Here is a 57,671-nt window from a genome sequence, read left to right on the forward strand (position 1 = left end):
CAAGGTCGAGAAATTGAGTATAAAAAGTTGCATTCACAGCAGCTCCAACTCTTCTAAATACCTCGAAGCTCTGCTTCGAGGATCCTTTATTTGAGAACGCTAAAGTCGAATCGTTATCAATGGGGGTGGAGAAACTTCGGTCAGACACAAGTGGGCGTTTATCAGTATGCTCACCAGTATAGGTGAAAATAAATGCCGAAAGATAATTTGATGGCTTAAAGTAGAGAGAGTTAATAATTGACTCTAACATATTTAGAGAAAGGGGTTTTAAGGGTGTTAAAAGCATAAATAAAACGTGCAGCCACTTTTCATAGTGACTATTACTTATCCCCAACTTCTCACAAAGATACTTTTGGTGTGGTTTTTGACCCTTCTTAATTCTCTCACAGACCTCATTCAAAAAAGGGTCGGTAGGATGATGAGCCGCTAATAACCCAACAGTGTTTAGTGTTTTTTGTATACAATAAGGATTGCGAAATGAGTTTAATAACTTTGCTTTAAAAATATTATCCAGTTCGTCCGATAAATTTTTCTGACGCTGACCAATTTTGATTAAAAGTTTTTTTGTGCTCTCTGCAATCATATTTTCATATGATTGAAAAAGCGATTCAAGGTTAGCTCTTACCTCTTTATCTTTCACGTCAAAACTAAAAAGGTCATCAAGAGCAAGTGCTTTATCTACAGCTCTTCCTTTTTCAGAAAGTAAATCAACTTGATATTTTTCTCTATTGATTACGTTAAACTCAAATATCTTAAAGTTAGACTGCTTCTGCGCATCAGGATTGCACGCATTTAACCTAAGTTCCGCTTGTGAAACAAAATGCTGAGCCTTTGTATGGTTTTGAATTTTCATAAGCGGATGGATTGGTGTTGGAAATGGGCCTTCCATTATCGAGAAAGCTATAAAATATATATCTCTCCTGGTTTATAATTCCCGTATTTCTGAAAAACCACAAAACCCGCCGGAGTGGCGGGTTTTGCTGTTGGTATCGGGCGCTCTCGCTCTCTCTCTGCCTGTCAGCAGTTGCGGATGGTATCGGAGGTGCGATCCTTGATCGTTGACTCGTCAAACTCGTCCCAGTTGTGTTCCTGGTGTTCGCGCTGGTAGCCGGCTTCCTTGAGGCCGAAGCTCATGTCGGCGACCATTTCGGGCCTCAGCTCTTTGAGGTTCTTTACCTCGGCCTGCGTCAGAATCCTTGACTTGTCGAAGCCGAGGTCGATCTCGATCTTGCGGTTCTTGGTCTTGACGCGGTCGATGTCGTAGAACCGCTTGGTGAGCGTGGTCTGCGCGAAGGCCTTCAGGCAGCCGAGCATGTACTTGCGCACATACGGGTCCTTGATCCACGGATAGCTGAAGAAGGTCTTGCGTGCGTAGAAGCGTCCGTACGATTTCAGCACACCCTTGAGCACATCCTCGCGCTCCATGTTGTCGGGCTTGATGATCGGCGAAACGAAGTTGTAGCGCGAGTAGTCACGCACTTCGACGCGGTCGCCAAGCTCCTTGAAGAGGTCGGAGAAGGGCCACGGAGTGTAGATCGTCCAGTTGGCCATGTCCGGATCCCAGTCCTTGCAGAGCTGGTAGGTCTCTTCGATGGTCTCCGGGGTTTCGTGCTCGAGACCCATCACGAACTGCGCTTCGGCCACGATGCCGTTCTTCTGGAGCAGCTTGATGGCGTACTTGTTCTCCTCGATGGTCGTCTCTTTGCGGAAACGGTTCAGGTTCATCTGGCTGGCGGCCTCGGTGCCAAGAGAAACGTGCACCAGACCGGCCTTGCGGAAGAACGGCAAGAGGTCTTCGTCACGCATGATGTCGGTCACGCGGGTGTTGATGCCCCAGGTGACGTCCAGCTTGCGGTCGATGAGCTCCTGGCAGAGAGAGACGAACTTCTGCTTGTTGATGGTCGGCTCCTCGTCGGCGAGGATGAAGAATCCGACGTTGTACTTTTTGACGAGGATTTCGATCTCGTCAACGAAAAATTTCGGGCTGCGGGCGCGGTAGCGGCGCCAGAACTGCCACTGCGAGCAGAAGGTGCAGGTGAACGGGCAGCCTCGCGCGAAGTTCGGTACGGCAAGGCGGCAGTTCAGCGGGGTGTAGATGTATTTGTCCCAGTCGTAGAGGCTCCAGTCCGGCGAGAGGGTGTCGAGATCTTCGATGACGGGGTGGGCCGCCGTGGCGAACACTTCGCCTTTTTCATCGATGTAGGCGATACCGGTGATGTCGCCGCGAGTCTCTTTGTCGTTACCCGCCGCGATTGCTTTCATGAGATTGACGGTAACCTCTTCGCCTTCGCCACGAACGACGTAATCGGTCTCCGGAGCCTCGGTGAGCACCTGCGGGTACATGAAGGTGGAGTGAATGCCGCCCATGATGGTGCGGATATTCTTGTTGACCTTCTTGGCGGTCTTCATGATGTCCTGCGCCTTGAAAATCGAAGGGGTGATATTGGTGGTCATCACCACATCCGGCTGGTTTTTGCGGATGATCTCCTCAATGGTGTCATCGGGCAGGTCGTCGGCCATTGCATCCACAAATTTCACCTGATTGAAGCCAGCCTGCTTCAAAGCTCCGCCGATGTAGGCAACCCAGCTTGGTGTCCAGTTGCCAGCAATCTCGGCACCGCCTGAGTGATAATTCGGCTGAATCATCAGAATCTTCATCTGTTTCCACCCTCCGGATAGGTTGTTGTGTACGATTTCTGTTGTATCGGCATGTCGTTACACGCTTATCATGCAACACCGTGCACGCGGTAAAAAATTTCTTGAACTTCTAATTTACAACTTATTCCATAAAATTCCTGATCTGAATTCAGCATCCACGCCCCTGAGCAGGCTTTTCACGGTCTTAATGCGTTCAGCGGCGATCCACATGCATCAGCATGGTGTGGTAGAAGCCGAAGCTTATCTTCTGCTGGCTGACGATCTTGAGGCCGAGCTTGCCAAGCACCCGCTGCATCTCCTTGTCCTTTATCATCTGAATGGTGGTGCGGCGCTCTTTTTTCGGGAAGAAGCCGCCGATCCAGTGCTGGAAGGCGAGGATGTTGTTGAACGGCGCGTAGGTGAAGATGATCGGGCCTTTGGTGAGGCTTGCCAGGTTGCTGAAGGCGTGGGCGAATCCTTCCGCCGGGTAGTGGATCAGTACGTCGAAGCAGACTACGGCATCGAACGTACCCGACACCGATTCGATGGAGCTTACTTCAAACTCGACGTTACCCGCCACGCCAGCTTTTTGGGCATCGTCGCGTGTCTTGTTGACCATCTGCTCGGCGATGTCGGCGGCCTTGACGCGGTAGCCGCTCTTGGCGAGGCGGATGGTGAACAGGCCGGTGCCACATCCGGCGTCGAGAATCTTCGAGCCTTTGGCGAGGCCGGTTTTCTGGAGCCATTCAAACGCTTTGTCCATCATGACCGCGTGGCCCTGCCGGACGGTGGAGCGGACGGTGGAGAGCTTGTCGTCGCCGTAAATCGATGCCCAGCGCTGGAAGCCCTGGCCATTGAAATAGGACTGAAGCATCTTTTTGTGTTCCTCGACGTTGAATGATGGGCTGCTCATGGTGCTGTTTCGTGGTTGATGTTGGTTGTCGCCCGCGTCCGGTCAAGCCTCCGGGGTGTGGGCGCCTTCGATTTTTGTTTCAAGTTCTTCGTACAGTTCCTGCAACTGTTCGATCGTGCCTTCGTCTGCCTCCCAGAAGCCTCGTGAACTGGCTTCGAGCAGACGCCGGGTCATTGCCATGGTGGCGTTGGGGTTGAGCGCCGCCATGCGTTCCAGCATGTCGCGGTCTTGCAGGAAGGTCTCCGTGAACTGCTGGTATGTCCAGTTTTTGACCGCCGAGGCGGTTGCGCTCCACCCGTAAGTGTTGGTCAGGTGCGCCTCGATCTCCCGGACTCCTTCGTAGCCATGTTCGATCATGGCCTCGTACCACTTCGGGTTCAGGAGCTTGGTGCGGGCTTCGAGGGCGACCATCTTCTCCAGCGAGCGGATCTTCTGGCCCTTGCCGAATCCGCCGGTGTCGCCGACCATGACCTTCGGCTTGGAGCCGCCGAGCAGCTCGACCGATTTCGAGACGCCGCCAAGATACTCATAATAGTGGTCAATATCAGACAATCCGATCTCGAAACTGTCGATATTTTGAAAGGTCAATGTAACATTTTTCAGCGCGGAACGTAAGATTTCCGGACTTTCCCGCCAGTCGCCCTCCGGCGAGAAGGCGAAGCTCTTGCGGTTGACGAAGGCGTCGGCGAGCTGCTGCTCCTCTTCCCAGGTGCTGCTCTCGACGAGGTGGTTGACGTTCGAGCCGTAACTGCCGGGGGCGTTGGAGTAGATTCTGCCCGCCGCGTCGTCCTCCGAAATTCCGAGTTCCGAGGCCTGCTGGCGGACGTGCTTGCGGATTAAGTTCATCGACTCCGGCTCGTCGGCCACTGCGGCCAGCCGGACGGCGCGGTCGAGCAGGCGCACCTGGTGGGAGAGCAGGTCGCGGAAGATGCCGCTGACCGTCACCACGATGTCGATGCGGGGGCGACCGAGCTTTTCGAGCGGGATCAGCTCCACGTCGCCGATCTTGCCAAGCTCGTCGGTTTTCGTCCGCGCTCCCAGCAGCGCGAGCGCCTGCGCCACGCCTTCGCCGTCGCTTTTGAGATTGTCCGTTCCCCACAGGATGAGCGCGATCGACTCCGGCAGCTCGCCGGTTTCGCGCTTGTACTGCGCCAGCAGCTCCTCCGCGGAGCGCTCTCCGGCTTTCGTGGCGAAGGGGGTCGGGATGCTGTACGGGTCGAGGCTGTGGATGTTGCGGCCCGTCGGCACGATCGACGGGTTGCGCACCAGGTCGTTGCCCGGCGATGGCGGGATATAGGCTCCGGCGAGCGCTTGCGTGACCGCCTCGATCTCGCGGTTTTCGAGCAGGGCGGCGAGAATGCCGTTCAGGAAGTGCCAGAGTTTGTCGAGTTGGCGGGGTTTGACGTTCGCCGATTTCTGGAGCCAGGCGCTCGCCTCGTCCATTCGGACGGTGAGCGTGCCTTCGAAGAGCGTGGCGGTCGAGACGCCCGTGGGCAGCGTCGCGGGCAGCTTGCCGACGAAGCGCTTCACCGCTCCATGGCAGATCGAGGTGACCTTCTGCCACGACTCCCGCAGTTCCATCGCCTCTTCGTGCCGCTCGGCGAGCCGGTCGTAGTCGAGCTTCAATCCCGCGCAGACCAGCTCCGGCAGCGAGCGGTTGTCGAGTTCGGGCCGTGCATGGCTGACGAGCAACGCGAGGTTATCGACAAGGCTCTCCGCCGTCGGCGGCTGGCCGAACACGTGCAGGCCGAGCGGAATCATGCGCTCCTCGATCAGGTACAGCTCGTTGTTGAGCCAGGTGATATAATTTTCGTCGCCCATCGCTTCGTCCGCGCGGTCGAGATCGAGCGTCCCGGCCAGCTCACGGATCTCTGCCAGCGCCTCGCTTGACGGGCGGCTGCGCCACGAGCCGACCAGCTCCCGGAGCTGGCGCATTCCCTTGTACAGTCCGGCGTGTTCGAGCGGAGGCGCCATGTAGCTTACCAGCGTCGCCAGGCCGCGCCGCTTGGCAATCGCGCCTTCGCTCGGATTGTTGACGCAGTAGCAGTAAAAGTGCGGCAACGCCCCGATGAGCCGCTTCGGCCAGCACTCCTGCGACAGGCCGACCTGCTTGCCCGGCATGAACTCCAGCGCTCCGTGCGTGCCGAAGTGCAAGAGCGCGTCTGCCCGGAACTCGTGGTCGAGCCACGAGTAGAAGGCCGCGAAGGCGTGGTTCGGCGCGGCGTCTTTGGCCATGAGCAGCCGCATCGGGTCGCGCTCGTAGCCGAACGAGGGCTGCTGGCCGACGAAGAGGTTGCCGAACATCGCGCCGAGAATGTGGAAGCGGCTGCCGTCGTTGAGCAGCTCGCCGGGCGCGTCGCCCCAGAACGGCTCGATGCGCTCGTAGCCCGGAAAGGCTTTGCGGTACTGCTCGACCGGGTAGTGTGCCGCCACGTTGCCGTCGGTGCCGAAGACGAGCCGGTTGCCTTCGAGCAGCTTGTCGCGCAGCGCATCGACCGACGCCGGGAGGTCGATCTGGTAGCCCTCCTCCTTCAGCTTGCGCATGAGCCGCAACAGGCTCTCGAAGACATCGAGGAAGGCCGCCGTGCCCGCGTTGCCGAGGTTCGGCGGAAAGTTGAAGAGCACGATGGCGAGCTTCTTGTCCGCATTGGCTTTGCGCCGCAGCCGCACCAGCCGGGCGACGCGGTCGGCCAGGGCGCGGGTCTCCGATTCGAGCGGCAGGGTGCGGTCGCTGCCCTCTTCGAGTCCGGCGAAGACGTGCGGCTCGATGGCTCCGTCAAGCTCCGGCACGGCCACGCTGAGCGCAGTCTGGAGCGGCGTCAGGCCGAGGTTGTTCTCCCGCCAGTGGCTGATCGGCTGGAAGGCGAGCGGGATGAGGTTGAAGCAGGGCACGCCGATTTTCTTCAGGATGCTGACCGCCTCCGCCGAGCGGGTCTCCGCCGGGCCGCCTACCAGCGAGAAGCCGGTGGCGTTGACGACGAGATCGATCGGCATCGACTCGCTGCTGGCCGGATCGAAAAAGCCTTCGAGCGCCGGACGAAAGTCAAGCCCGCCGCTGTAAGCGATGCAGCACGGCACCTCACGCGACTCCAGTTCACGGAGCAGATTGATGATGTGCAGCATGTTTTCGGAGAGCAGCGTGGCGCGCATGACGAGGATCGCCACTTGTCCCGTTCCCGTGGCAGGCCTGTTTTTGCGCTGCCACTCCCGGAGCTCGTAAGTAGTTGAAAAGGGCTTGCCCGCATCGGGATGGTAGAGCGCCGTGTCGGGATAGAAGATCGGGTCGTTCTGCGGCAACTGTCCCTTGTAGCCAGGAATATACCGGTCGATGAGCAGGCACAGGAAGCGCCGCATGTTCTCTTTCGAGCCGTTCAGCCAGAACTGGTGCGCCGAGATAAAGGTGTGGATGTCGCGCGCCTTACCGGGGATGTGCTTCATCAGCTTGCCGACATTGCGCACCAGCGAGAGCTGCCGCTGGCTTTCGGAGCTGCCGTGCGCCGGTTTGAGCTTCGAGGCGAGCTGTTTGAAGATGCCCTGCTGCTTCTCCTCCTCCGCGTTTTTCTGGAGCGAGAATTTGCCGACGCGGGTCTGGTTGATGAGCGCCGGGTTGCTGGTAATCATGCAGACCGGGCAGGCGGCGGTTTCGAGCAACGCTTCGAGCGGGCGCACGATCTCTTCGCTGAAGAGCATCGAGCCAAAGATGAAGTCAGCGCCGGGAATTTCGCGTTCGAGCTTCTCCCAGGTGTTGCGGCTGTGGTTGAGGCCGAGGTTGAACATCGAGACATCGAGGTCGAGCGAGAACTCGCGGCTCAGCTCGGCAGCCGCCGACTTGAGCACGCTGTTGTTGGTCGGCTCCATGGTGATGAACAGAAATCGCATAGATCAAATCCTGTTACCCTGCATTGAAAAGGTCTCGCCCAAAATGGCGTTCTGGCCATATGGCGTGTCAGTCCGCAATTGCTTTGACGGCCAGAAAAGGAGTTACGGCGGCTCGTGACCGATGCTGTTTCGCCCGGTAAGCAAAGCATCGGCATCGGCTGCCATTTGGCGAAGCGCGGGCGCTTCGCACTGCTCCGGGGCTAATTCAGCAGGACAGGATTCTGTTCGAGAAGGTTGCAGGGGCGGAGCAATCGACGGTTGCCGTCGAGGCAATGAGAGTGGCGCTCGTTGCCGGAGAGGAGGTGTCGGGCGAGCGTCGTCAAGGGATGGATCGCCGCGCAAGCGTGGCTGGCGGCGGCGCGCCGGTGCGAGAGGGTAGTTGCCGCACTGTTCGGAAAAAGCAGCGTGCCGGAGAGCACTCTCAGTTCGCGGTGTCGGCCGTTCAGATCGACAGTTTTCTCAAAGGCGACCGAATCGTGGTCGCGACTTTTCGATTTATTGCTGAACGAGGAGGTTTTCAGCATCAGCCCGTACCCGAGCACCGAGACCACGAAAAACAGTGCTATCTCGAAAACGCGGAGAATATTTCTGCCGATGGTATGTTTTCGGGTGTGCATAAACTGGTTTTATGAACGCGCTATTCACTCGCTCCACGTAAATAGCGGGTCGCGATTACATCATGCAGGGAGGCGTACTTTTCCCTCGATCCTGACTGACGACAGAGAGATGAAATGCCTTTGAACATTGATAATATATCAAACAAAGTCCTGAAAGCGAAGATGCGACCTTCTGCGGCGCGGTCGTTTGGCGGCGGTTGGTTGTGGTACTGAAGTAATATTTTTTAAAAAAGGGGGATCGGGCAAAAAAAGAAAGGCTCCTGTTTCAGAGCCCTTCTTATATGATCGTTATGTGCTGACTTGTCAGACCTCGATGCCTTCGAGCCGATCTTCCAGGTCGGAGTAGATCTCCTGAAGCTTCTCGATGGTGTCGGGATCGGCGGCCCACATGCCGCGTCCGCTCGCTTCGAGCATTCTGCCGACGATGTTTTTGAAGGCTTTTGGATTGAGCTTCATGAGCTTGTCGCGCATGGCCGGATCGAAGGCGTAGGTTTGCGCGGCCTCTTTATAGACCCAGTCGTCAACGCCCTTGGTGACGGCGTCCCAGCCGAGCATGTAGGTAAAGCGGTTGCTGATCTCCGTCGCGCCGCTGTGGCCCTGGGCGAGCATTCCCTCGAACCACTTCGGGTTGAGCAGCTTGGTGCGAAACTCCACCTTGAGCGCTTTTTCGGCGTCGTCAACCTTGATGTCCGCCGTGTAGGTTTCGACGTAGTTCAGCTTCACGTTGTCGCCTTTCGGGTTGCGGCGTCGGGCCGAAAGCTGCAATGCGCCTGACGAGGAGAAGTAGCGGTCGATGTCGGAAATGCCGTACTCCGCCGAGTCCACCTGCTGCACGACGCGATCGACAGTGCAGAGCAGGTTCTTGAGAATGTCGCTCTGCTCGTCGCCGTAGCGGTTGCCGCCGTAGGCGAAGCCGGTGCGCTTGACGAACATGTTGTCGAGATCCTCTTCCGATTCCCATGCGGAGTCTTCGACCAGCTCGTCGATCTGCGAGCCGTAGGTTCCGGGGGCCTGGGTGAAGAGGCGCGAGGTGGCGCTTTCAAAGTCCTTGCCCTGCGCGAGGGCCTCATCCACATGCTTCTTGATGTGGTTCATCTCCGCCGGTTCGATGGCTTTTGCGGCGTCCTTGACCAGCTTGTCGAGGTGATCGACCAGCACCCCGAAGGTGTCGCGGAAGATCGAGCTGATCTGAATCAGCACGTCGATTCTCGGACGGCCCAGCTTTTCGAGCGGCACGAGCCGGTAGTGGCTGATCTTGTTCTGAGCGTCGTAGGCCGGTTCGGCACCCATGAGCGCGATGATGACCGCCACGGCTTCGCCCTTGCTCTTGATGGTGTCCAAGCCCCAGAGCACCTGCGCGATGGTTTCGGGATACTCGCCGTTGTTCTCGTCGCGATGCTTCTGGATGATGGTGTCGGCAATCTGCTTGCCGCGCTTGAAGGCCAGCTCCGAAGGAATTCTCCACGGGTCGATGGCGTGGATGTTGCGGCCGGTCGGCAAGACGGAGGCGCCGTCGCGAACCAGGTCGCCGCCGGGGCCGGAGGGGAGGTACTCGCCGTTCAGTGCGCGCACGAAGCTCTGCATCTCGTGGCTGTTGTCCTTGAGACCTTGCTTCAGGGCCGCGCCCTCCTGCAATGCGGTGTTGATCGCCTCGGCCATCTCTTCGTTGGCCCTCGCTCCGCCGGTCAGCACGCTGAATACATTCCCGGCGTTCGAGTTGTCGAAAATGGCCTTCTCGATGAACTCACGGGTAATGTCATCGACTTTTTCCCTGACTTTGAGTGCTTTCGGATCACCTTTGCGGGACCTGGTGGCCAGTGCGGCATAGTCGCCCCAGGTGGAACTCTCGCCGATAGCCTGCATGATGACCGATGGCAGCGAGCGTTCGTTGCCGCGAACCTTCAGGTACTCGGAAATTGTGGTGACTTGGGTCGCCATCTCCGGAGTTTCGCCGAACACGTGCAGCGCGTTCGAGATGAGCTTGGTTTCGAGTTCAAGCATGTAGATATACAGGCGACTGATGTAATCGCTGAATGCTTCGCCTTCAATTCTCGGACAGTCGTCGCTCAGGTTGAGGTTTTCGGCCTTTTCGAGTATGGCCATCTCGGTTTCGACATCGACGATCTTTTCGAGGCCGCGCTCGCGGTAGTCGTTGAGCATGTCCTTGAAGGTCGGCAGCTCCTTGTACAAGCCGGCGCGGGAGAGCGGCGGAATGTTGTGCGAAATCATGGTTGCGTAGCCGCGGCGCTTGGCGATGTTAGCCTCGCTGGGGTTGTTGACCGGGTAGATGTAGAAGTGCGGCACCTCGCCGAGCAGCGCGTCTGGCCAGCAGTCGCCGGTGACGCCGAGCTGGAGGCCAGGCATCCACTCGACCGTGCCGTGCATACCGACGTGCACGAGCGCGTGCGCGCCGAACTCGCGGCTGATCCAGCGGTAGAAGGCGATGTACTGGTGGTGCGGTGTGTTCTCCTTGTCGAAGAGCAGGCGCATCGGGTCGCCCTGAATGCCGAGGCGCGGCTGGACGCCGATGAAGACGTTGCCGAGCGTCAGGCCGCCGAGGAACATTCTGTCGGGGCCGACCGGGGCGATTTCGCCGGGGAAGCCGCTCCATCGGGCCTCGATGCGCTCGCGCTCGCGGTCAGTGGTGATGGCGTTGAAGGTCTGGCGGTCGATGGCGAAACAATCTTTTTCGTGCGCCTGGATTTCGTAATCGGTGGCGCGGTCGAGCATGGCCAGCAGCGCTTCCGGAGATTCCGGGAGTTCGCCGACGTTGTAGCCCTCGTTCTGCAAGCGCTGCAACATTTTATAGAGGCTCTTCGGCACGTCGAGCAAGGCGGCGCTCGCTTTGCGGCCCATACCGGGCGGATAGTCATAGACCACAAAGGCGACCTTCTTGTCGCGGTTCGCGGTGTGGCGCAGCTCGGAGAATTTCTTGGCGAGGGTTGAGAGGCGGTCGAGACGGTCGGGCACGGTGTGCAGGCGGCCATCCTTGATTGCGCCGAGCACCACCGGGCAGACCGCGCCGTCCATCTCCGGAAGGGCGTAGGTCATGGCCGACTGCAACGGCACGACGCCCTGCGTTTTCCACGAGTTGATATCCTGGATAAAGAGCGGCTGGGAGACGACGTACGGCGCGTTGAGCTTGCCGAGAATCTCCTCGCGCGCGGCAGCCGAAGCGCCCGGCGTCGTGGCGCCCGCGGGACCGCCGACGAAGCCGAAGCCCATCATGTTGATGAGCATGTCAATTTTGGTGTGGGTGAACCACTCGCGGGCGGCCACGTGGCCTTCGACGCCCATGACGAACACCGGCAGCGGGTTGAGCCCCTTCGCCTCGATGGCGCGGATGGTGTTGTCGATGTACTCCTTCTCCTGCAAGAGGTGCTTGCGGAAAAAGAGCATGGCGATATTGTTGCGGGACTTTGCGTCACGGTTCTTTTTATACAGCCACTTTTCGTAGTGGTGGAGGTCCTTCATGTACTCCGGCGCGTCGGGATGGTAGAATCCCATCGTCGGAACCTCTTCGACCTTGCTGGCCTTGACGGCAACGTTGAAATACTCCGCCATGATGTAATTGAACATCGAGGCGAGGTTTTCAGCGGTCGGATGCATCCAGTAGGTGTATACCTGCATCCAGTTTTTGAAGTCTTTGGCCTTCTTCGGAATCAGCGGCAGCATGGTGCGCATGATCTTCAGAAGCTTCATGTATCCGTAAAGTGCGTCTTCGTCGCGGCCCTTGACGAGCATCTTGGCGACCTTCTTGACGATGTCCGGCATTCCGCTGCCATCTTCGGAAACGACGTAATTTCCGACTTTCGTCAAGTGCATCACTTCCGGCATCGACTCGTAGGCGAAGATCGTCGTGACCTTCGACTGCGCGATCTGCTCCTGAAGCCAGTCAGCCTGGTTTTTGAACTGGATCAGGGTGGTGAAGATGCAGTCCGCCTCGCGGATTGCCTTGCCTGCCTCCGGATTCTGGTGTTCGAGATCCTGATCGGTCCACTGGGTCAGCTCGGCGTGCTGGCTTATTAAATCGGTTACTTCCCGCCATACGCGCTGGTTGCACTGTTCCATTCCGACCACCGCGGCAATTCGGATTTTGTCGCCCATAGATAACTGAGATGTGCTTTGATTGAGGTATTTCAGGCCACCTAATGTAATAAATCCCGCTTTGATATAACAGGCTAAAAACACGTTCGGGGCTTTTTGCCGGGCTTGGGCGGAGAGCCGACAGACTGGGTCCATTCCATCTGCGAGTCTCTCCGGCAATCACCCTGATAATGAGAACCGGTCGCGGATCGTTCCCGGATGCTTGCTAAATGAAAAGAGTTAATGGCGGTCAGCCGGAAGGCTCAGGGCGGTGACGAGGTAAGCGGCGAGCCGGAAAACCTTGAGGATCGCCGGTTTGCGCGGATCGGGAAAAAAATGCACGGATCGGGCCATACAGGGCGTCCGGCGGATTGGGCAAGCTGTTTTCGCTTGTCCGTAACGGTTGGGCGGTCTGAAAAAACAGAGATCAGGCGCTCCGGACGGCGCAGGATTTCGGTATCAGCCCGTTCAGGCTTTCATCGACGTGCCGGTAGTAGGTCTGTTCGTGGATGAAGGAGAACTCCCGGTATTTTTCAGAGATGTGGAAAATGCGATACCCTGCGGCGGAGAGTTTTTCGAGCACCGATTTTGTTTTTTCTATCGGGACGTTTTTGAAGCGGTGATGGAACTCGACGAGCAGTTGATAGACCGGAACGCCGGAATCCAGAATGTCATCGATCACCTCGTACTCTGCCGATTCGATATCCATTTTCAGGATGTCGATAGCTTCGACGCCGAGTTCGCTCATGACGGTCTGGACTCTTTTTGCCGGGACTTCGACGGCATCTTCCCGGAGCCGCACGGTTCCATCCGCGTTGCCGATGGTGAATGGATGAAAATGAAATTCGGGCGGGGTGCGTTGCGCTCTGATCCAGTCGATCCACTTCGGGTTTGGATCGAAGGCGTGGACGTTGCAGGCGAAGCTGTTAATCAGGCTTTTGTCGAAGCGGATGTCATTGGCCGTGCCTGCCGAGAAAATGACGCTTGAGCTGTTGATGCCGATAGGCGAGAATGCCCAGTCTCCGGCATTGAAGGTTTTGCAATACAATTCAACTTCAGCCTTGAGTTCATGTCCGAGAATCTGCCGGAGCAAAATCTTTGACCTTGTATAGAATTGCATAAATGACCGAAAATTGAAATGTGTGTATCCGGTGTGTTTGAATGCAATATAGTCAGTAATAATTTTAAAGTAAAGAGACTTTATACATATCGAGCTACGGTGATGCCGGTTTTATCAGCCGGCAAAATTCGTGGTCGCGGGAAGAAAAAAAGAAGGGCTGCCACAGTGACAGCCCTTCCGATGGTGTGCCGTGATTGACGGCATCCGATGTGACGACCGGTCAGTAGGTCAGGTCGATACCGGCAATGAAACTGCGGTTCGGAGCACGGAACCACTCGGCCTCTTCGTACTGCGTGTTGTTGATGTTGTTGCAGGCCAGAGTGGCAGTGATGTTCTTGTTGAACTGGTATTTCAGGCCAGCATTGAACACCACGAAATCGCCCGGATAGTTTTCGCCTTCGGGGTTGGTGTACACCGTGACAGCATTGTATTTGCCAATATAGCGTCCGTTGACGTTCAGTGTCAGCTTGTCGGTGGCTTTCCAGGTCACGCTTGCCGAAGCCGTGTGCTCGGGTCGGTAAGGCAACCATTCCGGATCAGGGTTGTTCAGCTCCGTAGCTGTCGCCTTTGTGGCATCAAACGAACGGTTTTTGGCATTCATGTAGGTGTAGCCAACGCTCAGGTTCCAGTCCGCGTTTGGTCTGTAGTTCAGGTTCGTCTCAATACCCCAGATGCGAGCTTTCGTGATATTGCCATAAATGTAAGTCAGAGGGATCGCAGTAGGTCGTGACTCGATAAGGTTATCGTAGTTGTTGATAAAGCCGGCGATGTCAAGCGATACTTTGTCACTGAACTGTTTGAATATACCAGCCTCCCATGCTGTCATGGTCTCCTTGTCAAGGTCTGGATTTGGTTCAACAGTCAGGAATCCGGCATCATGCACGAAACGCTCATATAGCGATGGGGCGCGGAAACTGCGGCCCCACGATGCGCGCAGTGCCATGTCATCGGTTGCTCTGTAGTTGAGGGCGATCCTCGGACTCAAAGCATCGACGCTTTTGTTGTTGAGCGGTACCCATGAGAGGTCTTGCAGTTGAACCTCATCCTTGTTGACACCGCTCCAGTCATAACGCAGCGAAATCAGAGCGGTCAGCTTGTCTGTGATTTTCCACTCGTCTTGCAGGAATGTGGCGAAGTTCTTTTCCTGGATATCATTGAACTCGTTTTTAACCGGATATTCCACAGCAACCTGAGTGGTTCTCGTGTCAACGATATTGCCGTCTATACCAAGCAAAAAACGATGACTATCACAAGCACGCCAATCGAGTTTTATTCCTGCGCCATAGCGGTTGTCGTCTGTTTCATTGAACTCTCCAGGCGTTCTGATTCTGCCGGTTGCATAAAGCTGATCGGCATCAGTGCGGTTGTACTCGATTCGCGATGCATTGTAGGTATAATAAAGACGAGTATCGAGTGACAACTTGTCGCTCAGCAGGTTGACATAGTTGAGGCCTATCAGAGCGTTCTTGCGGCTGATGAGATCATCCCTATAGACGTCATATTTCTGGAAAGAGGACATGCCGGGAGCTGCACCAGTAGCTGCGCCAGTAGCGGCAGCAGTCGCAATTGGCGCAGCTATGGTAGCAGCAGCGGGATTTAGGTCACCGCCAGCAGCTTCATATGCCTCCGCATATGCAGTGGCATAAGTAAGGTTATAAACGTAGTTGTATGCCTCTGTGTAACTACCAAATACTCGGGCATTTACAAACACATCATATGTCTGATCGAGAAGAGGGGTGAAAGTTGATGTCGATGCTGTGAAATTGTATGGCCACTGATACGCATACCCACCGACTGTCGAGTTGTAGAAAGAGCTGAGCTGGATGTACTGCCTCGAATCAATGTCGTATCTGGCCTTGAACTTGACATCGTTCATGTAGTTCCAGGCGTTCTGGCGGTAGCCGTCGTCGTCACTGTGCGAGTAGAGGAAGTCGTAAGTCCATTTGCCGCTTTTGTTACCGACGCCGACATAGGTGTTCCAGAATACCGGCGTGCCGGTTGCGCGATATTCGCTTTTGTCACTTGACGGAGGATCGTCGTAGAAGCCGATGCTGCTTCCTGCCCTGATCTCCATTTTCTGCGGCATGTGGCCGGTCACGTTCACCACGCCGCCCATCGCGCCGGAACCGTAGAGCGTGGCCGCAGCGCCCTTGAGCACCTCGACCTTGTCGGCAGCGTTCATGTTGACCGATTGCCAGACGATTTCACCGCTGTCGGGGCTGTTGATCGGGAATCCGTCGTAGAAAGCATTCACCCTCGTACCGATACCGCCGCCATTGTAAGTGTTCGAACCGCGAATCTGCAAATTCGATGATGATGTTCCGCCTGCACGGCTGACCACAACGCCGGGAACGTCTTGCACTACTGAGTCAAGCGTCGGGTTTGGTTGTTCCTTGATCTTTTCTTTCGACACTACGTTGGCCGTTACCGGCACGTCAAGCCTGTCCTGCTTGTACAGCGCTGCGCCGACAACCACTTCCGAGGCCATGATGGTGGTCTGGCCCATCGCGAAATTCAGCGTGACAGTCTGGCCGTCCGAAAGCGTCACGACCTGCGTCGTCGGCGCGTAACCGATGCTGGTTACGGTGACTTTCTGCTGCTTCGACGCCGGAACGTTCCGGAGCACGAAGTTGCCGTCGATGTCCGTGGCGGTTGCGATGGTGGTGCCGGCGATCGATACGGCGGCGCCGACGACGCCTTCACCATCGGCCTTGTCCGTGACTCGTCCTTTCAGGACGCCATCCGCGCCCCAGGTTGTCAGTGGAGCCAGCGACGATGCAAGAAAGGTCACCGAAAGAGCGAGCCTTTTCATGCCAGAGCCCTTTGCCTGCTGCTTTTTCATGATTGTGCGTGTTGGGTTGTTGGTGTTGAGTGAGCGTTGGAAAACATGGAATTACGGCGGGCAGCGGTTGACTGTTGCGATCCGCTGTTGCTTATCGGTGCAGGAGAGAAGCTATGGGTATATCTGATCGTACGCATCATCGCATCATGTTGTGAGACGTGCAGAATGTTGTAAATTTATGGTGAATTAACGCAAACTCCAAAGAATGTCTTGTTTCCGGCAGTGCGTTTGCAGAAAAAAAAGCCCCGCAGATTTTGCAGGGCTTTGTCGCATCAATGCTGTGAATCCGCTTAACGGCTTATATCACGCCGAGTTCCCGTCCTATGGTTGCAAATTCGGTGATGACTTTGTCGAGGTGCTCTTTTTCATGGGTGGCCATGAAGCTGGTTCTGAGCGCTTCGTGGCCAGGCATGACGCCAGGCCGGATGAAGGCATTGACGTAAACTCCGGCATCGAAAAGCTTTTTCCAGAAATAGAGCGTTTTCATCTGATCGGCGATCAGCACGGTTACGATCGCCGTGCGCGACGGCATGAGGGTGAATCCGGCCTTCAGCAATCCCTGGCGAACATAGTCGGTATTGGCGATCAGGCGCTCAGTCAACTGAGGCTGCTCCCTGATGATTTTGAGGGTCGCCAGTACCGCCGCCACGCTGGCCGGAGTCGGCGAGGCGCTGAAGATGAGCGACGAGGCGGTGTGCTGGATGTAGTTGATCACCGAGCGTTCACCGACCACATAGCCACCAAGCGAGCCGAAGGTTTTGGAGAAGGTGCCCATGATGAGATCAACCTCGTCCACCAGGCCGAACTCGGAGGGGGTGCCGCGCCCGCCCTTGCCGATGACGCCAACGGCATGGGCGTCGTCGATGACGATCCGGGCATTGTATTTTTTTGCCAGCGCCACCAGCGCCGGAAGATCGACGATTTCACCGGAGACCGAAAAGACGCCATCCGAGACGATCAGCCTTCCGGCGCTTTCGGGAATGGTTTGGAGCACCCGTTCCAGGTCAGCCATATCGTTGTGCCGGTAGCGAACCTGACTCGCGCCGCCGCCAATCGCCATGATCGATGCCGCTACGAGGCTTGCATGATTGTCGCGGTCAGCGACGATGTACTCGCCGCGCTGCACGATGGTTGGAATGATGCCCTGGCCGGTCTGGTAGCCGGTGCTGAAAAGCAGGCAGCGCTCTTTTTCAAAAAAGTCAGCGAGCTGCTCTTCGAGTTCGATGTGGAGCCTGACGGTGCCGGTCATGTAGCGCGAACCGGAACAGCTTGTGCCATATTTATTGATGGCGTCGATCGAGGCCTGCTTGACGCTCGGATCGTTGGTGAGGCCAAGATAGTTGTTCGAGCCGGCCATCACGAATTTTCGCCCGTCAAAAGAGACAACCGGTCCTTCGGAGTCATCTATAGGGCGAAAAAAAGGGTACACTCCCAGCGCTTTGACTTCGTCGGCAAGGGTGAAATCCACACACTTTTTGAATATATCTTTTGCTTTTTCCACAGTTTGCGGTTTTACTTCTACGTTCTCGCCCAGCGCTTGAAATTGATGATGGCTTTTTTCCGTGAATCGTGCTCAACAAGACTTGAGTCAGCATTGCGGATTCAGCTATGAAACGGAAATGTATTAAAAATTTCATTTTTTCGATAAAGAGGCCTGTGTTTTTCTCCCCGTCGGAGTATTCTCCGCTGGCGCGCAGGAGCGGTACAGGAGGGTAATCATGTGGAAAAAGAGGGCTGTAGTGTATGAGTGAAGTGATTCTGGTGACAGGTTCGACCGGCTTTATCGGTTCGAGAATGGTCGATACCCTCATTGGGCAGGGCCGCCGGGTGCGGGTGCTGCTCCGGCCCGAAAGCCGCGCTACGTCGCCATCAGGCCGGCGCGCGGGAGTCGAGGAGGTGCGCGCCGCATATGGCGACGCGGAGGCGCTCGGCCGCGCGGTTTCGGGCGTGGCCTCGATCATCCATCTGGCCGGAGTGACCAAGGCGGTCGATGAGGCCGGATTTATCGCGGGCAATGTGACGCCGACCGAAAACCTGCTCGAAGCGGTGAGGCGGCGCAATCCGGGGCTTCGTCGTTTTCTGCTGGTTTCGTCGCTTGCCGCCATGGGGCCAGCCACGTCGCCTTCGCCCGGCGTTCGGGAGAGTGACCGGCCACGGCCGGTGAGCGCCTATGGGCGCAGCAAGCTGCTCGGCGAAGAGGCAGCGCGGCGGCACGTGGGAGGCGTTCCGCTGACTATCGTCCGCCCTCCCGCCGTTTACGGGCCGGGAGACCGCGACATTCTCGAAGTGTTCGCCATGATGAAAAAAGGGTATTTGCTTTCGGCGGGTTCCGGAACGCGGCAGCGCTTCAGCATGATTCATGTCGATGAGCTGATCGAAGGAACGCTGCTGGCGCTTCGGTCGGAGGCCGCCGCCGGGCAGGACTATTTCATCACCTCGCCGCGCGGCTACGCCTGGGACGAGGTGATCGAAGCTGCCCGTCCGGTGCTCGGCTTCCGGAGGCTCATGCGCATCAACCTGCCGAAGCCGCTGGTGTTCGCCCTCGGCGCGGTGCTCGGCGCCGTCGCGAAACTGACCGCCCGCCCGGCGCTCATCAACCGCGACAAAGCCCGCGAGCTGGTGCAGGATTTCTGGGTGTGCAGTCCGCAGAAAGCGGAGCGAGAGCTGGGGTTCACGGCGGCAATTCCGCTGGCCGAGGGGGTCGCGGAAACGCTCCGCTGGTACCGGCAGCAGGGGTGGCTGTGAGGAAATTATGAATTATGAATGCTGAATTATGAATTGAAGAAGTGGATTAAACAGGCTTTGCAATTACCAGCGTGTTGTCCACCAAGTCCACTCAGCCCACCAAGTTCACTGCCGCTCCGCTCAACTGAAGAGTTGCTGCATCAGTTTGAGGAGGGTGAATTTGTCGTCGGGCGAGGGGATGATGCCTTTGAGGGCGGCGTCGGCGTCGCGCAGGGCGCGGATGGCTTTTTCGGTTTCGGCGACGCTGAACTGGCGGGCGTAGCCGAGGTAGTTTTTTGCGAAGAACTCCTGGCGACCATACATGCCGAGCAGGGCGGCCGTTTCCTGAAGCGAGAGCTGGCGCGCGCCGGGTGCCTGGAGTTTCCAGATTCGCAGGAAAAAGGTGGTCAGGTAGCGCACGATGTTCATGAGCCCCTCCTTCTGCCCCTCCTGCTCCATAATCATCAACGCGATGCCGCTGCACTGCCGGAGGTTTTTGCCGACAATCGCTTTTTCAAGCTCGAACACGTTGTACCGGCGCGAGATGCCGACGCAGTCGCAGACGTCGTCGAGGGTGATGCGCCGGTCGGCGCGCTTGCCGGACGAGGCGAACAGGGTGAGCTTTTCGATCTCCTGGCAGATCAGCCGTGACGAGGGTTCGATGTAGGCCGAGAAGGTTTTCAGCGCGTCCGGATCGAACTCCCATCCGGCTTCTTTGGCCCGTTCGGCGGCGAAGAGATCAGCATTTTTAATGGCTCCGAAGTCATGCCGGAACGCCTTGAGATGCTTGTACGGCGCTTTTTCAAGCTCCTTTTTTTCGACTTCGTCCGCATCGAGCACCAGCACGGCGAATGAGGGCGGATCGGAGAGAAAGCGCAGGAGTGAGTTCTCCTGCCGCTGGCTTTCCGTTTTGCCGGTCACTTTCTTCAGTTTGTCGAACTGGCGGACGATGACCAGCTTTTTTTCGGTGAACATCGGGTATTCGGAGGCGGTCGAGATGATCTGGCCGAGGGTGAGGTCAGGGCCGTACAGAACGAGGGTATTGAGGGCAGCCTCGTTTTCCGAAGGGAAAATGGCCGCCTTCAGTTGCGTTTCGATCTCTTCCTTGAGCCAGCTTTCCGAACCCTGAAAAAAATAGACAGGGGCGATCTTGCCGGAAGCGATCTGTTTTTTCAGCTCTGCCATGCGGGGTCAGTGACGGAGTCGTTGGTCAGAAGGGCAGGTCGTCTTTTTCGAAATCCTGCGCCCCGCCGGAAGCTGGTCGTTCACCGTAATTGCCGGATGAGGGTTCGGGCCTCGACGGGCGTGAAGATTGCTGGCGCTCCTGCGAGTATGAAGAGTCGCCCATGCCGCCGCCGGAATCTTTCGATCCAAGCATCTGCATGTCGCTGCATACGATTTCGGTGGTGTACTTTTTTTCGCCAGTCTTGTTGTCTTCCCACGAGCGGGTCTGCAAGCGGCCTTCGATATAGACCTGGCGTCCTTTTTTGAGGTACTGGCTGCAAATGTCGGCCAGCTTGCCCCATGCGACGATTCGGTGCCACTCGGTGCGTTCCTGGAAGTTGCCGCTGCTGTCCTTGAAACCTTCGCTGGTCGCGAGGGTGAAATTGACGACGGACTGGCCAGATGCGGTTTCGCGGCGTTCGGGGTCGTTGCCGAGATGACCGATCAGCATTACTTTGTTCAAGCCTCTTGCCATGATGGTAGGTACGATTCTCTTGTTGTTGGTGTTGCCCGACAAGCTACATGATTAATCTTTATTCTTCAAGTCAGGCAGTAAAGCGCTCGCCGTCGATGACCGGGCCTTCGCGGCAGAGCAGGATACTCTCCTTTTGTCCGTCGGCGTTGCTGAGTTCGACCATGCAGCCGTAGCAAATGCCGACGCCGCACCCCATGATCGATTCGAGCGACAGCTCGCACGCAATGGCGCGATCCCGGCAGAAACGGGCGAGGGCCTTGAGCATCGGATTGGGGCCGCAGGCGAACACCTTGACCCGTCCGGCGGCGTTCTGTTCTGCGAGATGTGTTTCGAGCAATTCAACGACGTTGCCGCGGAACCCTTCGGAACCGTCGTCGGTCGCTGTGCTGACGTTCGAGAGGCCGGAGGTCAGCAGGTCGGCGTGGCTCCGGCCTCCGACCAGGTGGTGAAACGCAATGCCCTCCGAGGCCAGCGTTGTTTCGAGAAAGCGCATCGGCGCGGTGCCGATGCCGCCGGAGACGCAGAGGGCCGTGTCGAAATCGCCGGTGCCGGTGCTGAACGAGTTGCCGAGCGGGCCGAGCACCAAGAGGCTTTCGCCGCACGATGCTTCGCAGAGCAGCGAGGTGCCTCGTCCGACGTTCTTGACCATAACGTCGATGGTGTCGCCCTCGACGTTATGGATGCAGAAGGGGCGGCGTAGCAACGGCTGGTCAGCGGCGTTGATTTTGATGTTGACGAAGTTGCCGGGCCGGGCGGCGGCGGCGATTTCGGGGCACGGCAATGACAGGATCGAGACATCGGTTCCTGCAGGCCGGATGGCTGAAATGCGGGTTCTGATGTCGGTAATGGTGCTGGTTTGAAGCATGGGAAGATGCGTACCGGATTGGATTTTCAGGCGAGCGGGAGGATTTCGGTAAGCCTCTTTCCCGCTTTTGAAAAGTATCTGACAATAATTAAGAGTCCCTGCCGCTATTTTGCAAATGAGTTTCTCCGCCAGATGTCAGCCGGAGTCATGATAATTCATTGAGAAATAATTATATAGTCCGTTCTACCGGGTGAGGACGGGCTGTTTTTCCGCAATGCGGTTTTTCGGCGCGGGCGCGATGTGATGAATGTTCCTTTGCAGAATGATGTGAGAAGTATATCTTAACGATCTTGGCTGTACAATAAACTTCCAATGCCTGGTTCATGCGTATATTAACTTTTACTGGTAAGGGTGGTGTGGGCAAGACAAGTGTCTCGGCCGCCACGGCAGTCCGTCTTTCCGAAATGGGTCATCGTACCCTGGTGCTTTCTACTGATCCCGCCCACAGCCTTTCAGACTCGTTCAACCTCCAGCTTGGCGCCGAGCCGACCAAGATCAAGGAAAATCTTCACGCCATCGAGGTGAACCCCTATGTTGACCTCAAGCAGAACTGGCATTCGGTACAGAAGTACTATACCCGTATTTTTATGGCGCAGGGCGTTTCGGGCGTCATGGCCGATGAAATGACTATTCTTCCTGGCATGGAGGAGCTGTTCTCCCTGCTCAGAATCAAACGCTACAAATCCGCCGGTCTGTATGATGCGCTCGTGCTCGACACGGCGCCGACCGGCGAGACCCTTCGCCTGCTCTCGCTGCCCGACACCCTCTCGTGGGGCATGAAGGCGGTCAAGAACGTCAACAAATATATCGTCCGGCCGCTCAGCAAGCCACTCTCCAAGATGTCGGACAAGATCGCCTACTACATTCCGCCGGAAGATGCCATCGAGTCGGTCGATCAGGTTTTCGACGAACTCGAAGACATCCGCGAGATTCTCACCGACAACGTCAAATCGACCGTCAGGCTGGTGATGAATGCCGAGAAGATGTCGATCAAGGAGACCATGCGCGCCCTGACCTATCTGAACCTTTACGGTTTCAAGGTCGATATGGTGCTGGTCAACAAGCTGCTCGACACGCAGGAGAACAGCGGTTACCTCGAAAAGTGGAAAGGCATTCAGCAGAAATATCTCGGTGAGATCGAAGAGGGATTCTCTCCGCTTCCGGTCAAAAAGCTCAAGATGTACGATCAGGAGATCGTCGGCGTCAAGTCGCTCGAAGTGTTCGCTCGCGATATGTACGGCGATACCGACCCATCTGACATGATGTACGACGAGCCGCCGATCAAGTTTGTCCGCAAGGGCGACCTCTATGAAGTGCAGCTCAAGCTCATGTTCGCCAACCCGGTCGATATTGACGTGTGGGTCACCGGTGACGAACTGTACGTGCAGATCGGCAACCAGCGTAAGATTATCACTCTTCCGATCAGCCTCACCGGCCTGGAACCCGGCGATGCCGTATTCAAGGACAAGTGGCTGCACATCCCGTTCGATCTCGAAAAGCAGGGTCAGCATCACCGCACCAGGGAGTATCACAAGGCGTGATGCCCTGCCCGGTTCTGTTTGAGCATAGCTGATTTTTTTATTAGCTTTAAGAAATTATCAATTTCACAATTCCATAAAACCAGTAGCCGGGAGCTGTGCAGGCAGCCGGTCAAAAGGAGGATACAATGTCAGAGTCGTATCAGAAACTTCGCAAGGACTTCAAGGAACTCGATTTTACCGACAGACTGACCTTTCTTGCGGAAAGTCTGCTCCTGACCGGCCAGAGCGCCATTGTCGGCGGTCTTGAAGTAGCTGGGAGCGTTGCCGAAACGGTCGCGGGTACGGTCGGTTCTCTGGTCGATGCGTCGGGTATCGGCAATGTCCTTGGCGGTTCGAGCGGCGTTGTCGGCGAAACCATCGATCGCGTTGCTATCACCGTGAAGGACGTGTCCCGTTCGGCTGGCGAACTGTATAGCGATGCCGTGAAGAATGTTGAAAATGCGACCAGCAACGCGGCAAAAGCGGTTGGTGATGCAGGGGTTTCAGCTTCTGAGGCGGTCAAGAACATTGCCGGCTCATTCCAGAAAACGACCGGTCAAAAGTAAGGCTGTTTCTGGCCGGGGCCTCCGCCAAAACAAAAGGCGAAATGGCTCATAAAATCTTTTATTTGTGTTTTTTCGTTTATTCGCTTATTTTTGTCCTAAAGTCTCGATTTTAATCTTTGTTTTTTCCGTCAATTAAATTCCAAAAGGAGGAGTTATGAGTGGAGGAGGCGTCTTTACCGACATTTTAGCCGCCGCAGGCCGTATTTTCGAAGTTATGGTCGAAGGTCACTGGGAAACCGTCGGTATGCTTTTTGACTCGCTGGGCAAAGGCACCATGAGGATCAACCGCAATGCCTACGGTTCGATGGGCGGCGGTGGAAGCCTTCGTGGTTCTTCCCCCGAGGTATCCGGCTATGCCGTTCCTACCAAAGAAGTTGAATCGAAGTTTGCCAAATAAGCAAACCGTTCAGCCGAATTTCAAAAGCAGTGACAGGTTTTCAGCCTTCACTGCTTTTTTTGTTTACCCCACTCTTCTGTTTGTCATTCCATCATCAGGCCTGCTCTTTACCGCCTTCGCTGCGAGCGGAAGCCTTGTCTTTACTCTTCCGTCTTGCTTATTCCTGTCTCTTTGTTACGTAATTTATTTTTGTTTTCATATTTTAGCTGTTCGGTATTCCATCGATGATGAACAGATTTTACAGGTAACGTGACCGGAAGCGGTAAATGGCTAATATTTCTCTCTATATATCGGGGCAGACAGAGCGGGAAGATGTCTCCGAGTTTTTCCAGAAGCGGCTGATAGGCGAGGGCGAAACTCCCATCGCTTTTTTTGACGGGGTGTTTTACGAATCTCACCAGGAGCGGGTGGGCAACATTGTATATCAGGATTACCTGATCTATACTGACAAGGCGCTCTACCTCTGGGCGCGGGGAGCATCGAAGGATTATCTCGACAGGTTCAGCCTCGCCGCCGTGTCGGTCAACAGCCGCAACAAGGACAGCGCATTCGCGACCATGAATCTCAAAATCCGTCGTGAAGGCAAGGAGCCGATCTACGTGATTTTCGATATGGTCGAGATTCGCGAGGCTGATACCATCGTCAAGCTTCAGACTCTGGTTGAATCGATCATCGAGGATTATCTCGGCATCAATTACCGTCAGGAGATTCCCCAGGATACCGCGGACAGAATTTTTCAGGCGGCAAGGAGTATCTGCCCGCCACGACAGATCACCCTTAAACTTGATACTCCGCAGGCTCCGACGCCAGACGCCGGTATCGGCTACGGGCAGGATCTGCTCGAACAGTACCGAGCCTCCGCCGACTACGAACAACAGCAAGCTCCTTATCCACCGTACCAGCCGCCGGGCACTGGCGAAAAGCGTTCTCGTGGCGGCATGGGGCCTCAAGATGCCATGCGCGGACTGGAGTCGATGCTTCCGACCGATCCCGCCTCCCTGAAACGGATTGCCGAACAGATAAAAAACATGGTCGGCGATGCTCCGTTCAAGATGCGTGACCAGGTGATGAAAGATCTGCAGCACGTGCCTGGAGACATGGCCACGGTACTGACTGCCCTGAACGAACTTCTCTCCAATATCGCCGGAAATCCGATGGCCGAGCGTTTCGTGATGAACGCCATCAAAACGGCGGTGGTCAACGATGGGGTGTTCGGTTCCCTCGGCAAGATCATCAAAATGACCGGTTTTGGCAGCGGTGGTGGCAAAAAGAGTCAGAAGTCGCCGACGCACGAACCGGCGCGTGAGGAACGTGGCGCCTCAAAGGCGCGGAAATCGCCGTTCGTCGAGGAGGAGCCGGACGACGATACTTCGACGATCCGCCGTAAAAAGATCAGCATCAAGGATGATGACGATCATGCCGATGCCGATCTGTTCGTCGGCAATGACGAGCCGATCACCTCCCGCGAGAGCCGCCCTCCGGCATCTCGCCCCAGCGCTCCGGAGGAGAGCGATTCGGGCACGGGATCGGGTGGGCGCAGAAAGAAGCTTTCCATCAAGATGGAGGATGATAACGAGATCGCCCGGAAGCTGATGAGCTACGACGAATCCGAGCGAGACGATTCACCATCTGCCCAGCTCGAAGCGCCGGTGATCGTTTCGCCTGCCGCAAGCAGCGAGAACGGCTCCGGGATTCGCCGCAAGAAGCTCTCGATCAAAGCCGAAGAGGGGAGCGGCGCGAAGGCTGACATCGCCCAAAAGCTGATGAGCTACGACGAAGAGCGGCGTGGCGCGATCAACACCGCCGTGTCTGACGAAGCGCAGGGAAGCGTTGCCGATGAAGAGCAGCCAGAACCTCAAGCGCCGACCAGAAAAAAAATTCAGATCAAGGCAGAACCCGAACCTGAGCCGGAGTTGTCTCCAGAGCCGGAGATCGAGTCTGTGCTTGAACCTGAGCCGCCGATCAGGAAAAAAATCCAGATCAAGGCCGAAACGGAGCCGGAGGTATCGCTTGAATCTGAGGTCGAGCTGGAGCCGGAAATGCTCTCAGCGCCGGAGCCGGAGATCGAGTCCGTGCTTGAATCCGAGCCGGAGCCGCCGGTCAGGAAGAAGATTCAGATCAAGGCAGAGGTCGAGCCGGAGATGGAGGTATTGCCAGCGCCAGCAATCGGGTCTGAACCTGAACCGGAGCCGGAAGAGCTTGTCGGGGAAGAGATTCGGATCGAAGCTGAGCTGGAAGAAGAGATCAGCATATCTGAAGAGCTCATTTTTTCAGCCCTTGCCGAACCGGAGGAGGCAGAGGATTTCCGTGAATCGACAGAGTACATGACCATTGAATCCGATGTTCCGGTTCAGCAGTCTGAACCGGAGGTGGTAAAAGAGCCGGAGGAAATAAAAGAGCCGGTTATCGAGAAAAAGGCTGAACCGCAACGGCATTCGTCCGGAAAGGCCAACCGCGGCAAACGGCGTGGCAGAAAAGTCTGACGGCGAAAAGCCCGAAAGAGACACAGTTTACAGTCAAGTTTACACCATAGTTTTTCAACACCATGAGAATCATTCTTTACCTGGGCAAAGGCGGGGTGGGCAAGACCACCGTATCTGCTTCCACAGCGACAGCGATCGCTCGCAGCGGCAAGCGTGTGCTGATTATGAGCACCGATGTGGCCCACAGCCTGGCCGATGCGTTTGGCGTCGAGTTGAGCTCGACTCCTCTGGAAGTCGAGAAAAATCTCTTTGCCATGGAGGTGAACGTTCTTGCTGAAATCAGGGAAAACTGGACCGAACTGTACTCCTACTTCTCCTCGATTCTCATGCACGACGGCGCGAACGAAGTCGTTGCAGAGGAGCTGGCCATCGTGCCAGGCATGGAGGAGATGATCAGCCTTCGTTACATCTGGAAGGCAGCCAAATCGGGCAATTACGACGCCGTCGTGGTCGATGCTGCCCCGACCGGCGAGACCATGCGTCTGCTCGGTATGCCCGAGTCCTACGGCTGGTACTCCGACAAGATCGGCGGTTGGCACTCCAAGGCGATCGGCTTCGCGGCCCCGCTGCTGAGCAAATTCATGCCTAAAAAGAACATCTTCAAGCTCATGCCGGAGGTCAACGAGCACATGAAGGAGTTGCACGGCATGTTGCAGGACAAGAGCATCACGACCTTCAGGGTGGTGCTCAACCCTGAGAACATGGTCATCAAGGAGGCGCTGCGCGTACAGACCTACCTCAATCTGTTCGGCTACAAACTCGATGCGGCTGTCGTCAACAAGGTGCTGCCGCCAAACTCTTCCGACCCGTACCTGCAAAGCCTCATCGACCAACAGTCCAAGTACCTCAGGGTGATCGACAACTGCTTCTATCCGGTGCCGATTTTCAGGGCCGGCCAGTCCTCCAAAGAGGTCATCAATACCGACAGGCTTTACGAGTTGAGCCAAGAGCTGTTCGAAGGACGCAATCCGATTGACGTGCTCTACACCAACGATCGCACCCAGACGCTCGAAAAGATCGACGGCAAGTACGTGCTGAGCCTCTACCTGCCGAATGTCGAGGTCGAAAAGCTCGCGGTCAACATCAAGGGTGACGAGTTGCTGGTCGATATCAACAACTTCCGCAAGAGCATCGTGCTGCCGAACGTGCTGGTCGGACGCAAAACCGAAGGCGCCGATTTCGAGCAGGGAATGCTGAACATCACCTTCGCGAACTGAGCGAAAAAAATTCGGGAATAAGCAAAAAAGGCTGCCATCGGGCAGCTTTTTTTGATTCCAGGAGATCGGTCAGATCAGTCAGATCCGACCGATCTTCAATTGCTCCACCAGCCTTACCGGTACCGAATTGTCATCGCAGCTTTTCAGCAGCTCGGCGATTGAACGGTGCAGGCGGGGGTGAATGGGGTTGGCGAGGTCGAGCAGCGGCACGAGGACGAATTTCCGGTGGTGCATTTCGGAATGAGGGATGACGAGCAGGTCGCTTTCGGCGCAGAGGTCGCCGTAAAGCAGAATATCGAGGTCGATGGTTCTCGGACTCCAGCGCCGGTACCGGTCGGGTCGCCCGAGGTCGTGTTCGATTGCCTTGCAGTGTGCGCGGAGATCAGCCGGATCGAGCGCTGTTTCGACGGCCGCCACGGCGTTGAAATAGCGCTCCTGATCGGGATCGCCGAACGGCTCGGTCATATAGACCCGCGACACTCCGCGTACCGCCGTGCAGGGCAGTTGCGCGAGGTGGTCAACTGCCCGCTGAAGCCAGGCGAACCGGTCTCCGACATTCGAGCCGATGCCGATATAGGCGGTGACAGGCTCCATCGCTCAGCGCTTTTCGATCACGTGTTCGGCTTCGGCGTAATCGCACAACCCACCCAACGGCACGGCTCGCTTGCGCACCCTGACCGTGACCTTCTCCACGAGAGCCAGCTCCTCGATCAACCGCGTCGCTACCCGCGCGGCCAGCATCTCGATCAGGGCCGCCGGTTCGCCCGCCGTCATGACCTCGCCGATGATCGCGTAAGCCTGGCTGTAATCGACTGTTTTCGACAGATCATCGGTCGCCGCGGCTTCAGCGCTGTCGAAAACAAGTTCAGTATCGACCTCGTACCGCCCGCCGAGGCGGCGCTCCTCTTCGTGGACACCGTGCCGGGCGTAGAAAACGGCGTTGACGAGCCTGACGCAGGAACGATGATGATGCTTCATGGCTGGATAGAAGTGTGCGGAAACGGCTTTCAGGAGGATTCTGCCAGAATGTAACCTATTCGCAACAGCATTGCAAAAGCGAGCGCGCCGGACGCAATAAACGGCGCGGGCAAGCTTCATGAACCATGTCGAAAACCAAAAAAGTATTACCTTGCAGAAGAACGATTTGAAATCGGGAGAGCCTCTTCAGGACCCCGCTAACTTCATACTGATTTTGCAGTTATGGAAGAAAAAAGAACCAATCTCGCCTTCAGGGAGTTTTTCGAGACATGCCGGTTGAAGGCCATGCAGCTCGCGCTCGAAGAAGACCGTTATCTGGGGGACATCACCACCGAGGCGACCGTCGAAGAGAGCCAGCTCGGACTTGGTTACGTCGAGGTCAAGGCCGAAGGGATTATCGCCGGAGTGGAGGTTGCCCGGCAGGCGTTTCAGTCGCTGGATTCCGGGCTTGAATTCACGGCCTCGGTCAAGGACGGCAAGCGGGTTTATCCCGGGGAGCGGATTCTCGAAGTGAAGGGGCGTATCGCCTCGATTCTCGTCGGCGAGCGCACGGCGCTCAATTTCATGCAGCGCATGTCCGGCATCGCCACCCGCACGAACATGTATGTCGAACGGGTCAGCCACACCAACGCCTCCATTCTCGATACCCGGAAGACCGCGCCCGCCCTGCGCTATTACGACAAGGACGCCGTGCGCATCGGCGGCGGCACGAACCACCGCTTCGGACTGTTCGACATGATTCTCATCAAGGACAACCACATCGATGCCGCCGGCAGCGTCGAGGAGGCGGTCAGGCGGGCCAAGGCGTACTGTAAGGAGCGCGGGGTGACGGTGAAGATCGAAACCGAAGTCCGGAGTATCTCCGAACTGGTCCGCGCCTGCACCAGCCGACCCGACATGATTCTGCTCGACAACTTCATGGTCGATGACCTGGCCGAAGCGGTGCGCTGGGTCAAGGCGAACGGTTACGGCAACATTTTGCTCGAAGCGTCGGGAAGCGTCGGCCTGCACAATGTTTCCGAAATCGCCATGACCGGCGTCGATTACATCTCCATTGGCGAGTTGACGCACAGCGTCAAGGCGCTCGACATGTCCATGAAAATCGAGAGGGCGTGAGCGGGGTGGCGGAGGTTGGCGTTGATATTGTCGAGCTGGCGCGCATCCGCTCGATCTACGACCGGTTCGGCCAGACCTTCATGAAAAAAATCCTGACAGCAGCGGAGATGGCCCAGTGCCTCTCCAGGCCTGATCCCGTGGCAAGCCTTGCCGGACGGTTCGCCGCCAAGGAGGCGGTCTCCAAAGCGCTTGGCACCGGTATCGCCAAGGGCCTCGGCTGGCGCTCCATCGAAGTGCTGAACAACGAGGCAGGAAAGCCATGCGTGAGCATTCACGTCCCGAACTTTTCCGGCAGCATCAGCCTCTCCATCTCGCACGACCGCCACTCCGCCGTGGCGATGGCGCTTTACGAGCCGCTTTGATTACCTGCCGCGCATAAAAAAAGGCCCCTTTTCAGGAGCCTTTTTTATTTTTTTCTTCCTCAGTGGTGCGCCGGAACCGGGGTGGCCTCTTTGGTGATGGTCACCTTCGATTTGATCACGTCATAGATCTTCTCTTTCAGGATCGTGTCGATCATGTAGTCCTTGAACTCGGTGGACATGTAGGTGTTGAGGAGCTGATCGACGGTCAGTGAAGCCTCTTTTTCAGCCTCTTTTTCGGCATAAGCCTTGATATCCTCGTCAGTCACTTCGAGGTTGTTTTCCTTGGCGATTTTCTGGCTGACCAGGAGCCAGCGGGCGTGCTTTTCAGCATTTGGCCTCATGGTGTTGAAGAACTCGCGCTCGTCGAGGCCTTTGGGGAACTGGCCGCCAACCTGACGCTTGGCGTTTTCGAGCAGCATGTTCTGGAACTGCGCGACCATGGCGCTCGGGGTCGGCACCGGATGCTCTTCGATCAGTTTGGCTGAAATAGCTTCGAGCAAATCGTGCTCCGATTTGTCGGAGAAGTGCGCCTGGAGCTGCAAGCGGACATCGTTTTTGAAGTCCTCTACCTTCTCGAAACGCTGCTGGCTGATCTCCTTGACCAGTTCGTCATCCAGCTCGGGCAGTTCGAGGTGCTTGACCTCCTTGACCTCAACACGGAAGCGGGTCGTTTCGCCGCCCTCCTGCTTTGGTTCGACGGTGACATCGGCTACATCGCCAGCCTTCTTGCCTTCGAGGGCTGTGCGGAACGGGTTGTCATCGGGCAGGTATTCGAGGTTGAAGTGGTGGTTTTCGTTCTTCGAGCCTTCGACGGGAGCGCCTTCGGCATCGAGCTTCGTGACGTCGCCGATAACCGTATCGCCCTCGGCGGCAGGCTCTTCGCTGGTCACCATGGTGCCGTGGCCGCGAAGGATCAGTTTGATTTCACGATCGACATCCTCGTCGTTGACGCTGTATTCGGCCTGGGTGAAGGTGAAGGCGCTGAAATCCTTCAGCTCGAATTCGGGATGGATTTCGTAGGAGATGCGGATGGTCAGCTTGCCATCCTCGACGTTGTAGCTCTCGATCTGCGCGCGGCTGGCGGGGTTGAGCTTCTCCTCCTCGGCGATGGCGGCGAAATGTTTAGACGCCATTTTCTCGGCAACTTCAGCCTCGATGGAAGGCCCGATCATGCGTTTGAGCATTCCGGCGGGGACGTGTCCCTGACGGAAGCCTTTGATTTTGACGGACTTGCGCGCTTCTTCGAGCTGCTGGTCATATTCGGGCTGGAATTCGTCGGCAGTCAGAATGATTTCAAGTTCCTGCGCGATTTCGCTGACATTCGTGATATTCTTTTGCAAGGCTCTTCGTGACCGGTTAAGTTGCGGGTCTCTCCGTTTCCGGTGAACCGGAAAACCTGGATCGATACAGAGAGCGTCCCTGAAAATTTAAAGCTTGAATTATACTATTTTTTCAGGCCTTTTTAAAACAGATCGTTCAACGGCTTTTCATGCAAGCTGTTGCAAGCGGCCATCGCCCGTGGCCGAATGCCGGGCGTCATCTGCCTCCGGGCTTGTAAACCAGCGTCGAGAGCCGTTCGGGGATGCCGAGCGCGGCGGCGACGAGCGCCACCTCTTCAGCTCTCACCGCTTCGATCAGGCCAGCCTTTTCGGCAGGCGACAAATATCGTCCGAAATAAAATATATCCTGCGCGATGTGCGACATGCGCCGGGTCATTTTTTCCATGCCGAGAATCATCGAACCGAGCATTTTCGATTTTGCGGCGGCGAGTTCTGACGGATCGGGCTTCTTCAGCACGTCGCCGACGAGCAGCTCACCGATGGTGTCGAGGGTTTTCGTGGCTTTGCCTTTGTCCGTTCCGGCGTAGATGTTGAACGCCGTGACCTCGTCATAAAACGAGACCGACGAGTAGGCCTGATAGACCAGTCCGCGCTTCTCCCGCAGTTCGAGGTTCAGAATTGAACTCATGCCGCTCGACAGCATGGCGTTCAGCACCATCATTGCCCAGAAGTGCCGGTCGTCTCGCGGAATGACTGTGCCGAAGAGAATCTGCGACTGGAAGAGGCTCTTTTTCAGCGTTTTGCTGAATGGCTTGTAGGCTGAAAGATCGAACAGCCGCCGCGCCGAATCTTCCCGCGGCGCATCCTTAAGGTGGCCGAAAAACGAGTCCGCCAGACCCGCGACTTCATCGTGATCAATGTTGCCGATCGCCGTGACGAGCATCTTCGAGGGCGTGTAGTGGCGGCGCATGAAGTTCCGTATTTCATCGACGGTGAGCCGCTCGACGCTCTTTTCGGTGCCGAGAATCGCTGCGCCGAGAGGATGGCCGGGGAAGGTGCGGCGGTCGAAATCCTCGAAAATCAGCTCCTCCGGAGTGTCGTTCACGCCGGCGATCTCTTCGAGCACCACCTCTTTTTCCTTTTCGATCTCGTCGGGCGGAAAGACCGGATTGCAGCAGAGATCGGCCAGGAGGTCGAAACCGAGATGCAGGTGCTCACGGAGGCAGCGGACGCAGAGGCAGGTCTGCTCCTTGGTGGTCCAGGCGTCGATGTAGCCGCCGGTCTGTTCTATGCAGCGAGCGATCTCGACGTAGTCGCGCTTTTGCGTGCCCTTGAACAGCGCGTGTTCGATGAAGTGCGCCATGCCTTCAAGTCCTTCCGGATCTTCGCGCGATCCGGCATCGATCCACAATCCGAGGGTGACGCTGTGAATCCAGGGTACCTGATTACTGACGATACGCAAGCCGTTGGAGAGGGTTCCGCTTTCGACAAGGCCGGTCGAGAGGCGTTCTTCGGAACGGGCGGCGTTGCCGCCGGAGGGCGATACGATATTTTTTCTCACGATTGCGGATGGATTTGAGTGCAATGTAAGTTATTCTTCTTATTATTGAGCACAAATCGGCGCAGGACCGCACCGGTACGGATTTCGCGACAGCCGGTTCCAGGCTACCCGATTTTTTCAGCAGATTCAGGGTTCGGACTCTCAACGCTCGCCCGGTCTCATTCATCTCCTGTTTGGCAGCGTCTTCTCAGGCCTCCCAAGCAGGGAAGCGCGATCCCGAAAGCTGTCGGGAGCGACAATGCAAACGAAACGCGGAACAGGTTTTTCAGCGGCGCCATTTTTTCATGTCAGCTATCCCGATTCTCATTACCGGAGCCACCGGCTACATTGGCGCACGGCTTCTTGTCGAACTGATCGAACGGTTCGGCGATGGCGTCCGGTGCCGGGTTGCCGTCAGGGAGGGGTCGGACGTTTCGTTTCTCGGCAGCTTGCCGGTCGAGATCGTCCGGGCCGACATGCACGATCCGGTCGCCGTCAACGAGGCGGTCAAAGGATCGGAGGTTGTGTTCCACTGCGCAGGCATGATCGCCTACACCAACAATTTCCGCAACCGGCTCTACGATACCAACGTGCTCGGCACCCGCCACGTGGTCGATGCTTGCCTTGAGGCGGGCGTGAAGCGTCTGGTCGCCACCAGCTCGATTGCCGCCGTGGGTTCGTCAGACAAAGACGACGGCGCTCCGGAGTCCGGCGAACAGAGCGCCTTTACCGAGTGGCAGCGCCACAATGCTTATATGGAGTCCAAGCACCTGGCCGAACTCGAATGCCGCCGAGGCGTGGCCGAGGGACTCGATGTGGTGATGGTCAATCCGGGTGTGGTGATCGGCAGAAGCTCAGGCAGGGCGCTGCCCGGCAGCAGCTCGAACGAGGTGCTCCGGATGATTTACGAGGGTCGCCTGCCGCTTTGCCCGGATGGTTCGACGGGATTTGTCGATGTGCGAGACGTAGCCGACGCCCATATCGCCGCATGGCGGAAAGGGGTTTCGGGTGAGCGTTATATCATCGTCGGCGAGAATCTCTCGTTTCGGGAGCTTTTTCGGCGCATCGCCGCATTGCCCGGCAGCCGGAGCGGCAAGCTGTTCCGTATCGGAGGAATCGCCGGAATGGCGGCCGGAGCCGGGGGCGAACTCTATTCGCTTCTGACGAATCGCCCGTCGTTCATCAGCATCGAAAGCCTCCGGCAGGCATCGCATCAGGCCCGGTACAGCAACCAGCGCTCAGTGCGCGAACTCGGCATGTCGTACCGGCCCTTTGAGGAGACGCTTCGAAGCGCCATTCTGTAATTTCAGCGCAACACTTTACAAATTCAGAGCATACCCCTATGGAAAAAGAGAAACCACAACCGAAATCGCAACAGTCTCCGCAGCCGCCGACCGTCGATCCGGCCCGGCTCAAACAGCTTAACCTCGCGATAGAGACTCTCGAAAAACAGTTCGGCAAAGGCTCGATCATGCGCCTCGGCGACGATTCGCCCGTCTTGCAGGTGCAGTCTATATCGACCGGTTCGATGGCGCTCGACTACGCCCTCGGCGTGGGCGGCTTGCCGCGTGGCCGCGTGACCGAGATTTACGGTCCCGAATCCTCCGGCAAGACCACGCTTGCCTTGCACGTCATCGCCGAAGCGCAGAAGGCGGGCGGCATTGCGGCTATTGTCGATGCGGAGCACGCCTTCGACCCGACCTATGCCCGCCGACTTGGCGTCGATATCAACGCCTTGCTGGTCAGCCAGCCCGAATCGGGCGAGCAGGCGCTCTCCATCGTTGAGACGCTCGTGCGCAGCGGCGCGGTCGATATTGTCGTGATCGACTCGGTTGCGGCGCTGGTGCCGCAGGCCGAACTCGAAGGCGAGATGGGCGACAGCGTCGTTGGCCTTCAGGCGCGGCTCATGAGCCAGGCGCTGCGCAAGCTCACCGGCGCGATCTCCAAATCGAGCAGCGTTTGCCTCTTCATCAACCAGCTTCGCGACAAGATCGGCGTGATGTACGGCAGCCCCGAAACCACCACCGGCGGCAAGGCGCTGAAGTTCTACTCCTCCGTGCGGCTTGACATCCGCCGGATCGCGCAGATCAAGGATGGCGAAGAGGTGGTCGGCAATCGCACCAAGGTCAAGGTGGTCAAGAACAAGGTCGCCCCGCCCTTCAAGACCGCCGAGTTTGACATTCTCTACGGCGAAGGCATCTCGGTGCTCGGCGAGCTGATCGACCTGGCCGTCGAGTTCGGCATCATCAAAAAGGCGGGCGCGTGGTTCAGCTATGGAACCGAAAAGCTCGGCCAGGGGCGCGAGAACGTCAAAAAGCTCCTGAAGGAGGACGAGACCCTGCGCGGCACGATCCGCCAGCAGGTGCGCGAAACGCTGATCGCCCCGCCGGTCAAGTAAGGAACTCTCATGCGCATCGGACAGATCGACATCGACCGCCCGGTCATCCTCGCTCCCATGGAGGATGTGACCGACCGGGCCTTCCGGCAGCTCTGCAAGCGGCACGGGGCGGACATCGTCTATACCGAGTTTGTCAGCGCCGAGGCGATCAGGCGCGGGGCGGAGAAGTCGATCCGCAAGCTCGCGATGGACGAGCACGAGCGGCCGGTGGCGGTGCAGATTTTCGGTGGCACGGTGGAGTCGATGGTGGAGGCGGCAGCCATCGCCGAGAGCTTCGAGCCGGACTACCTCGACATCAACTTTGGCTGTCCGGTCAAGAAGGTGGCCGGACGCGGCGCGGGCGCGGCGCTGCTGAAGGAGCCGGAGAAGCTCTCGGCCATCGCCTCGGCGGTGGTCAACGCCGTCTCGCTGCCGGTGACCGCCAAGACGCGCATCGGCTGGGATCACGACTCGATCAACATCACCGACACCGTGCGGCGGCTCGAAGACGCGGGCATCCGGGTGGTGGCGGTGCACGGGCGGACGCGCAGCGACATGTACAAAGGGCGCGCCGACTGGGGCCGCATCGCCGAAGCGAAGCAAGCGTGCTCGATTCCGGTGATCGCCAACGGCGACGTCTGGAGCGCGGACGACGCCGTGGCGATGTTCGCCGAAACCGGCGCGGACGGCATCATGATCGGGCGCGGCTCGATCGGCAATCCCTTCATCTTCTCGCAGGCAAAGCACTTGCTGAAAACGGGCGAGCGCCTGCCGCTTCCAACCTATCGCGACCGGATCGACGCCGCCCGCGAGCACCTGCGCCTGTCGCTGGAGTACAAGGGCGAAAAGCATGGCGTGCTCGAAATGCGCCGCCACTACTCGACCTACCTCAAAGGGTTGCCCGGCGTCTCGAAAGTTCGTAACCTTTTGGTGCGCGAACCCGATCCGGCGGTGATCGTCGAATTGCTCCGTGAGTTCGAGGCAACGTGCGAAGCGCTCGACCGCGAGGGGCTTCTGAAGGAGGGTGTGGAGTTCTTGAACGACCATTCGCCCAAACTGATTCTGAATTACTAAACCATTCATCTATCTGATTTTATGAGCAGTGAAGCAGGCTATCGGGTAGCCGTTCTCGGCGCAACCGGCCTTGTTGGCAGAACCATGATAAAGGTGCTCGAAGAGCGCGATTTTCCGGTCAGCGAGCTGGTGCCGCTCGCCTCGCCGCGCAGCCGGGGCGAAGTGATCACCTTCAAGGGGCGCGAGTTCGTCACCGAAGTGCCGTCGGCGGAGATTTTCGAGGGCGTTGACATCGCGCTCTTCTCGGCGGGCGCTTCGGCCAGCAAGGAGTGGGCGCCAGTGGCCGCGGCAGCAGGCGCGATCGTGATCGACAACTCCTCGGCCTTCCGCATGGACGAGGGGATTCCGCTGGTGGTGCCGGAGGTCAATCCCGAATCGATTTTCGACCGCGAAGGCAAGGCGGCCCCGATCATCGCCAATCCCAACTGCTCGACCATCCAGATGGTGGTGGCGCTCAAGCCGCTTTACGACGCCTACGGCATCCGCCGCGTGGTGGTTTCGACCTACCAGTCGGTCACCGGCAAGGGCAAGGCCGGGCGTGACGCGCTCGAAAGCGAGCTGGCGGGCAACATCCCCGACGAGTTCACTCACTTCCACCAGATCGCCTTCAACGCCGTGCCGCAGATCGACGCCTTCACCGACAACGGCTACACCAAGGAGGAGATGAAGATGGTCAACGAGACCCGCAAGATTCTCGACGACCAGGAGCTTCAGGTCTCGCCGACCACCGTGCGGATTCCGGTTTACGGCGGCCATGGCGAGTCGCTGAACGTCGAGCTGAGGAGCGATTTCGACATCGAGGAGGTTCGCGCCCTGCTCGCCGGATCGCCGGGCATCGTCATGCAGGACGACCCGTCCGCCCGCCTCTACCCGATGCCGATGACCTCCTACGAGCGCGACGAGGTGTTCGTAGGCCGCCTGCGCCCGGACTACTGGCACCCGCGCACCCTGAACCTTTGGGTCGTCGCCGACAACCTCCGCAAAGGCGCCGCCACCAACGCCGTGCAGATCGCCGAACTGCTGGTGGGGAATCTGTGAGGATTGATGTGTGACTGAATTTCTTGTAGGGGCGGTTCTTGTGGCCGCCCTTTTTATTTGGGAGGACAGGACAGCAAGGACAGCAAGGACAGCAGGGGCGGGCGTTGTTGGCTTTTGGCGAGGGATGAGAGGGATTGTTATATTGTTCTGCGGTTGAGGAATCCAAATCTTGGGGAGCGTGTATGAGTCCTACCGTTTTTTGTGAGCAGGGATTTCGATTTTTCTTCTTTTCGCGTGAAGAGAAAAGGATGCATGTGCACGTTATATAGGGGGACGGCGAGGCGAAGTTTTGGCTGGAACCTGAACTTGAACTTGCAAAGAATCATGGATATTCCAGAATTCAGTTGAAGCAGATCGAATCAATAGTGGAGGCGCACAGCGATGAACTTGTTAAAGCATGGGGAAAGCATTTCAGCAGTTGAGGTGTCGAATATATCACAGCACGGCATCTGGCTTCTTGCTCACGGGAAAGAGCTGTTTCTTTCGTATGCCGATTTTCCGTGGTTCAGGGATCAGACGGTAAAATCGATTCTCAACGTCAAGGAGCCGTCGCCCGGTCATTTCTGGTGGCCTGATCTGGATGTTGATTTGACGGAGGAGATTATAGAAAATCCGGAACGCTTTCCGCTTGTTGCTGATGCGCGGGTGGCGCATAAATGATTATTAAAAGTTTTTCGGATGCAATCTGAATTATCATGAAGATATATTCCAGATTTTGCCATATGAGAGATTGATGGTTTTTCTGAAAAAGCTGACATTTTTGCAAAAGCAAATTGCTGAGAGACTTATCGTCGCCGAAAACCTCCGCAAAGGTGCCGCCACCAACGCCGTCCAGATCGCCGAGCTGCTGGTGGGGAATCTGTGAGGATTGATGTGTGACTGAATTTCTTGTAGGGGCAGATCTGTGTGTCTGCCCTTTTTTTTACAGGCGTTTGGGAAGCAGGAGGTGGAAGGGGTTCAGGCTATCTCAAACGCCGTCATTGCGAGGAGCATAGCGACGTGGCAATCCATGCGGAATCAGTGAGCGCAGTTAAAGATGGATCGCCACGTCCCGAAAGATCGGGACTCGCGATGACGAATCTCCGTCATTTATCTTTTGACACCTATGAGCACGGCCTTCAACGTTCGTACCTTTTTCTGATTTCATCCCAATCTTCAGCCTGAATCTCTCCCCGCTTGAAAGCATCATAGCGAGCCTCTGATTCGGCTATCCAGTTTTTCTCGATTTCAGGATCAGGCTTATCAAGGCTGTGCAGAATAGCCTCCACCAGCCGGATTCGCTCCTTCGGGTCGAGATCAATAGCTTTCTTAGTCAGTTCTTCTACAGATTCCATGTGAGTTTTTTATTTATTGCTACCGTTCACAATAACTTTTATGTTGCTCCCACCACCTTGGATTCGCCTCTGAATAATCGCAAAAGATGAGTGTGTTCTTGTAAACGTCAGAATAGTCCGAGTTAGTATCAAGTCGCTTTACAGCTTCTTGGAGAGAACTCCTCCTCGACTTCCGCCACCAGCGCGGATAGTCCAACACGAGGGGAGTCACTGCAGCCAAGCCACCTTCTTTCAAATGCCATTCCCACGGCATGAAGCACGCAGCCGAGAAGCCTGCATTAAATGGTGCTTCCCTAAACTCTTTGCTTAATGTTACACCGATCCACCGTTGAACCTTTTCGGCTTCAGCTGCATTGACGACAGGTTTGCCTAAAAAGTGGTTTTGATTTTTGTCCAAAATAGCCTTACCTGCGCTAATTGATCCGCGTAGTGGCAGACCAATCTCAATGGCGCGACACATCACTTCCATTACCATGTAGCAAAGAGACTGAAGCTTTCGAGGGTGATATGCCCCCCAGAACACGATGGTGTCGCTGAAGTATGTGGACTCAAACTGCTCCATTCCAAAATAAGGTACACCGTCCCAAGAGCTAAACACCAAACCATCATGCGTATTATTCGATGCTGCCTCAATTAGCTCTCTATAGTCGGCATACAGGTCACTCAGTTCGCGTGTTTTCACAATATTCGAAAAGCCCAGCACGTCGAGAAAGCAGAAGAGGTAGTTTTGTCTTTCATCGGCCATATTACATGCTGTTTATGGTGCTCGACATAATTTAGATTGATCCACATAAGACGCGGATTTTTGATTTTCAGCCCATATAAAACGTAGCATTCAAATTCATTGAGCCACTGTAATCGCCACATCTCCTCCGACAACCTCCCATCGCGTTTTGATGTTCTCCGCTGACAGATCAGCGACGCACTCCCATCCGATGAAGTAACCGTTGTTCAGAAAAAGAAAGCAGACCACCTTTTCAAAATCTAAGCAACATTCGCCGTCCGTCAAAAGTAGCGGATCACCCGCCGTTCAACGCCATGATCGCCGTGCTGACGGCTCGCATCGTGGCTGTTGGCGATTTTGCTTTGTTGGCTCCTCGTTCCGCCGATACCCACGGGTGCAGCTCCAGCGGTTCCAGCGGGCGGGCGGTTTCGTGGCTGATGCGTTCCAGTACTTTTGCGCTGGCTGCCGGGCCGGTTACTTTGACGGGTGCTCCGTCGAGCGGGGCCGAGGTCAGCTCCGTGATGGCGAAGTACTCCCGCTCGCTTGCCTCCTTCACCGGCCAGTACCTGAAATAGCCGATCTTGCCGTTCGCCGAAATGGAGAGCGCCGCGTAGCGCTCTTCGAGCTCCAGCACCGCCAGCGCATCTCCCGTCACCGCCGACAGCCGCGCCACCGCCTCGACGTGCGCTCCGCGCCACTCAACGCGGCACTGTTTCCGCAACTCGTTTTCGATGAATCGCGCCGGCGCGAGCGGATAGAAGAGCAGCATCCGCCGATCCACTCCGGCGGGCTGGCCGGGAGATGGCTCCAGCGCCATGTCGTGCCACTGCCATTTGTCAGCCTCGTCGAGGAAGTAGCCTGCCTCGATTCTGCAAAGCGTGTCGCGATTATCCGGGGAAGCATCCTGCGTGAACCAGGCAGGGAGCGGCATGAGTCCTGCGGGCGAAAAGCTGAGAGCGACAGGCTCGTCGCGCCATTCGCGCAGCATCGAGACGAGCTTTTTGGCGAGCCGGTGAGCTTTCGGGCCGCCAAGATCGTCCATGCCGCCCTCGATGGTGCGGCACATGGTCATGGTGAACGAGCCGTGGCCGGTCGATTTGACTCGCGCCACGGTGGTGCTGCTTGCGTCAAACGCGCAGGCGATCTGGCTTCGGCTCATCAGTCGAGGGTAAGATGCTTTTGGAGGAGTTCGAGCTTTTTTTTGCCGATTCCTTTTACTTTCAGAAAATCGTTAAAATGATCGACTTTTCCCCCCTTTTGTTTGCGGAACTCAATGAGCCGCCGGGCCATCACCGGGCCGACGCCGGGGATCCTCTGGAGCTGCGAGGCCGATGCCTTGCTGAAGGCCATCGTTCCGGTGAATCGCTTTTTCGACGAACGCCTCGCCGTTGATCGCGTCGCAGGCTCTTCCGGTTCCGCATCGCTTGCCACCACGCCGGGCGGTTCAGCGGCCACAGCGTCGCCGGGTTTCATGGCGAGAGTGAGCAGGCTGTCCACATCGTCCTCGGAGTAGCGGGCCACTTCGGCCTGCGCGATGGCCTTATCGGCCTCCTGCACCGAACCGCTGTACTTCAGCGCTCCGCCGAGCAGCAGGAAAAAGGTGAGCAGCGTGACGGCGGTCATCTCCGCCCTGGTGATGCCGAGTTTCACGGCAACATTGTCCAGAAATTTCATAAGGGGTTGAAAGTTCTGTTGTTGTAAGGGGTATTTCAGAGCATCGTAATTTTTCCGTATCCGACAGGATTCCGCACGCGAACCATTCCAGTCAGAAACCTGTCATTTTCTTCTGTAGGGACGGCTCTTGTGGCCGTCTTCTTGTTCTTTACACAAAAATCCTTTTCACCCGGCGCGAGACCGAGCAGAGCAGTTCGTAGCTGATCGTTCCGGCGGCGATGGCCTGTTCGCCCGCCGACGGGCTGTCCCAGCCGAAGAGCACCGCCGTGTCGCCGACCCTGACCGAGCGGTCGTTGCCGAGGTCAACCATCGTCTGATCCATCGTCACCGTGCCGACCTGCCGGAAGCTCTTGCCGCCGATGCAGACTCGCGCCCGGTTGGAGAGCGCACGGTGGAAGCCGTCGGCGTATCCCGCCGAAAGGGTGGCGATGCGCGTCGGCGACGGGGCGTTCCAGGTGCGGCTGTAGCTGATCGACGTTCCCGCCGCGACCTCCTTGACGAAGATCACCCGGCACTGGAACTGCATCACCGGCCTGACCGGCAGGCTTGTCGGTTCTGCGTCAACCGGGTGGCAGCCGTAGAGCAAAATGCCGGGGCGCACCATGTCGAGCCGCGAGTCCGGCATCGAGCCGATTGCGCCGCTGTTCGAGGCATGTTTCGTGACGGGTTTGCCCGTCCGCCGCTCGCAAGCGTTCGTCACGTCGAGGAACTGTTCGAGCTGGCGGGCGGTGAATCCTTCGGGCTTGTGGCTCTCGGCGAAGTGGGTGTAGAGGCCGGTGAGTTCGAGGTTCGGGCAGGCGTCGATCAGCTCCAGCAGCGAGGCCGCCTCTTCGGGCGTGACGCCGAGACGGCCCATGCCGGTATCTACCTTCACCTGCACCCGGAGCCGCCTGCCGCTCGCGGCGGCAATCGCCTCGGCGGCGCGCACCGTGTCGTGGTCGCAGACGGTCATCTCCACGCCGTGTTGCAGGTACAGGCCGATGTGCTCCGTGAGCGGCGAGGCGAAGGCGAGGAGGCGCGAGTCGTGCTGCATCCGGTGCTCTTCCTGGAGTTCAATCGCTTCGTGGATGTTGGCCACGCCGAAATCACGCACTCCTTCCGCTTCGAGCGTCGCCGTCACCTGCGCGGCGCCGTGGCCGTAGGCGTTGGCCTTGACGATGCCCATGATGCGGCACTGCGGCCCCGTGAGGTCGCGGATGCAGCGGAGGTTACGGCGGAGGTTGCCGAGCGAGATGAGCGCTTCGGAAAGATATGGCGCGTTCGGCGCGGCGACGGAGGGGTTCTGTTCGTGGCTAACGCTCACAAGGGTGACGGATGGTTGAGGTTCAGGCCGAAAGCCGGACATGCTCTAAAAAACGTTTTTTGCCCATGATTTTCAAAACAATGGCGATCCGCAGACGGAAATGGACAATTATTATTATATGTATTATTATTCACGAAAAACCATCATCAGAGCATCGAGCGCCATGACTAACGATATTTTCGACATTTCGGACAACACTCCGCTGGTTCTCATGAAGCAGCTTACCCGGCAAAAACGCGCCCGGTTCATGGCGAAGCTCGAATACATGAACCCCTGCTTTTCGCACTACTGCCGCGTTTCTGCGGCCATCGTGCGCGACGCCGAAGAGCGGGGTCTCATCCATCCCGGCATGACGCTCGTGGACTGGACCTTCGGCACCAGCGGCATCGCGCTGGCGATGGCCGCCGTCAGCCGGGGCTACAAGGTGTTGCTGGCCGCTCCGGAAAGCATCTGCCGCGAGAAGCAGGAGGTGCTCCGGGCGCTTGGCGCGGAGTTGGTGCTCACCCCGTCGGAGGCGCTGCCCGGTGATCTGCAAAGCTGCGTCGATGTGGCCGAGAACCTCGTGCGCAATCTGCCGAACGCTTGGTTGGCCAACATGTACGAAAATCCGGTCAGCCGCCAGGTGCATCAGGATGGTACGGGGCCGGAAATCTACCGTCAGAGCGAGGGCCAGGTGACGCACGTCTTTGTGCCGATGGCCTCTGGCGCGATGATCTCCGGAATCGGGCGCTACTTCAGGTCGGTCAATCCAGAGGTTCAGATCATCGGCGTCGAGCCGGAAGGCTCGATCTATGCCGATCTGCATGGCGGCAAGAGTCACGGCACTCCGGCGGCGTTCCGGCTCGAAGACATTGGCGCGGTCAGGCCGACCTCCTTTTGGGATCCCGAAGTGATCGACCGGATCGTGCAGGTCAGCGACGCCGACGCCTTCAACTGCGGTCGCGAGCTGCTGCACGCCGAAGCGGTCTTCGCGGGCGGCGCCTCCGGCGCGGCGATGTGCGCGGCGCTTCGGGAGGGCGAGGCGTATGGCGACGACGCGCTGGTGGTGGTGATGATGACCGATTTCGGCGGTTACGACCTGTCGCGCATGTACAGCGACGACTGGATGCGGCGGCAGGGATTTTACCGCAAAGCCAAAACGACGCTCGACCAGATCACTGCCGACGACATTCTGCAACGCAAGGCCCGCAAAGACCTCATCTTCGCCCAGCCCGAGCAGACGCTCGCCGAGGTGTTCGAGATGATGAAGCAGAACGACGTCTCCCAGATGCCCATCGTTTCGTTCGGCGCGCCTATCGGCAGCATCAGCGAAAACAGGATTCTCTCCATCCTCATCGAAAACGACTCGGCTATGAATGCCAAGGTGGTGGCCTTCATGGAGCGCCCGTTCCCGGTCTGCCAGCCCGACGCCACCATTTCCGAACTGTCGGAAAAATTGCAAGCCAACGCCGCCGGAGTGCTTATCAACCTCAGCGATGGTCGCCTGCAACTGATTAACAAATCAGACCTTATCGATACGCTGACCCACAAGTGAACGCTGCCTTGAAAACGCGCTATGATTCCGCCTCGACACTTTTCGGGATGGAATCAGCGGGGGATTCGCGGCAGCCGGGGTTCCTGAAGCTTTCGTGGAGGGGTCGTCGAAAAAAGTTTTTTGTCGGCCCACTGCATTATGTGGTTGTTTTTTTGGACTGATTTACTTATCTAAGCACTCCTGAACACACCGCTTCACGGAACCCGCATCAGAAAGGGTTTCCGCACGCCAGCCTGCAGAAGCCGCATTTCCCTGGACATGAGGCGCAAGTGACAGACCGGTCCGGGCAATGTTTCCGGAACCTGTTCAGGAAGGCACTTCCGAACCTCATGCACGCGCATGACAGAGTGCATGACCATGCGCTCCAACAACAGCGACATTTATGAAGGTAGAGTCCAGAAAGAGGCAGTACATACTCGAAGGCAAGATCAAACCGGGTTATTGCGACGGCTGCGGCGGCGTCACCCAGCAGACCTTTGTCGGCGAATGGAAGCCCAGCGACAAGCCGAGGGACGAGGACCCGCTCTTTGAATTGTCCGATAAAAAGTCGAAAGAGAAGAAGCATGTCGCGGAAGAGGAGGCTTCGGCTGCCGAAAACCAGTACTGGATTCGCTGCACCTCCTGCAACCAGGTGCATCTTCTCAAAGAGTGGCAGATTCAGATCGACAAGGATCTGAGTCCGGATGAACTGAACCCCGAAGATTGCCAGCTCTATACTCCTCACGGAATCTACGCGCAGGGTGACGCGCTGTACCACAAATCGCTCAACGAAGTGGGGGTGGTTCGTGAAAAACAGGCGACCGGAAGCGGCGCACATGTCATCATCGTGGAATTTTGCAAAAGCGGCCGAAAACAGCTTCTCGAAAACGTTCAGCTCAACCAGGGCAAGTCGAAAAGCACCGAGTCGGTCACCGATATTATCAAACTCAAATTACGGCGTTAAGAGTCGAATCACAGGCAAGGGGGTGAATTTCATTGGTCAGCGTTCAGATTAACGATAATGAATCGATTGACAAGCTGCTTAAGCGTTTCAAAAAGAAATACGAGAGAGCAGGCGTCCTGAAGGAGTTTCGCAAGAAGGCGTACTTCGTGAAGCCTTCAATCGATAACCGCCTGAAGCGTTCAAGAAGCAAGCGTCGCGCACAGCGCGCGAACGAAGAGCGCAACTCCTGATCTTTCAGGAATTCAGCATTGAAAAGCAGCTCCCTGTGGGGCTGCTTTTTTTTATCAACGATAAAACGAGCCAGCCATGAGCGTCTTTCAGGGCGAAGTTTCGAGCCTTCCGCCGGATAAATCGATTTCCCACCGCGCTGCCCTCATCGGCGCGCTTGCCGAAGGCGTGACCGAAATTTCCAATTTTTCGGGCGGATTCGACAACCAGTCAACCCTGTCGGTGCTGCGGGACGCCGGAATCTCCGTCCGGCAGGAGGAAATTCCCGCCGGTGACGGTCGGATCGAGCGGCGCGTCGTCATCGAGTCGAATGGCCTGTGGAGCTTCCGCGAGCCGTCGGAGCCGTTGATGTGCAACAACTCCGGCAGCACCATGCGCATGATGGCGGGAATTCTCGCCGCGCAGCCCTTCCGGAGCGAGCTGGTCGGCGACGCTTCGCTTATGAAGCGCCCGATGAAGCGCGTTGCCGATCCGCTTCGGCTGATGGGCGCGGACATTTCGCTCTCCGACGCCGGAACCGCGCCGGTGGTCATCCACGGCACCAAAGCGCTGAAAACCATCGAGTACCATCTTCCGGTGCCCTCGGCGCAGGTGAAGTCGCTGGTTGCGTTTGCGGCGCTTCACGCCGACGGTAAGTCGAAGATCATCGAGCCGATCCGCTCGCGCGACCATACCGAGCTGATGCTTGGCCTCGAAACCATCGACCGGCCAGACGGCGTTCGCGAAGTCATCATCGACGGGCGCAAGCCGATTGCCGCCAAGCCGTTCAAGGTGCCCGCCGATCCGTCGGCGGCCTGCTTCATGATCGCCCTCGGCCTGCTCGGCGAGCGCTCCGAAATCGTGCTGCGCGACGTCTGCCTCAACCCGACGCGGGTGGCATACATCGAGGTGCTTCAGGATGCTGGCGCGGGGCTTGGCATCGAGAATGTGCGTTCGGAAGGCGGCGAGCCGGTGGGCGACATCGTCGTGCGGAGCTGCTCCGGCCTCGCGCCGCTGCGCATCAGCGACCACGCGGTGGTGGCGGGGGTGATCGACGAGGTGCCGATGCTCGCCGTGCTTTCGGCCTTCGCATCGGGTGAGTTCGAGCTGCACAACGCCGCCGAGCTGCGCTCCAAGGAGAGCGACCGCATCGACGCGCTGGTGGTCAATCTGGAGCGTCTCGGCTTCGAGTGCGAGCAGTACGCCGACGGCTTCGTGGTCAAGGGGCGTCCGCAACGCAACTCCGAAGAGGTGGAGATCGAGTGCTTCGACGACCACCGCATCGCCATGAGCTTCGCCATCGCCGCCGAAGCCGCAGGCGCATCGCTGCGCCTCTCAGATCGCGACGTGGCAGGCGTGTCGTTCCCGAACTTCTTTAGTCTGATCGACTGGCTGCGGCAGTAGGGGGGAGAAGGGACGGGAAGGACTTCAGGGACAGCAAGGACGGAAAAGAGAAGAAAAGAGGAAACCCCAACTGGTGCGGACTGGTTGGGGTTTTTTGCGTTTTCGGGGGGACTTTCCGGCGTTTTTGACGGAGTGCGAATGTTGATTAGATTTCAAAATGAATCAGATTTTACTGAAGGGACTTGGCCAATGAGAATTGCAGAAGTTCATCCGCAGCCGGATTGGGTGTTGTCGATTGTCGCGGAAGATGGCCGTGTTGGCCTTTTCGATGTGACGCCTTATCTGGAATTTGAAGCATTTGAAGAGCTTCGAGACCATGCGGAATTCGTGAAGGTGAGTAACGGGGAATACTTCATCGAATGGGAGTGCGGCGCTGATTTGTCAGCCGACACTATCGAGGCGCGATGGAAGGTTGTGGGGGAAGATGCCGCGAAGGTATCAGCCAATTAGCACTCGCGTTTGAAATTCATATTTTGCAATGTTTGGTGACTGATTGATTGCTAAAGTGGAGGAATCGATTGGTATCAGGGTATTAAAAGGAGGCGCAGGATGGAATCTGTAGAGGAACTGGCGAAGAAAGCCATTGTGCTCGATCCGCAGGAGAGAGTCCGGCTGGTGGAGGCTATTTTGCACAGCCTCGATAAGCCCGATCCTGAAATCGAGAAAAAATGGGTAGCCGAATCAGAGGCTCGCTATGATGCTTTCAAGCGCGGCGAGCTTCAGGCTGAAGATTGGGATGAAATCAGAAAACGTTACGAACGTTGAAGGCCCGGTTCATTGAAACAGCTTCGTTTGAACTGGATGAAGCCGTTAAGTACTACGATTATCAGTTGCCGGGTTTGGGGTATCGCTTTTTCAGGGAGACATCGGCTTCCATAGATCGGATATTGTTCATGCCCGATGCGTGGCCGAAAGTAGGCGGACGAACAAGACGGTGTATGTTGAAAGGCTTTCCTTATGCCCTCTTCTACGTGCAAGAGCAGGAGGAAATCCTTGTCACGGCAGTTGCTCATCTTCACAGAGACCCCAAGCACTATCGTGACAGGATCGTATAGCGTTTCATTCACCCCCGACTGGTGAAAACTGGTCGGGGTTTTTTGCGTTTCTGGGGGTGGATCAACACGGAAATCCTGCGGCGAGTTTCCCAAATTTGTTGGCGTGGCGGTACAAAATTTTTACCTTCATAAAATGTGTTAGCTGAAGTACAAGGTAGTATCACCTTTCCCCCACAGCAAATGCCTCACGCAAGTTCCATCACACAGATCACGACCCTCGAAAGCCGGGGTGAATTGTCACAACGGCATTGTGCTCGCCGGAGCCGTTGGCGTTGGGCTGTTTCGGATTTTGATGGGGGGATTGGGGGTAAAAAAGTTTACAGCAGATTAAAAGCCCATTCGATGATTTGTAATAACGGCAACAAGACCTCGCAGGGCAATAACACGCTACTTTGTAGCGCTTATTCGTCCAATATGGCATGTAAGGCGCAATAGAGTAGCGCTGATAAACAAGTTGGCAGTAAGCCGAAGGCCGCACTCTATCAGTAAATATATTCCATTATGAAGATTATAAAAATTGAAGTTGAAAATTTTCGCCTACTAAAGAATTTTTCAATGGATTTGGAGGAAGACCTCTCCTTAGTTATCGGGAAAAACAATACGGGAAAAACCTCAATCCTTTCCGTTCTTGACAAGTTCCTGAACGAAAAAAGTAAGTTTTCTTATGATGATTTTAATATTGATTTCAAAAACGAATTAGAAGTTCTTATAAAATCAGGGGCTATTCCCGAAGAATTTACACCTAAAGGCATCAAGCTAAAAATATTTGTTGAATACAACGAGAAAGATGATTTGTCAAATGTTAGTAGGGTTTTGATGGATTTAGACCCGGACAATAACAAAATTGTATTGGGATTTGAATATACAACAAGCTACACTGATTTTTTAAAAATCAAAACCGAATATGCAGCTTTTGAAGCGAATGAAAAGGCGAAAGTTGACGCAAAAAAGAAAAATAAACCCAGCGAGATTAAAGATTTTTTAAAGCAAGGATTGGACAACTACTTTCGTACTCACAAGATGTCTTTTGAGTATGACATGGTTACTAAAAAAGTCAATGATACTAACTTTATAGACCTCGAAAGTGAAGGTATTGCTATCAAAGATATAATTGGTTTCAAATACATTAGTGCAAGACGAGATGTAACCAATAAGGAGAAGGAAAATACCTTATCAAAACAAACATCCAGTCTTTATAAAAAGCAGGAGGATAACAGCGATAAAAATCTAGCTACTGAAAATTTTAAAGACCAGCTTTCTGAAACTGATAGTACATTAAGCGAAATATACAAAGACCTGTTCAGTGATGTAATTAAAAAAGTACAGGATTTCGGAGGAATAAAACTAAACGATACTGATATAGAAATAATTTCAACACTGCAACATCGGGAACTACTTGAAGGAAATACAACCGTAGTATATACCCATGACGACCATAAACTACCCGAACATTACAATGGTTTAGGTTACATGAACCTTATAAGTATGATTTTTGAAATTGAAATTCTTGTCCAAGATTTCAAAAGAGATAAAGACAAAAGGCCAGCAGACATTAATTTGCTAATTATAGAAGAACCGGAAGCCCATACTCATCCACAAATGCAGTATGTTTTTATAAAGAATATAAAGAAATTACTTGCCGAAGGCATTAAACGTGATGACGGAATAAAAAGACAGCTACAATATATCATTACAACCCATTCGTCCCACATTGTTGCAGATAGTGATTTTGATGATATTAAATACTTGAAATCGGAAAACAAAAATAATGTTGTCGCAAAGAACCTTTCCGATTTAAGAAAACAGTATGATGCCGACCCAAGCCAATATCAATTTCTAAAACAATATTTAACAATAAGCCGGGCTGAAATTTTCTTTGCTGATAAAGTCGTTTTGATTGAAGGTGATACGGAAAGAATATTGATACCAACCTTTATGCGAAAAGTTGATTTGGAAGAAGCTGCTCGCCTGACGGCAGAAGGTAAAGATGATACTTTTCTTCCGCTATTATCCCAAAATATATCAATAATTGAAGTGGGGGCGTATTCTCAAATCTTTGAAAAATTTATTGATTTTTTAGGTATTAAATCTTTGATATTAACGGATATTGATGCCATTAAAGTTATAAAACAAGATGAAAAAGGGCAAGATGTTTGGGGTGCTTGCCCCGTTAATGAGGGAACAAAAACAAGCAATTCTGCAATCAATCATTTTTTAAAAGAAGTTGCTTGGAATGATTTAAAAACACTGTCTGTTGGGAACAGAACAATCTTAATAGGAAGTTCTACAGTTTGTATTTGCTATCAACAAGAAGAGAATACCTATCATGCAAGAAGTTTTGAAGATGCTTTTATTCATTTAAATAGGGAATTTGTAAAAGGCAGTAAAGGAACCTTTCAAGGATTGAAAAATGCCTCCTATTTTGATGATGACACCAAAAGTCCTTATGAGTTGGCGGGTTCCTGTATCAAGAAGAAAACTCATTTTGCATTGGATATTTTATATCATAGTGACGAGAATTTTAGTAACTGGAATATTCCTGCATATATCAAAAATGGTTTATTATGGTTGAAGGAAGATTAGTTTTGGAACCCGAAGTACAGGAAATTTTTAAATCAATTGATAGTGGAAGAAATTTCCTTTTGAGTGGTGGAGCCGGGAGCGGCAAAACCTATTCACTGGTAAGTGTCATTCGTCAGGTAATTGTCGAACATCCAACAGCAAAAGTTGCCTGCATGACATACACCAATGCAGCTGTAAAGGAAATTGAAGAAAGAGTAAACCATAAGAACCTTAACGTATCTACAATTCACGACTTCTTATGGGATAATATAAAACACTTTCAAAAGGAGCTTAAAGAGGCTATCATTTCTTTGGCGAATAATGAAGAAGTTAGCAAGATTTCAATTGAGGATGTACATCCCATTCCCGATACCTATTTTGACCTTTTGCCTGATGGAATACAATACAAAGAATTTGTAAAGTTGCGTGAAGGGATAATTTCTCATGATGAATTACTTATTGTCGCCAATTTCCTGTTCGAGAAATATCCCAAGCTGAGTAGTATAGTAAAAGATAAATACAAATTCATTTTTATTGACGAGTATCAAGATACAAGCAAAGCTGTTGTAGATACCTTTCTTACTCATTTTAAGAAAAGTGAAAGGAAAAATATTATTGGTTTTTTTGGCGATGCGATGCAATCAATTTATGAAGATGGTATTGGGAATTTAGATGATTACAAGGGAAACGATGCCGATAGTGTAAATGAAATTCCCAAAAAGCAAAATAGAAGAAACCCTCAACTCGTAATTGATTTAGCAAATAAACTTAGAACTGACGGAATAACACAAGGACCTTCCACTGACCCTAAAGCACCTAATATGGTTGAAGGTATAGTAAAGCAAGGCACTGTGTTGTTTTTACATTCTACGGATGGAGATATTAGTAAGGTTGAAAAATTCCTGGAAGAAAATTATGGCTGGGATTTCAATAATGCAAAAGAAACAAAGGAATTGAACCTTACTCACAATCTAATAGCAGGCAAAGCTGGCTTTAGAACTTTAATGGATATTTATGATGATGACCCCATTATTGGTTTAAAATTTGAAATACTTGAAAAGATTAAATACAACAAGAAAAACAAAAAGCCGGAAATCGAAATCAATGACGATGATACTTTTGATGTTGTTGTAGATAAGTTTCAATTAAAAAACAGGCAGAAGCAACTAAAAAAGGATATTATTTTGGCCGACCCTTTAAAAGCAGAACTTTATAACCAATTAAAGGATAAGTCGTTTTCGGTAGTAAGAAAAATTTATTTGAATAAAGATGCTCTTATTGATGACAAAAAGCAAGACGAAAATGATGAGAATAAAAAAGGTTCAAAAAGGGATAATCTGATAAAGCACTTATTTAAAATTCAAACTAATATTTCACTGTACCAAAATAAAAGATATAACGAGTTTTTAAGAGCCACTGATTATCGTTTTAGGATAGTAAGCATAGCAAGTAAAAGGGCATTAAAAGAAAATATGGAAAGCCTTGTGGATGTTGGAGAAAAAACAATTGAAGACGTAATTAATGATGCTAATGAAAAAGGTATTTGTTTGATTGATGATAAACTAATTGACTTTAGGGATAAGAAAGAGTATTTGTACAATCGTGTAAAAGATGTCAAGTTTAGTGAATTTCAAAAACTATATGAATACTTAGAAGGGCAAACACCGTTTTCAACACAACATAAAACTAAAGGTGCTGAATTTAATAATGTTCTGGTGATACTAGATAACGGAGGATGGAACAATTACAATTTCGGAAATCTTTTTTTGGAAACAGGCTCGGCAAGTGTATTGGATAGAACTCAAAAGATATTTTATGTTTGTTGTACAAGGGCTAAGGAAAATTTAGCAGTTTTTTTTCATAACCCTGAACCGCAAGTAATAGCTAAAGCTAAAGTATGGTTTGGAGATGGTAATGTTATTGATATTGATAGATAAGGCCTACAGCTAACAAGGTATTGCCAAAAGCGGGGCTGAACGGCTTCGATTGAACTTAATTACTAAATACTGTGGTATTTCTATTAGGCGTCAGTGCTAAACTCCCCGCCTTCGGCAATACCCAAAACGTTATAAAAAATAAGTTTTTTTAGCGTGAGAATGTTCGTTATACAGGGGAAGAAACGCAACCCCCCCAACCAGTCCACACCGGTTGGGGGTTCTTCTTTTTTACAGACTTTGCAAATGCTCCAGCAATATGCCGTTGAACATCGCGGGCTGGTCGAGGTTCGAGAGGTGGCCTGCTTCGGGAATCAGTTCGAGCTTTGAGCCGGGAATCAAGGCGTGCATTCCGGCGGCGACTTCCGGTGTGGTGACGGTGTCCTCCATGCCGTTGATGATGAGCGCCGGGCAGGCGATTTCGGTCAGCAGCTCCGTCGAATCCTTCCGCTCGGCGATGGCTCGCATCGCTTCGCTGATCTCCTCCGGCGCTTGGCGGACGATGCTCTCCCGCGTTTTCTCGACGAGCGGCTGGTTCGAGGCGTAACTCTCCTTCGCGAAAAAGTTCGGCACCATCCTCGCGGCGGCCTCTTCCGATCCCTTCTCCATCACCGCATTTCTGAACTGCTGCCGCCCGGCCAGCACCTCCGGCGAATCGGCGTTGGCCCGCGTGTCGCAAAGCACCAGCGAATCGATCAGCTCCGGAAAGAGGCGGTAAAATGCCAGCGCCTGGTAGCCGCCCATCGAGAGGCCAGCGACGGTCGCGCTCGACCAGTCGAGCGCTTCGACGAGCCGGGCAAGGTCGCGGGCGTAATCCTCCATGCTCCATCCAGGGCGCGACGGCGAACTGTCGAAGCCATAGACGTACGGCGCGACGACCCGGTAGCCCGACTCGGCGAGCGGGGCGAGTTGCGGCTCCCACATCTGTGCCGAAACCGGGAAAGCGTGCAAAAGCAACACGTTACCGGCGTCTCCGCCCGCCGCTCCAGTAAAGGTCAGCATGGCTCAGTTCTCCTGCGCTTTGGACTGGCTGCCGCGAATGTCGCGGATGATGGTGTTGGCCTCGTCGAGAATCTTGCGGGCCTCGTCGCGAGCGCTGTCGATGATCTCCTGCGAGCGGCGCTTGGCCTCGTTGCTGTACGCCGTGTCGCTCTCCGACTCCTCGTACATCTCGGTAGCCCGGTCGATGGCTCGCTTGACCTTGCCGCTGATGATCATCTGGGTATCCTCGCCCTTGCGCGGAGCGAAAAGCAGTCCCATGATGGTGCCGACTGCCGCGCCGAGAACGGCTCCGAAAAACAGTCCCTTGTAGTATTTATCCTGATTTTCCATGATCGAAGGAGTTGGGTTGGAAAGTTTACCGTAAGAATATAACAAAAGGCAGGCGCTAAAAAGGTTCATCCCCATTGAATCGGGATTGGGCGGGGGAGGAATCTGTTCCCCGGCTTGAAAGCCGGGGCAATGTGAATGGAAGAGTGCTGAATGTCCGGAGGGTTAAAACCTTCCTGAATGCAAGAGACCGGTTTTTGCGCATCAGCCCCGCCCATCGTCCTTGCCCTCCTTTGTGTCCCTGCTGACCTTCTCGTTCTTTCCCCGGCCTGCAATTTTTACCCCCGCAAAATTTCCAGCACCTCCGCTTCGAGGCCGGAGAGCGTTTCGATCAGGTCGGGGCGGCAGAGCACACGGAATTTTTTTGTGTAGCGCTCGAAGGAGAGGATGAAGTCCGAGCCGAACACCGATTCGCGGAAATCGTCGAAGCGGATGTAGCCGTTCGCGTCGGTTGGTTGGGCCATGTGGCGATGCTCGCTCTTGGTCGGCCAGACGCGCAGTTCGCGGAAGTCGTCGTAGTCGAACACATCCTTCGAGGCGGGCGCGTCGATGAGCACCTCGTGGCCAGCGAGCCGTTTGCCGGTTTTTCTGCCGACGAGATCGCAGATTTCCAGCTCCTTCTCCTTGCGGCGGCAGTGGTCGGCGCTGTAGGCGAACCAGACCGGATCGATCTCCATCTCCGGGCCGGAGTAGGGGCGGATGGTCATGGCCCGTTTATAGACGCGGCGCTCCAGAATCGCGTCGAGCAGCTCCGCCGCCGGAAGGCCGAGGTGGCGGATCAAGCGTTCGAGTTCGTAGAGCACCCGGTCGTCGGAGTTGAAGTAGAACAGCTCGCGCAGGGCAGCGGCTGGCAGGCGGCCATCGTCGGCGACCTCCTGCAAGAGTCGGCGCAGCATCGCCGCGAAGGTGCGGCTGGTGTGGTGCCAATAGACGTTGCGCATCATCATGTACTTGGCGAAAAGCAGGCTTTCGAGCGGCGCGATCCCTTTTTCGGTGATCGCCAGCCGCCGCCGCTCCGGGTCGGGCACGAACGACTCGATGAGCCGCTCGATGTCGATGCTGCCGTAAGGAATATTGCAGTGGTGCGCGTCGCGCATGAGGTAGTCCATCTTGTCGGGATCGAGCGTACCGCTCACCAGCTTGCCGAGCGGGTGCGCCGTCTTGCCCGCGATGATCTCCGTCACGACGCCCGGATCGACCCGCCAGTCGTCGTGCAGAATCGCGGCGATGGAGGGCGAGCCGTGATGCTCCTCGTTCAGGAACTGGCCGGTGAGCGATTCGTGGTGCGCGAACACTGCCGAACGGTCGCCCGCCGGGGTGATCTCCTCCAGTACATGCGCGTGGGGATAGTGGCCGATGTCGTGCAACAGGCAGGTTGCCAGCAACGTGCGGCAGGTCTCGTCGTCGAACTGCAAGCGTTCGCTTTGCAATTCAAGCGCCAGCGGATTGCTCACCATGCGCTGCAAGATCATTTTCATCAAATGATAAACCCCGATCGAGTGCTCGAAGCGGGTATGGTTCGCGCCGGGATAGACCTGCTGGGCGAACGAAAGCTGGCGGATGCCTTTGAGGCGCAGGAACGACGGATGGGCGAGAATTTTTTTGAGCGGCGCGCTCAGCGGAATGTGGCCCCAGATGGGGATGCGGATGAAGCCGCCTTCGGAGCGGAACAGGAAGGGCTCGGCGATCATGAGAATTCGTTTGTTTTCGATGGTTTTCAAGATACGCAGCGAATTTCCTGCGGAGAAAAGAGGGTCAAAAAAAAACCGCAGTTTTGTTGCTGCGGCTTTTTTTTGCTTTTGGAAGCGGCGGGTCAGTACCTCGGACGGGAAGCCGGACGCTCTTCGCGCGGTCTGGCTTCGTTCACGCTGATTTTTCTGCCATTCAGCTCGGTTTGGTTCAGGCTCGAGATAGCCTCGGTGGCTTCTGCGTCATTAGGCATTTCAACGAATCCGAATCCTTTTGAACGGCCAGTGAATTTATCCGTGATAACATTCGATTTGGATACCGTTCCAAATTCACCAAATGCGTTGTTCAAGTCCGCTTCAGTGACGCCGTAGTCAAGATTCCCAATGTAAATATTCATATTTATTTAATGAATAAGTGCTTTTATAGAAAAAGATTAGCTGCCAAATAATCAAAAGCACAAATCACTTGAAAGCATTTAGACCAACCATTGGTCTGACCGATAATTTACTTCTTATTGTTCAATCATACAAGCCCAAGTGATCTCCCGATTGCCGGGAATGCGGATGCCGGGATCAACGAGCTTCAGCCGTTATCCAGATGGATGAATGGATGTCACGGTCATTACTCCGGCAAAAAACATTCGCAATCGCCGTCGCCGGGAAGGATTTCACTAAAGCCTTTATTTATTATGCCTTATCCATAAATCCTGTCCGGAAAGCTTTTGGGATGGGGCAATTATTTGAGGGTTATAATCGCCGAAGCAGTAGTAAGAGGTCGAGCGGCGGCAGCGATCCTTTTTTCCTGGTGAACCTGAGGGGAGCTTTGAGGCTCCGGCGGCGTCCGGAAATTCAGGAAAGCGCAAAAAAAAGATGTTGATCGGGCCATGAGGCTGTCTCAAAAAGAAGAGAGAGGAACGATTTTTTTAAGATGCCAACAACGTCGAGCGAAGAGTCCGGAAAAGCCACGTAAAAGCATTTCCGATCAGTCAAATATCGTGCCGCGCGAAAAAAACGGATTTTCTCCTGACCGTGGCCGGGGCGGAATGACTCATAGAGGAACAAACGATTATCCTCAAAATAACGGTATCCCGGATAGTCTTTTGAGGCCACCTCGCGTGTGTCGCAGGGTTAGAGTGTGAAGAAAAGCGGGCACTCTTTTTGCAACAAGGCGTTGAAGCTCAGCGTTTCAGCCATTATGGCTCCCTCCCGCCACCATCGGTCTGAAATCCGGCCTTGCCAACCGGCTCGCTCAGTACCGGTCGAGCGTGAACTTTTCGCCGAGGTACATCTTGCGGGCCTCGGCGTTTTCGGCGATCTCTGCGGGTGTGCCCTGCATGAAGATGCTGCCGTCGAAGAGCAGGTAGGCGTGGTTGGTAATCGAGAGCGTTTCGTGGACGTTGTGGTCGGTGATGAGTACGCCGATGTTGCGCTGCACGAGGCCCTCGACGATCTGCTGGATGTCCTCCACGGCGATGGGATCGACGCCCGCGAAGGGTTCGTCGAGCAGAATGAAACGCGGGTCGAGCGCCAGGGCGCGGGCGATCTCCGTGCGGCGGCGCTCGCCGCCCGACAGCGAATAGCCCATGCTTTTGCGGATGTGCGAGATGCTGAGGTCTTCGAGCATCTGGTCGGTCTTTTCCAGCCGCTCGGCTTTGGAGAGCGAGGTGAATTCGAGTACGCCGAGGATGTTCTCCTCGACGGTCAGCTTCCGGAACACCGACGCCTCCTGCGGCAGGTAGCCGATCCCTTTGCGCGCCCGCTTGTACATTGGCAGGTCGGTGATCTGTTCCTGGTCGAGCAGCACCTGGCCCGCGTCGGGTTTGACCAGCCCCACGATCATGTAAAACGTGGTGGTTTTGCCCGCGCCGTTCGGGCCGAGCAGGCCCACGATTTCGCCCTGCCTGACCTGGAGGGTCGAGCTTTTGACCACCTCGCGCTTGTTGTAAATCTTCTTCAGATTGGTACAGCTCAGTATCGAACCCATGGTATGCACATCAAGATTTTATTCGTCTGACCATCGTTGCCGAAGCCTTTTTCAGGGGCGCCCGGCTCGCCAAATATAACGATCATCTTGCTCATTTTGATCTGGCGAACTATTCCGCGCTATCGCCGGGACATACCGGGCAAACGCAAAGAGCAGATGAGCCGTCCGTTAGTCAGACAGCACTTTTATTTTGCTGGCTTCGAGGTAACCGGTTTGGCCACTGGCCGTTTTGACCTTCCACCACGCTTCGCTCTTTTGGTTATAGGTGGAGAATTTTTCGTTGCTGTTGATTTTCGCGACAATTTTGCTGGATGATGACTTTGCGCTGTGAACGTATGCGAATCCATGAGGATCGTCGAGAACAGCGCTCAGATTGAACGCAACGAGCGTTGTCAGCAATTGGGGCCGGATGGTGAGCCGGTCATCGGCGATCCTCAGTGGCGGTATCAGTGGCCTGACGGTGTTATGTGACGGCTCATCCGGCTGGGTGGCTGGCGGCGTTGTCGTTCCGGCGCCCGGCTGTTGCGGCGTCGCTGCGGTGGTGTCTGGTGGCGGGTCAGCCTGTTGACCTGCCGGTGGGTCGGGGTTGACAGGCGGCAGGTCGGGCTTGTTGTTGAGCGTTACCAGAAGCGTGGCGACGGCGGTGATTACAGCGGCAATTCCGGT

The 57,671-nt window shown here is 55.4% G+C and carries 50 protein-coding genes (1 of these 50 running past the window's edge); 23 read left to right on the forward strand and 27 right to left on the reverse strand.

Annotated features, from left to right (window positions below; translation table 11 throughout):
* The 9 genes from EST62_RS00070 to EST62_RS00110 all read right to left on the reverse strand — a co-directional run.
* Positions 1 to 853: hypothetical protein (locus EST62_RS00070; protein WP_129050078.1), on the reverse strand; the 853-nt coding region annotated here is incomplete at its 3' end.
* 164 nt (positions 854 to 1,017) lie between these two features.
* Positions 1,018 to 2,658 (reverse strand): magnesium-protoporphyrin IX monomethyl ester anaerobic oxidative cyclase, encoded by a 1,641-nt coding sequence (gene bchE / locus EST62_RS00075; RefSeq protein ID WP_129050079.1) that lies wholly within the window; start codon positions 2,656 to 2,658, stop codon positions 1,018 to 1,020.
* Positions 2,659 to 2,851: 193 nt separating this feature from the next.
* Positions 2,852 to 3,550 carry a magnesium protoporphyrin IX methyltransferase gene (bchM, locus tag EST62_RS00080; protein WP_129050080.1) on the reverse strand — a complete coding sequence of 233 codons (699 nt, stop codon included), beginning with the start codon at positions 3,548 to 3,550 and terminating at the stop codon, positions 2,852 to 2,854.
* A 42-nt stretch (positions 3,551 to 3,592) separates the two neighbouring features.
* Positions 3,593 to 7,429 carry a magnesium chelatase subunit H gene (locus EST62_RS00085; protein ID WP_129050081.1) on the reverse strand — a complete coding sequence of 1,279 codons (3,837 nt, stop codon included), beginning with the start codon at positions 7,427 to 7,429 and terminating at the stop codon, positions 3,593 to 3,595.
* 200 nt (positions 7,430 to 7,629) lie between these two features.
* Positions 7,630 to 8,046, reverse strand: a complete 417-nt coding sequence (locus tag EST62_RS00090) for a hypothetical protein (protein WP_129050082.1) — start codon at positions 8,044 to 8,046, stop codon at positions 7,630 to 7,632.
* A gap of 303 nt (positions 8,047 to 8,349) precedes the next feature.
* Positions 8,350 to 12,153, reverse strand: a complete 3,804-nt coding sequence (gene bchH, locus EST62_RS00095) for a magnesium chelatase subunit H (RefSeq protein ID WP_167599076.1) — start codon at positions 12,151 to 12,153, stop codon at positions 8,350 to 8,352.
* Between the two features lie 406 nt (positions 12,154 to 12,559).
* Positions 12,560 to 13,252, reverse strand: coding sequence for an FkbM family methyltransferase (locus EST62_RS00100; RefSeq protein WP_129050084.1), 693 nt, complete (start codon positions 13,250 to 13,252; stop codon positions 12,560 to 12,562).
* A gap of 220 nt (positions 13,253 to 13,472) precedes the next feature.
* Positions 13,473 to 16,094 carry a TonB-dependent receptor gene (locus tag EST62_RS00105; RefSeq protein WP_129050085.1) on the reverse strand — a complete coding sequence of 874 codons (2,622 nt, stop codon included), beginning with the start codon at positions 16,092 to 16,094 and terminating at the stop codon, positions 13,473 to 13,475.
* A 298-nt stretch (positions 16,095 to 16,392) separates the two neighbouring features.
* The gene (locus EST62_RS00110) at positions 16,393 to 17,595 is read right to left on the reverse strand and encodes an aminotransferase class I/II-fold pyridoxal phosphate-dependent enzyme (protein ID WP_129050086.1); all 1,203 of its coding nucleotides are present in this window, start codon (positions 17,593 to 17,595) and stop codon (positions 16,393 to 16,395) included.
* A gap of 242 nt (positions 17,596 to 17,837) precedes the next feature.
* On the opposite strand from EST62_RS00110, the gene EST62_RS00120 reads away from it, so the two are divergent.
* Positions 17,838 to 18,839, forward strand: coding sequence for an NAD(P)-dependent oxidoreductase (locus EST62_RS00120; protein WP_129050088.1), 1,002 nt, complete (start codon positions 17,838 to 17,840; stop codon positions 18,837 to 18,839).
* 120 nt (positions 18,840 to 18,959) lie between these two features.
* Here the strand turns inward: EST62_RS00120 and holA are convergent, their stop codons facing one another.
* The 3 genes from holA to EST62_RS00135 all read right to left on the reverse strand — a co-directional run bounded on the left by holA (position 18,960) and on the right by EST62_RS00135 (position 21,382).
* Positions 18,960 to 20,003 (reverse strand): DNA polymerase III subunit delta, encoded by a 1,044-nt coding sequence (holA, locus tag EST62_RS00125; RefSeq protein ID WP_129050089.1) that lies wholly within the window; start codon positions 20,001 to 20,003, stop codon positions 18,960 to 18,962.
* A gap of 25 nt (positions 20,004 to 20,028) precedes the next feature.
* Positions 20,029 to 20,517: a single-stranded DNA-binding protein gene (locus tag EST62_RS00130; protein WP_129050090.1), complete on the reverse strand. Its 489-nt coding sequence runs from the start codon at positions 20,515 to 20,517 to the stop codon at positions 20,029 to 20,031.
* 70 nt (positions 20,518 to 20,587) lie between these two features.
* Positions 20,588 to 21,382: a dihydroorotate dehydrogenase electron transfer subunit gene (locus tag EST62_RS00135; protein WP_129050091.1), complete on the reverse strand. Its 795-nt coding sequence runs from the start codon at positions 21,380 to 21,382 to the stop codon at positions 20,588 to 20,590.
* 323 nt (positions 21,383 to 21,705) lie between these two features.
* Here EST62_RS00135 and EST62_RS00140 point away from each other — a divergent pair, with 323 nt between their 5' ends.
* The 5 genes from EST62_RS00140 (at position 21,706) to EST62_RS00160 (ending at position 27,565) form a co-directional block, all read left to right on the forward strand.
* Positions 21,706 to 22,923: a TRC40/GET3/ArsA family transport-energizing ATPase gene (locus tag EST62_RS00140; protein ID WP_129050092.1), complete on the forward strand. Its 1,218-nt coding sequence runs from the start codon at positions 21,706 to 21,708 to the stop codon at positions 22,921 to 22,923.
* Between the two features lie 125 nt (positions 22,924 to 23,048).
* Positions 23,049 to 23,468 carry a chlorosome protein C gene (locus EST62_RS00145; protein ID WP_129050128.1) on the forward strand — a complete coding sequence of 140 codons (420 nt, stop codon included), beginning with the start codon at positions 23,049 to 23,051 and terminating at the stop codon, positions 23,466 to 23,468.
* A 154-nt stretch (positions 23,469 to 23,622) separates the two neighbouring features.
* Positions 23,623 to 23,865, forward strand: coding sequence for a bacteriochlorophyll c-binding family protein (locus EST62_RS00150; RefSeq protein ID WP_129050093.1), 243 nt, complete (start codon positions 23,623 to 23,625; stop codon positions 23,863 to 23,865).
* A gap of 266 nt (positions 23,866 to 24,131) precedes the next feature.
* On the forward strand, positions 24,132 to 26,348 hold the full coding sequence (locus tag EST62_RS00155; protein ID WP_129050094.1) for a hypothetical protein: 2,217 nt from the start codon (positions 24,132 to 24,134) through the stop codon (positions 26,346 to 26,348).
* Between the two features lie 62 nt (positions 26,349 to 26,410).
* Positions 26,411 to 27,565 (forward strand): ArsA family ATPase, encoded by a 1,155-nt coding sequence (locus tag EST62_RS00160; protein ID WP_129050095.1) that lies wholly within the window; start codon positions 26,411 to 26,413, stop codon positions 27,563 to 27,565.
* A 78-nt stretch (positions 27,566 to 27,643) separates the two neighbouring features.
* On the opposite strand, the gene folK is transcribed toward EST62_RS00160, so the two are convergent.
* A complete protein-coding gene (gene folK / locus EST62_RS00165) occupies positions 27,644 to 28,159 on the reverse strand; it encodes a 2-amino-4-hydroxy-6-hydroxymethyldihydropteridine diphosphokinase (RefSeq protein WP_129050096.1) in 516 nt (171 codons plus the stop codon).
* Between the two features lie 3 nt (positions 28,160 to 28,162).
* Positions 28,163 to 28,543 carry a dihydroneopterin aldolase gene (gene folB, locus EST62_RS00170; RefSeq protein WP_129050097.1) on the reverse strand — a complete coding sequence of 127 codons (381 nt, stop codon included), beginning with the start codon at positions 28,541 to 28,543 and terminating at the stop codon, positions 28,163 to 28,165.
* Between the two features lie 222 nt (positions 28,544 to 28,765).
* Here folB and nadC point away from each other — a divergent pair, with 222 nt between their 5' ends.
* Together nadC and acpS are read left to right on the forward strand one after the other, a co-directional pair.
* Positions 28,766 to 29,659: a carboxylating nicotinate-nucleotide diphosphorylase gene (gene nadC / locus EST62_RS00175; protein WP_129050098.1), complete on the forward strand. Its 894-nt coding sequence runs from the start codon at positions 28,766 to 28,768 to the stop codon at positions 29,657 to 29,659.
* The gene (gene acpS, locus EST62_RS00180) at positions 29,656 to 30,021 is read left to right on the forward strand and encodes a holo-ACP synthase (RefSeq protein WP_167599077.1); all 366 of its coding nucleotides are present in this window, start codon (positions 29,656 to 29,658) and stop codon (positions 30,019 to 30,021) included. The genes nadC and acpS overlap by 4 nt, the downstream gene beginning before the upstream one ends.
* A gap of 59 nt (positions 30,022 to 30,080) precedes the next feature.
* Here the strand turns inward: acpS and tig are convergent, their stop codons facing one another.
* Both tig and EST62_RS00195 read right to left on the reverse strand, forming a co-directional pair.
* Entirely contained in the window at positions 30,081 to 31,361 is a 1,281-nt protein-coding gene (gene tig, locus EST62_RS00185; protein WP_129050099.1) for a trigger factor, read from the reverse strand.
* Between the two features lie 196 nt (positions 31,362 to 31,557).
* Complete coding sequence (locus EST62_RS00195) at positions 31,558 to 32,862, reverse strand: pitrilysin family protein (protein ID WP_245153356.1); 1,305 nt, start codon at positions 32,860 to 32,862, stop codon at positions 31,558 to 31,560.
* Between the two features lie 284 nt (positions 32,863 to 33,146).
* Between EST62_RS00195 and EST62_RS00200 the strand changes: the two genes are divergently transcribed.
* The 7 genes from EST62_RS00200 to EST62_RS13850 all read left to right on the forward strand — a co-directional run bounded on the left by EST62_RS00200 (position 33,147) and on the right by EST62_RS13850 (position 38,195).
* Positions 33,147 to 34,145: an SDR family oxidoreductase gene (locus tag EST62_RS00200; protein WP_129050102.1), complete on the forward strand. Its 999-nt coding sequence runs from the start codon at positions 33,147 to 33,149 to the stop codon at positions 34,143 to 34,145.
* A 38-nt stretch (positions 34,146 to 34,183) separates the two neighbouring features.
* Positions 34,184 to 35,239: a recombinase RecA gene (gene recA / locus EST62_RS00205; protein ID WP_129050103.1), complete on the forward strand. Its 1,056-nt coding sequence runs from the start codon at positions 34,184 to 34,186 to the stop codon at positions 35,237 to 35,239.
* Between the two features lie 9 nt (positions 35,240 to 35,248).
* Positions 35,249 to 36,292, forward strand: a complete 1,044-nt coding sequence (gene dusB / locus EST62_RS00210) for a tRNA dihydrouridine synthase DusB (RefSeq protein ID WP_129050104.1) — start codon at positions 35,249 to 35,251, stop codon at positions 36,290 to 36,292.
* Positions 36,293 to 36,313: 21 nt separating this feature from the next.
* Positions 36,314 to 37,330: an aspartate-semialdehyde dehydrogenase gene (locus EST62_RS00215; RefSeq protein ID WP_129050105.1), complete on the forward strand. Its 1,017-nt coding sequence runs from the start codon at positions 36,314 to 36,316 to the stop codon at positions 37,328 to 37,330.
* A gap of 293 nt (positions 37,331 to 37,623) precedes the next feature.
* On the forward strand, positions 37,624 to 37,752 hold the full coding sequence (locus EST62_RS13700; protein ID WP_245153358.1) for a DUF4160 domain-containing protein: 129 nt from the start codon (positions 37,624 to 37,626) through the stop codon (positions 37,750 to 37,752).
* Entirely contained in the window at positions 37,712 to 37,990 is a 279-nt protein-coding gene (locus tag EST62_RS00225; protein WP_167599078.1) for a DUF2442 domain-containing protein, read from the forward strand. Before EST62_RS13700 ends, EST62_RS00225 begins: the two co-directional genes overlap by 41 nt.
* Positions 37,991 to 38,063: 73 nt before the next feature.
* A complete protein-coding gene (locus tag EST62_RS13850; RefSeq protein WP_256372334.1) occupies positions 38,064 to 38,195 on the forward strand; it encodes a hypothetical protein in 132 nt (43 codons plus the stop codon).
* A gap of 253 nt (positions 38,196 to 38,448) precedes the next feature.
* Here the strand turns inward: EST62_RS13850 and EST62_RS00230 are convergent, their stop codons facing one another.
* From EST62_RS00230 to alr, 5 genes are all read right to left on the reverse strand, one after another.
* Positions 38,449 to 38,664, reverse strand: a complete 216-nt coding sequence (locus EST62_RS00230; RefSeq protein ID WP_129050107.1) for an addiction module protein — start codon at positions 38,662 to 38,664, stop codon at positions 38,449 to 38,451.
* Between the two features lie 19 nt (positions 38,665 to 38,683).
* Positions 38,684 to 39,409, reverse strand: a complete 726-nt coding sequence (locus EST62_RS00235) for a hypothetical protein (RefSeq protein WP_129050108.1) — start codon at positions 39,407 to 39,409, stop codon at positions 38,684 to 38,686.
* Positions 39,410 to 39,683: 274 nt separating this feature from the next.
* On the reverse strand, positions 39,684 to 40,547 hold the full coding sequence (locus EST62_RS00240; RefSeq protein ID WP_129050109.1) for a hypothetical protein: 864 nt from the start codon (positions 40,545 to 40,547) through the stop codon (positions 39,684 to 39,686).
* Positions 40,547 to 41,062: a helix-hairpin-helix domain-containing protein gene (locus tag EST62_RS00245; protein WP_129050110.1), complete on the reverse strand. Its 516-nt coding sequence runs from the start codon at positions 41,060 to 41,062 to the stop codon at positions 40,547 to 40,549. Before EST62_RS00245 ends, EST62_RS00240 begins: the two co-directional genes overlap by 1 nt.
* A gap of 148 nt (positions 41,063 to 41,210) precedes the next feature.
* Positions 41,211 to 42,365: an alanine racemase gene (gene alr / locus EST62_RS00250; RefSeq protein ID WP_129050111.1), complete on the reverse strand. Its 1,155-nt coding sequence runs from the start codon at positions 42,363 to 42,365 to the stop codon at positions 41,211 to 41,213.
* Positions 42,366 to 42,528: 163 nt separating this feature from the next.
* Between alr and EST62_RS00255 the strand changes: the two genes are divergently transcribed.
* The 8 genes from EST62_RS00255 (at position 42,529) to EST62_RS00295 (ending at position 52,007) form a co-directional block, all read left to right on the forward strand.
* Positions 42,529 to 43,899, forward strand: coding sequence for a cystathionine beta-synthase (locus EST62_RS00255; RefSeq protein ID WP_129050112.1), 1,371 nt, complete (start codon positions 42,529 to 42,531; stop codon positions 43,897 to 43,899).
* Positions 43,900 to 44,281: 382 nt separating this feature from the next.
* A complete protein-coding gene (locus tag EST62_RS00260) occupies positions 44,282 to 44,842 on the forward strand; it encodes a hypothetical protein (protein ID WP_129050113.1) in 561 nt (186 codons plus the stop codon).
* Positions 44,843 to 44,874: 32 nt separating this feature from the next.
* A complete protein-coding gene (gene rpsU, locus EST62_RS00265) occupies positions 44,875 to 45,072 on the forward strand; it encodes a 30S ribosomal protein S21 (RefSeq protein ID WP_129050114.1) in 198 nt (65 codons plus the stop codon).
* Positions 45,073 to 45,148: 76 nt separating this feature from the next.
* Complete coding sequence (gene aroA, locus EST62_RS00270) at positions 45,149 to 46,453, forward strand: 3-phosphoshikimate 1-carboxyvinyltransferase (RefSeq protein ID WP_129050115.1); 1,305 nt, start codon at positions 45,149 to 45,151, stop codon at positions 46,451 to 46,453.
* Positions 46,454 to 46,642: 189 nt separating this feature from the next.
* Positions 46,643 to 46,903 carry a DUF2442 domain-containing protein gene (locus EST62_RS00275; protein WP_129050130.1) on the forward strand — a complete coding sequence of 87 codons (261 nt, stop codon included), beginning with the start codon at positions 46,643 to 46,645 and terminating at the stop codon, positions 46,901 to 46,903.
* Positions 46,904 to 47,002: 99 nt separating this feature from the next.
* Positions 47,003 to 47,218 carry an addiction module protein gene (locus tag EST62_RS00280; protein ID WP_129050116.1) on the forward strand — a complete coding sequence of 72 codons (216 nt, stop codon included), beginning with the start codon at positions 47,003 to 47,005 and terminating at the stop codon, positions 47,216 to 47,218.
* Between the two features lie 791 nt (positions 47,219 to 48,009).
* Positions 48,010 to 50,091 carry an ATP-dependent endonuclease gene (locus tag EST62_RS00290; protein WP_129050117.1) on the forward strand — a complete coding sequence of 694 codons (2,082 nt, stop codon included), beginning with the start codon at positions 48,010 to 48,012 and terminating at the stop codon, positions 50,089 to 50,091.
* Positions 50,073 to 52,007 carry a UvrD-helicase domain-containing protein gene (locus EST62_RS00295; RefSeq protein WP_129050118.1) on the forward strand — a complete coding sequence of 645 codons (1,935 nt, stop codon included), beginning with the start codon at positions 50,073 to 50,075 and terminating at the stop codon, positions 52,005 to 52,007. Before EST62_RS00290 ends, EST62_RS00295 begins: the two co-directional genes overlap by 19 nt.
* 228 nt (positions 52,008 to 52,235) lie before the next feature.
* Here EST62_RS00295 and EST62_RS00300 read toward each other — a convergent pair whose 3' ends face one another.
* The 6 genes from EST62_RS00300 to EST62_RS00325 all read right to left on the reverse strand — a co-directional run.
* Positions 52,236 to 53,006 (reverse strand): alpha/beta fold hydrolase, encoded by a 771-nt coding sequence (locus EST62_RS00300; RefSeq protein ID WP_129050119.1) that lies wholly within the window; start codon positions 53,004 to 53,006, stop codon positions 52,236 to 52,238.
* Positions 53,007 to 53,009: 3 nt separating this feature from the next.
* A complete protein-coding gene (locus EST62_RS00305; RefSeq protein WP_129050120.1) occupies positions 53,010 to 53,336 on the reverse strand; it encodes a YtxH domain-containing protein in 327 nt (108 codons plus the stop codon).
* Between the two features lie 275 nt (positions 53,337 to 53,611).
* Positions 53,612 to 55,024, reverse strand: a complete 1,413-nt coding sequence (locus EST62_RS00310) for an HD domain-containing protein (protein WP_129050121.1) — start codon at positions 55,022 to 55,024, stop codon at positions 53,612 to 53,614.
* Between the two features lie 122 nt (positions 55,025 to 55,146).
* Entirely contained in the window at positions 55,147 to 55,419 is a 273-nt protein-coding gene (locus tag EST62_RS00315) for an RNA-binding protein (RefSeq protein ID WP_129050122.1), read from the reverse strand.
* Between the two features lie 851 nt (positions 55,420 to 56,270).
* On the reverse strand, positions 56,271 to 57,005 hold the full coding sequence (lptB, locus tag EST62_RS00320) for an LPS export ABC transporter ATP-binding protein (RefSeq protein ID WP_167599080.1): 735 nt from the start codon (positions 57,003 to 57,005) through the stop codon (positions 56,271 to 56,273).
* A 168-nt stretch (positions 57,006 to 57,173) separates the two neighbouring features.
* Positions 57,174 to 57,671 carry the 3' portion of an SH3 domain-containing protein gene (locus tag EST62_RS00325; protein WP_167599081.1) on the reverse strand. 24 nt of this gene lie beyond the right edge of the window, so 498 of the gene's 522 nt are visible here — the last part of the coding sequence; the start codon falls outside the window, past its right edge; its stop codon occupies positions 57,174 to 57,176.

Source organism: Chlorobaculum sp. 24CR (assembly GCF_004118635.1).
GTDB lineage: Bacteria > Bacteroidota > Chlorobiia > Chlorobiales > Chlorobiaceae > Chlorobaculum.

Bases quoted from the DNA above. Each gene is read 5' to 3' on its own strand.
- bchE (WP_129050079.1), bottom strand. From the start codon at position 2,658: ATGAAGATTCTGATGATTCAGCCGAATTATCACTCAGGCGGTGCCGAG.
- bchM (WP_129050080.1), bottom strand. From the start codon at position 3,550: ATGAGCAGCCCATCATTCAACGTCGAGGAACACAAAAAGATGCTTCAG.
- EST62_RS00085 (WP_129050081.1), bottom strand. From the start codon at position 7,429: ATGCGATTTCTGTTCATCACCATGGAGCCGACCAACAACAGCGTGCTC.
- EST62_RS00090 (WP_129050082.1), bottom strand. From the start codon at position 8,046: ATGCACACCCGAAAACATACCATCGGCAGAAATATTCTCCGCGTTTTC.
- bchH (WP_167599076.1), bottom strand. From the start codon at position 12,153: ATGGGCGACAAAATCCGAATTGCCGCGGTGGTCGGAATGGAACAGTGC.
- EST62_RS00100 (WP_129050084.1), bottom strand. From the start codon at position 13,252: ATGCAATTCTATACAAGGTCAAAGATTTTGCTCCGGCAGATTCTCGGA.
- EST62_RS00105 (WP_129050085.1), bottom strand. From the start codon at position 16,094: ATGAAAAAGCAGCAGGCAAAGGGCTCTGGCATGAAAAGGCTCGCTCTT.
- EST62_RS00120 (WP_129050088.1), top strand. From the start codon at position 17,838: ATGAGTGAAGTGATTCTGGTGACAGGTTCGACCGGCTTTATCGGTTCG.
- holA (WP_129050089.1), bottom strand. From the start codon at position 20,003: ATGGCAGAGCTGAAAAAACAGATCGCTTCCGGCAAGATCGCCCCTGTC.
- EST62_RS00130 (WP_129050090.1), bottom strand. From the start codon at position 20,517: ATGGCAAGAGGCTTGAACAAAGTAATGCTGATCGGTCATCTCGGCAAC.
- EST62_RS00135 (WP_129050091.1), bottom strand. From the start codon at position 21,382: ATGCTTCAAACCAGCACCATTACCGACATCAGAACCCGCATTTCAGCC.
- EST62_RS00140 (WP_129050092.1), top strand. From the start codon at position 21,706: ATGCGTATATTAACTTTTACTGGTAAGGGTGGTGTGGGCAAGACAAGT.
- EST62_RS00145 (WP_129050128.1), top strand. From the start codon at position 23,049: ATGTCAGAGTCGTATCAGAAACTTCGCAAGGACTTCAAGGAACTCGAT.
- EST62_RS00150 (WP_129050093.1), top strand. From the start codon at position 23,623: ATGAGTGGAGGAGGCGTCTTTACCGACATTTTAGCCGCCGCAGGCCGT.
- EST62_RS00155 (WP_129050094.1), top strand. From the start codon at position 24,132: ATGGCTAATATTTCTCTCTATATATCGGGGCAGACAGAGCGGGAAGAT.
- EST62_RS00160 (WP_129050095.1), top strand. From the start codon at position 26,411: ATGAGAATCATTCTTTACCTGGGCAAAGGCGGGGTGGGCAAGACCACC.
- folK (WP_129050096.1), bottom strand. From the start codon at position 28,159: ATGGAGCCTGTCACCGCCTATATCGGCATCGGCTCGAATGTCGGAGAC.
- folB (WP_129050097.1), bottom strand. From the start codon at position 28,543: ATGAAGCATCATCATCGTTCCTGCGTCAGGCTCGTCAACGCCGTTTTC.
- nadC (WP_129050098.1), top strand. From the start codon at position 28,766: ATGGAAGAAAAAAGAACCAATCTCGCCTTCAGGGAGTTTTTCGAGACA.
- EST62_RS00200 (WP_129050102.1), top strand. From the start codon at position 33,147: ATGTCAGCTATCCCGATTCTCATTACCGGAGCCACCGGCTACATTGGC.
- recA (WP_129050103.1), top strand. From the start codon at position 34,184: ATGGAAAAAGAGAAACCACAACCGAAATCGCAACAGTCTCCGCAGCCG.
- dusB (WP_129050104.1), top strand. From the start codon at position 35,249: ATGCGCATCGGACAGATCGACATCGACCGCCCGGTCATCCTCGCTCCC.
- EST62_RS00215 (WP_129050105.1), top strand. From the start codon at position 36,314: ATGAGCAGTGAAGCAGGCTATCGGGTAGCCGTTCTCGGCGCAACCGGC.
- EST62_RS00225 (WP_167599078.1), top strand. From the start codon at position 37,712: ATGAACTTGTTAAAGCATGGGGAAAGCATTTCAGCAGTTGAGGTGTCG.
- EST62_RS13850 (WP_256372334.1), top strand. From the start codon at position 38,064: ATGGTTTTTCTGAAAAAGCTGACATTTTTGCAAAAGCAAATTGCTGAG.
- EST62_RS00230 (WP_129050107.1), bottom strand. From the start codon at position 38,664: ATGGAATCTGTAGAAGAACTGACTAAGAAAGCTATTGATCTCGACCCG.
- EST62_RS00235 (WP_129050108.1), bottom strand. From the start codon at position 39,409: ATGGCCGATGAAAGACAAAACTACCTCTTCTGCTTTCTCGACGTGCTG.
- EST62_RS00240 (WP_129050109.1), bottom strand. From the start codon at position 40,547: ATGAGCCGAAGCCAGATCGCCTGCGCGTTTGACGCAAGCAGCACCACC.
- EST62_RS00245 (WP_129050110.1), bottom strand. From the start codon at position 41,062: ATGAAATTTCTGGACAATGTTGCCGTGAAACTCGGCATCACCAGGGCG.
- EST62_RS00255 (WP_129050112.1), top strand. From the start codon at position 42,529: ATGACTAACGATATTTTCGACATTTCGGACAACACTCCGCTGGTTCTC.
- EST62_RS00260 (WP_129050113.1), top strand. From the start codon at position 44,282: ATGAAGGTAGAGTCCAGAAAGAGGCAGTACATACTCGAAGGCAAGATC.
- aroA (WP_129050115.1), top strand. From the start codon at position 45,149: ATGAGCGTCTTTCAGGGCGAAGTTTCGAGCCTTCCGCCGGATAAATCG.
- EST62_RS00275 (WP_129050130.1), top strand. From the start codon at position 46,643: ATGAGAATTGCAGAAGTTCATCCGCAGCCGGATTGGGTGTTGTCGATT.
- EST62_RS00280 (WP_129050116.1), top strand. From the start codon at position 47,003: ATGGAATCTGTAGAGGAACTGGCGAAGAAAGCCATTGTGCTCGATCCG.
- EST62_RS00290 (WP_129050117.1), top strand. From the start codon at position 48,010: ATGAAGATTATAAAAATTGAAGTTGAAAATTTTCGCCTACTAAAGAAT.
- EST62_RS00295 (WP_129050118.1), top strand. From the start codon at position 50,073: ATGGTTGAAGGAAGATTAGTTTTGGAACCCGAAGTACAGGAAATTTTT.
- EST62_RS00300 (WP_129050119.1), bottom strand. From the start codon at position 53,006: ATGCTGACCTTTACTGGAGCGGCGGGCGGAGACGCCGGTAACGTGTTG.
- EST62_RS00305 (WP_129050120.1), bottom strand. From the start codon at position 53,336: ATGGAAAATCAGGATAAATACTACAAGGGACTGTTTTTCGGAGCCGTT.
- EST62_RS00310 (WP_129050121.1), bottom strand. From the start codon at position 55,024: ATGATCGCCGAGCCCTTCCTGTTCCGCTCCGAAGGCGGCTTCATCCGC.
- EST62_RS00315 (WP_129050122.1), bottom strand. From the start codon at position 55,419: ATGAATATTTACATTGGGAATCTTGACTACGGCGTCACTGAAGCGGAC.
- lptB (WP_167599080.1), bottom strand. From the start codon at position 57,005: ATGGGTTCGATACTGAGCTGTACCAATCTGAAGAAGATTTACAACAAG.